At 60.8% G+C, this 56,446-nt stretch carries 51 protein-coding genes and 4 pseudogenes (2 of these 55 only partly in view); 22 read left to right on the top strand and 33 right to left on the bottom strand.

Going from position 1 to position 56,446, the window contains the following annotated elements; translation table 11 throughout:
* On the bottom strand, positions 1-569 hold the 5' portion of the coding sequence (locus tag E5E96_RS07465; RefSeq protein ID WP_060390930.1) for a DeoR/GlpR family DNA-binding transcription regulator. 205 nt of this gene lie to the left of the window's left edge; the window shows 569 of its 774 coding nt (coding positions 1-569); its start codon is at positions 567-569; the stop codon falls past the left edge of the window.
* Positions 570-692: 123 nt separating this feature from the next.
* On the opposite strand from E5E96_RS07465, the gene blrA reads away from it, so the two are divergent.
* From blrA to creD, 4 genes and pseudogenes are all read left to right on the top strand, one after another.
* A complete protein-coding gene (gene blrA / locus E5E96_RS07460) occupies positions 693-1,367 on the top strand; it encodes a beta-lactam response regulator transcription factor BlrA (protein ID WP_077096349.1) in 675 nt (224 codons plus the stop codon).
* Positions 1,368-1,401: 34 nt separating this feature from the next.
* Positions 1,402-2,822 (top strand): annotated as a pseudogene (gene blrB, locus E5E96_RS07455) (beta-lactam sensor histidine kinase BlrB).
* Positions 2,823-2,897: 75 nt separating this feature from the next.
* Positions 2,898-3,692: an OXA-12 family class D beta-lactamase gene (blaOXA, locus tag E5E96_RS07450; protein WP_171281849.1), complete on the top strand. Its 795-nt coding sequence runs from the start codon at positions 2,898-2,900 to the stop codon at positions 3,690-3,692.
* A gap of 118 nt (positions 3,693-3,810) precedes the next feature.
* Positions 3,811-5,172 carry a cell envelope integrity protein CreD gene (gene creD, locus E5E96_RS07445; protein ID WP_171281848.1) on the top strand — a complete coding sequence of 454 codons (1,362 nt, stop codon included), beginning with the start codon at positions 3,811-3,813 and terminating at the stop codon, positions 5,170-5,172.
* 50 nt (positions 5,173-5,222) lie between these two features.
* Here the strand turns inward: creD and glmU are convergent, their stop codons facing one another.
* The 15 genes and pseudogenes from glmU to mioC all read right to left on the bottom strand — a co-directional run bounded on the left by glmU (position 5,223) and on the right by mioC (position 19,007).
* Complete coding sequence (glmU, locus tag E5E96_RS07440) at positions 5,223-6,584, bottom strand: bifunctional UDP-N-acetylglucosamine diphosphorylase/glucosamine-1-phosphate N-acetyltransferase GlmU (protein WP_029305119.1); 1,362 nt, start codon at positions 6,582-6,584, stop codon at positions 5,223-5,225.
* 94 nt (positions 6,585-6,678) lie between these two features.
* Positions 6,679-7,107 (bottom strand): F0F1 ATP synthase subunit epsilon, encoded by a 429-nt coding sequence (locus E5E96_RS07435; protein WP_005307217.1) that lies wholly within the window; start codon positions 7,105-7,107, stop codon positions 6,679-6,681.
* Between the two features lie 18 nt (positions 7,108-7,125).
* Positions 7,126-8,514, bottom strand: a complete 1,389-nt coding sequence (atpD, locus tag E5E96_RS07430; protein WP_005307215.1) for a F0F1 ATP synthase subunit beta — start codon at positions 8,512-8,514, stop codon at positions 7,126-7,128.
* 33 nt (positions 8,515-8,547) lie between these two features.
* Positions 8,548-9,414 (bottom strand): F0F1 ATP synthase subunit gamma, encoded by an 867-nt coding sequence (gene atpG, locus E5E96_RS07425; protein ID WP_011707909.1) that lies wholly within the window; start codon positions 9,412-9,414, stop codon positions 8,548-8,550.
* Between the two features lie 43 nt (positions 9,415-9,457).
* On the bottom strand, positions 9,458-10,999 hold the full coding sequence (gene atpA, locus E5E96_RS07420) for a F0F1 ATP synthase subunit alpha (protein ID WP_171281847.1): 1,542 nt from the start codon (positions 10,997-10,999) through the stop codon (positions 9,458-9,460).
* Positions 11,000-11,014: 15 nt separating this feature from the next.
* Positions 11,015-11,548, bottom strand: coding sequence for a F0F1 ATP synthase subunit delta (gene atpH, locus E5E96_RS07415; protein WP_011707911.1), 534 nt, complete (start codon positions 11,546-11,548; stop codon positions 11,015-11,017).
* Between the two features lie 13 nt (positions 11,549-11,561).
* Positions 11,562-12,032: a F0F1 ATP synthase subunit B gene (atpF, locus tag E5E96_RS07410; RefSeq protein ID WP_011707912.1), complete on the bottom strand. Its 471-nt coding sequence runs from the start codon at positions 12,030-12,032 to the stop codon at positions 11,562-11,564.
* 52 nt (positions 12,033-12,084) lie between these two features.
* Complete coding sequence (gene atpE / locus E5E96_RS07405) at positions 12,085-12,327, bottom strand: F0F1 ATP synthase subunit C (protein WP_005307205.1); 243 nt, start codon at positions 12,325-12,327, stop codon at positions 12,085-12,087.
* 58 nt (positions 12,328-12,385) lie between these two features.
* A complete protein-coding gene (atpB, locus tag E5E96_RS07400; protein ID WP_011707913.1) occupies positions 12,386-13,168 on the bottom strand; it encodes a F0F1 ATP synthase subunit A in 783 nt (260 codons plus the stop codon).
* 8 nt (positions 13,169-13,176) lie between these two features.
* A pseudogene (locus tag E5E96_RS07395) lies at positions 13,177-13,586 on the bottom strand (ATP synthase subunit I).
* Positions 13,587-13,776: 190 nt separating this feature from the next.
* Entirely contained in the window at positions 13,777-14,685 is a 909-nt protein-coding gene (locus tag E5E96_RS07390; protein ID WP_011707915.1) for a ParB/RepB/Spo0J family partition protein, read from the bottom strand.
* Positions 14,682-15,485, bottom strand: a complete 804-nt coding sequence (locus E5E96_RS07385; RefSeq protein ID WP_011707916.1) for a ParA family protein — start codon at positions 15,483-15,485, stop codon at positions 14,682-14,684. Before E5E96_RS07385 ends, E5E96_RS07390 begins: the two co-directional genes overlap by 4 nt.
* A gap of 26 nt (positions 15,486-15,511) precedes the next feature.
* The gene (gene rsmG / locus E5E96_RS07380; protein WP_024946269.1) at positions 15,512-16,138 is read right to left on the bottom strand and encodes a 16S rRNA (guanine(527)-N(7))-methyltransferase RsmG; all 627 of its coding nucleotides are present in this window, start codon (positions 16,136-16,138) and stop codon (positions 15,512-15,514) included.
* A 20-nt stretch (positions 16,139-16,158) separates the two neighbouring features.
* Positions 16,159-18,048 (bottom strand): tRNA uridine-5-carboxymethylaminomethyl(34) synthesis enzyme MnmG, encoded by a 1,890-nt coding sequence (mnmG, locus tag E5E96_RS07375; RefSeq protein WP_016352399.1) that lies wholly within the window; start codon positions 18,046-18,048, stop codon positions 16,159-16,161.
* A 509-nt stretch (positions 18,049-18,557) separates the two neighbouring features.
* Positions 18,558-19,007: an FMN-binding protein MioC gene (mioC, locus tag E5E96_RS07370; protein WP_043126228.1), complete on the bottom strand. Its 450-nt coding sequence runs from the start codon at positions 19,005-19,007 to the stop codon at positions 18,558-18,560.
* 383 nt (positions 19,008-19,390) lie between these two features.
* On the opposite strand from mioC, the gene E5E96_RS07365 reads away from it, so the two are divergent.
* From E5E96_RS07365 to fhuB, 5 genes and pseudogenes are all read left to right on the top strand, one after another.
* A complete protein-coding gene (locus E5E96_RS07365) occupies positions 19,391-21,496 on the top strand; it encodes a TonB-dependent siderophore receptor (RefSeq protein WP_171281846.1) in 2,106 nt (701 codons plus the stop codon).
* Positions 21,497-21,575: 79 nt separating this feature from the next.
* Entirely contained in the window at positions 21,576-23,234 is a 1,659-nt protein-coding gene (locus tag E5E96_RS07360) for a multidrug ABC transporter permease/ATP-binding protein (RefSeq protein WP_171281845.1), read from the top strand.
* A 22-nt stretch (positions 23,235-23,256) separates the two neighbouring features.
* Positions 23,257-24,020: pseudogene (locus tag E5E96_RS07355) on the top strand (ATP-binding cassette domain-containing protein).
* A gap of 18 nt (positions 24,021-24,038) precedes the next feature.
* Positions 24,039-24,965, top strand: coding sequence for an ABC transporter substrate-binding protein (locus E5E96_RS07350; protein ID WP_171281844.1), 927 nt, complete (start codon positions 24,039-24,041; stop codon positions 24,963-24,965).
* Positions 24,962-26,944, top strand: a complete 1,983-nt coding sequence (gene fhuB / locus E5E96_RS07345; RefSeq protein WP_171281843.1) for a Fe(3+)-hydroxamate ABC transporter permease FhuB — start codon at positions 24,962-24,964, stop codon at positions 26,942-26,944. Before E5E96_RS07350 ends, fhuB begins: the two co-directional genes overlap by 4 nt.
* Positions 26,945-27,015: 71 nt before the next feature.
* Here the strand turns inward: fhuB and mnmE are convergent, their stop codons facing one another.
* The 5 genes from mnmE to rpmH form a co-directional block, all read right to left on the bottom strand.
* On the bottom strand, positions 27,016-28,377 hold the full coding sequence (gene mnmE / locus E5E96_RS07340) for a tRNA uridine-5-carboxymethylaminomethyl(34) synthesis GTPase MnmE (protein WP_065017160.1): 1,362 nt from the start codon (positions 28,375-28,377) through the stop codon (positions 27,016-27,018).
* A 109-nt stretch (positions 28,378-28,486) separates the two neighbouring features.
* Positions 28,487-30,133 carry a membrane protein insertase YidC gene (gene yidC, locus E5E96_RS07335; RefSeq protein WP_011707925.1) on the bottom strand — a complete coding sequence of 549 codons (1,647 nt, stop codon included), beginning with the start codon at positions 30,131-30,133 and terminating at the stop codon, positions 28,487-28,489.
* A gap of 5 nt (positions 30,134-30,138) precedes the next feature.
* Positions 30,139-30,387: a membrane protein insertion efficiency factor YidD gene (gene yidD / locus E5E96_RS07330; protein WP_010635605.1), complete on the bottom strand. Its 249-nt coding sequence runs from the start codon at positions 30,385-30,387 to the stop codon at positions 30,139-30,141.
* Positions 30,354-30,713, bottom strand: coding sequence for a ribonuclease P protein component (gene rnpA / locus E5E96_RS07325; RefSeq protein ID WP_016352406.1), 360 nt, complete (start codon positions 30,711-30,713; stop codon positions 30,354-30,356). The genes yidD and rnpA overlap by 34 nt, the downstream gene beginning before the upstream one ends.
* Positions 30,713-30,847: a 50S ribosomal protein L34 gene (gene rpmH, locus E5E96_RS07320; RefSeq protein ID WP_005307156.1), complete on the bottom strand. Its 135-nt coding sequence runs from the start codon at positions 30,845-30,847 to the stop codon at positions 30,713-30,715. The genes rnpA and rpmH overlap by 1 nt, the downstream gene beginning before the upstream one ends.
* A gap of 310 nt (positions 30,848-31,157) precedes the next feature.
* On the opposite strand from rpmH, the gene E5E96_RS07315 reads away from it, so the two are divergent.
* Positions 31,158-32,120 carry an IS1595 family transposase gene (locus tag E5E96_RS07315; RefSeq protein WP_118880797.1) on the top strand — a complete coding sequence of 321 codons (963 nt, stop codon included), beginning with the start codon at positions 31,158-31,160 and terminating at the stop codon, positions 32,118-32,120.
* Positions 32,121-32,156: 36 nt separating this feature from the next.
* Here the strand turns inward: E5E96_RS07315 and E5E96_RS07310 are convergent, their stop codons facing one another.
* The 3 genes from E5E96_RS07310 to E5E96_RS07300 are packed head-to-tail and all read right to left on the bottom strand — an operon-like array spanning position 32,157 to position 34,331.
* Positions 32,157-32,891: an amino acid ABC transporter ATP-binding protein gene (locus E5E96_RS07310; RefSeq protein WP_017410488.1), complete on the bottom strand. Its 735-nt coding sequence runs from the start codon at positions 32,889-32,891 to the stop codon at positions 32,157-32,159.
* 12 nt (positions 32,892-32,903) lie between these two features.
* Positions 32,904-33,572, bottom strand: coding sequence for an amino acid ABC transporter permease (locus E5E96_RS07305; protein WP_011707929.1), 669 nt, complete (start codon positions 33,570-33,572; stop codon positions 32,904-32,906).
* Entirely contained in the window at positions 33,573-34,331 is a 759-nt protein-coding gene (locus tag E5E96_RS07300; RefSeq protein ID WP_171281842.1) for an amino acid ABC transporter substrate-binding protein, read from the bottom strand. It lies immediately after the preceding gene.
* A gap of 315 nt (positions 34,332-34,646) precedes the next feature.
* Between E5E96_RS07300 and dnaA the strand changes: the two genes are divergently transcribed.
* The 4 genes from dnaA to gyrB all read left to right on the top strand — a co-directional run bounded on the left by dnaA (position 34,647) and on the right by gyrB (position 40,718).
* On the top strand, positions 34,647-36,017 hold the full coding sequence (dnaA, locus tag E5E96_RS07295; protein ID WP_005307141.1) for a chromosomal replication initiator protein DnaA: 1,371 nt from the start codon (positions 34,647-34,649) through the stop codon (positions 36,015-36,017).
* Between the two features lie 83 nt (positions 36,018-36,100).
* Complete coding sequence (gene dnaN, locus E5E96_RS07290; protein ID WP_011704048.1) at positions 36,101-37,204, top strand: DNA polymerase III subunit beta; 1,104 nt, start codon at positions 36,101-36,103, stop codon at positions 37,202-37,204.
* Positions 37,205-37,206: 2 nt separating this feature from the next.
* A complete protein-coding gene (recF, locus tag E5E96_RS07285; protein ID WP_171281841.1) occupies positions 37,207-38,310 on the top strand; it encodes a DNA replication/repair protein RecF in 1,104 nt (367 codons plus the stop codon).
* Positions 38,307-40,718 (top strand): DNA topoisomerase (ATP-hydrolyzing) subunit B, encoded by a 2,412-nt coding sequence (gene gyrB, locus E5E96_RS07280; RefSeq protein WP_171281840.1) that lies wholly within the window; start codon positions 38,307-38,309, stop codon positions 40,716-40,718. Before recF ends, gyrB begins: the two co-directional genes overlap by 4 nt.
* A 115-nt stretch (positions 40,719-40,833) precedes the next feature.
* Here the strand turns inward: gyrB and E5E96_RS07275 are convergent, their stop codons facing one another.
* Positions 40,834-41,211 (bottom strand): VOC family protein, encoded by a 378-nt coding sequence (locus E5E96_RS07275; RefSeq protein WP_043126197.1) that lies wholly within the window; start codon positions 41,209-41,211, stop codon positions 40,834-40,836.
* A gap of 66 nt (positions 41,212-41,277) precedes the next feature.
* The gene (locus E5E96_RS07270) at positions 41,278-41,982 is read right to left on the bottom strand and encodes a YafY family protein (RefSeq protein ID WP_171281839.1); all 705 of its coding nucleotides are present in this window, start codon (positions 41,980-41,982) and stop codon (positions 41,278-41,280) included.
* A gap of 234 nt (positions 41,983-42,216) precedes the next feature.
* On the opposite strand from E5E96_RS07270, the gene E5E96_RS07265 reads away from it, so the two are divergent.
* Positions 42,217-42,630: an Hsp20 family protein gene (locus E5E96_RS07265; RefSeq protein WP_010635612.1), complete on the top strand. Its 414-nt coding sequence runs from the start codon at positions 42,217-42,219 to the stop codon at positions 42,628-42,630.
* 92 nt (positions 42,631-42,722) lie between these two features.
* The gene (locus tag E5E96_RS07260) at positions 42,723-43,160 is read left to right on the top strand and encodes an Hsp20 family protein (protein ID WP_171281838.1); all 438 of its coding nucleotides are present in this window, start codon (positions 42,723-42,725) and stop codon (positions 43,158-43,160) included.
* A 72-nt stretch (positions 43,161-43,232) separates the two neighbouring features.
* On the opposite strand, the gene E5E96_RS07255 is transcribed toward E5E96_RS07260, so the two are convergent.
* Positions 43,233-44,483 carry a valine--pyruvate transaminase gene (locus E5E96_RS07255; protein ID WP_045788723.1) on the bottom strand — a complete coding sequence of 417 codons (1,251 nt, stop codon included), beginning with the start codon at positions 44,481-44,483 and terminating at the stop codon, positions 43,233-43,235.
* 283 nt (positions 44,484-44,766) lie between these two features.
* On the opposite strand from E5E96_RS07255, the gene E5E96_RS07250 reads away from it, so the two are divergent.
* Complete coding sequence (locus E5E96_RS07250) at positions 44,767-45,000, top strand: hypothetical protein (protein ID WP_016348875.1); 234 nt, start codon at positions 44,767-44,769, stop codon at positions 44,998-45,000.
* Here the strand turns inward: E5E96_RS07250 and E5E96_RS07245 are convergent.
* Entirely contained in the window at positions 44,930-45,754 is an 825-nt protein-coding gene (locus E5E96_RS07245) for a helix-turn-helix domain-containing protein (RefSeq protein WP_171281837.1), read from the bottom strand. The genes E5E96_RS07250 and E5E96_RS07245 overlap by 71 nt on opposite strands.
* Positions 45,755-45,846: 92 nt before the next feature.
* Between E5E96_RS07245 and E5E96_RS07240 the strand changes: the two genes are divergently transcribed.
* Positions 45,847-46,974 carry a multidrug effflux MFS transporter gene (locus tag E5E96_RS07240; RefSeq protein WP_171281836.1) on the top strand — a complete coding sequence of 376 codons (1,128 nt, stop codon included), beginning with the start codon at positions 45,847-45,849 and terminating at the stop codon, positions 46,972-46,974.
* Positions 46,975-47,070: 96 nt separating this feature from the next.
* Here the strand turns inward: E5E96_RS07240 and E5E96_RS07235 are convergent, their stop codons facing one another.
* The 5 genes from E5E96_RS07235 to kdpA form a co-directional block, all read right to left on the bottom strand.
* Positions 47,071-47,754, bottom strand: a complete 684-nt coding sequence (locus E5E96_RS07235; protein WP_024946253.1) for a response regulator — start codon at positions 47,752-47,754, stop codon at positions 47,071-47,073.
* A gap of 30 nt (positions 47,755-47,784) precedes the next feature.
* On the bottom strand, positions 47,785-50,373 hold the full coding sequence (locus tag E5E96_RS07230) for a sensor histidine kinase KdpD (RefSeq protein WP_171281835.1): 2,589 nt from the start codon (positions 50,371-50,373) through the stop codon (positions 47,785-47,787).
* 103 nt (positions 50,374-50,476) lie between these two features.
* Complete coding sequence (locus tag E5E96_RS07225; protein ID WP_171281834.1) at positions 50,477-51,004, bottom strand: potassium-transporting ATPase subunit C; 528 nt, start codon at positions 51,002-51,004, stop codon at positions 50,477-50,479.
* A 60-nt stretch (positions 51,005-51,064) separates the two neighbouring features.
* On the bottom strand, positions 51,065-53,122 hold the full coding sequence (gene kdpB / locus E5E96_RS07220) for a potassium-transporting ATPase subunit KdpB (RefSeq protein ID WP_171281833.1): 2,058 nt from the start codon (positions 53,120-53,122) through the stop codon (positions 51,065-51,067).
* Positions 53,123-53,177: 55 nt separating this feature from the next.
* On the bottom strand, positions 53,178-54,860 hold the full coding sequence (kdpA, locus tag E5E96_RS07215) for a potassium-transporting ATPase subunit KdpA (protein WP_171281832.1): 1,683 nt from the start codon (positions 54,858-54,860) through the stop codon (positions 53,178-53,180).
* Between the two features lie 342 nt (positions 54,861-55,202).
* Between kdpA and E5E96_RS22840 the strand changes: the two genes are divergently transcribed.
* The 4 genes and pseudogenes from E5E96_RS22840 to E5E96_RS07205 form a co-directional block, all read left to right on the top strand.
* On the top strand, positions 55,203-55,532 hold the full coding sequence (locus tag E5E96_RS22840) for a transposase (protein ID WP_367396508.1): 330 nt from the start codon (positions 55,203-55,205) through the stop codon (positions 55,530-55,532).
* Positions 55,432-55,662: a DDE-type integrase/transposase/recombinase gene (locus E5E96_RS22835; protein WP_367396507.1), complete on the top strand. Its 231-nt coding sequence runs from the start codon at positions 55,432-55,434 to the stop codon at positions 55,660-55,662. Before E5E96_RS22840 ends, E5E96_RS22835 begins: the two co-directional genes overlap by 101 nt.
* 23 nt (positions 55,663-55,685) lie before the next feature.
* Positions 55,686-55,916, top strand: a pseudogene (locus E5E96_RS22830) (transposase).
* A gap of 167 nt (positions 55,917-56,083) precedes the next feature.
* Positions 56,084-56,446, top strand: partial view of a hypothetical protein gene (locus E5E96_RS07205; RefSeq protein WP_216368108.1) — the beginning only. It continues 882 nt past the right edge of the window; only the first 363 of its 1,245 coding nucleotides appear in the window; the start codon lies at positions 56,084-56,086; its stop codon lies off the right edge, out of view.

Raw genomic sequence — 56,446 nt, 5'->3', positions numbered from 1 at the left:
ACCAGCTCGTTGAAGGTAGTGGTACCGCGTTCCGGATCGATGCCGTCGGCGCCGATGAACAGCTGGTCGAAGTCATAGGAGCGCAGCACCTGCTCTGCCACCTGACCCTGGAAGGATTCGGAGTGGGGATCCCAAGTGCCGCCGGTCATCAGCAGGGTGGGTTCGTTCTCCAGCTCGCGCAGGGCGCCGGCCACGTTGAGGGAGTTGGTCATCACGATGAGGCCGCGCTTGTTGCCCAGCATGGGGATCATGGCGCTGGTGGTGCTGCCGCTGTCGATGATGACGCGATTGTGATCACGGATCCGTTCGGCAGCCGCACGGGCGATCGCCAGCTTTCGTTTCGAAACTTGCTCGGGATTGATCTCCACCACCATCTCGGAGGGCAGGGGAACGGCACCGCCGTAACGGCGCAACAGCAGGCCACCGGTCTCCAGCACCGCCAGATCTTTGCGGATGGTCACTTCGGAGGTGGCGAAGTGTTTGGCCAGGGCATCGACGCTCACTTCACCCTGCTCCTGCACCAGGCTCACTATGGTGTGACGGCGCTGCTGAGTATTACGTTTGGTCATCTTTAAGTTTCGATTCGAAAGAATGGCGAAATATTAATACCTTTTTTGAAAAAATCAAACGGCAAATAGGATCCGATTTGGTTCGATGCCAGAATGGGGCAGCTGATTTGCGACGAGGATGCCATGCAAAAACGAACCATCTGGCTGGTGGAAGATGAAGCCAGCATCGCCGACACCCTGATCTATGCGCTGCAAACCGACGGTTTCGAGGTGGAGTGGTTTTCCCTCGGCCAGCCGCTGCTGGCACGACTGGAACAGACGCGCCCCGACTTTCTGATCCTGGATGTGGGGCTGCCGGACATCAGTGGTTTCGAGTTGTGCAAGCAGGTGCGGGCACTGTGCGACACTCCGCTGATGTTTCTCACCGCCCGCAGCGAGGAGATAGACCGGCTGATCGGACTGGAGATAGGGGCCGACGACTATGTGGCCAAGCCCTTCTCGCCACGGGAGGTGTGCGCCCGGGTGCGGGTCATCCTGCGCCGCAGCCAGCCGACCACGCCCCCACCGAGCCAGTTGCTGGCGCTGGACGAGGAGCGGGCCCGCATCAGCTTTCACGGCCAACCGCTGGCGCTCACCCGTTACGAATACCTGCTGCTCAAGACCCTGATGCAGGCGCCGGGCCGGGTCTACTCCCGCCAGCAGCTGATGGATCTGGTGTGGAGCGGGGCGGAGGAGAGCCTGGATCGCACCGTGGATACTCACATCAAGACCATCCGCGCCAAGCTGCGGGAGCGGGATCCCCACGCCAACCTGATCCTGACCCATCGCGGGCTCGGCTACAGCCTGGAGCTGGCATGAACAGAGGATGGCCTGACACCGGCCGGAGGACGCCATGAGGATCGGGCTGCAACTGCTGTGCGGGCTGGTGCTGATCTTCGCGCTGGCCGCCTGGTTCGTGCTGGAGATCTTCGTCGAGGAGATCAAACCCGGGGTGCGCAGCGCCACCGAAGATACCCTGGTGGACATGGCCCAGATGCTGGCCCCGCTGGCGCTGGATGACCTGCAGGAAGGCAAGATGGCGGATGGCCGGCTGGCCAGCGCCTTCGCCCGCCTCAACCAGAGCCCCATCAACGCTCTGATCGACGGCCACCTCAAGCAGCAGGCGGAGTACCGCATCTATGTGGTCGACCGCTGGGGCAAGGTGGTATACGACTCGGACGGGGTGGATCTGGGCAAGGACTATTCACGCTGGAACGACGTCTATCGCACCCTGCGCGGGGAATACGGCGCCCGCAGCACCCGCAGCGACCCCGACGATCCCGCCAGCTCGGTGATGCACGTGGCCGCACCGCTGCGGGAGGGGGACGACATCCTCGGCTCCCTCACCGTCGCCAAGCCCAACCGCACCCTGCTGCCCATGATAGAGCGCAGCGAACACCAGCTGCTGCAGGGGGCGGCTCTACTGCTGTTCATCTCGCTGCTGATCGGCGCCCTGCTGGTGTGGTGGCTCAACCGCGCCATCGGCAAGCTGGTGCACTACGCCGATGCGGTCAGCCAGGGTCAGCCCGCCAGCCTGCCGCGCCTCTACAGCCCGGAACTGGATCGGCTCGGCCGCTCCCTGGAAACCATGCGTCGCCAGCTGGACGGCAAGGCCTACATCGAAGCCTATGTACACAGCCTGACCCACGAGCTGAAGAGCCCGCTGGCCGCCATTCGCGGGGCAGGGGAGATCCTGGCCGAGGCACCACCACCCGAGGTGGCTACCCGTTTTATCGGCAACATCAATCTGGAGACGGCCCGCATGCAGCAGCTGATCGAGCGGATGCTGCAGCTGGCCAAACTGGAGTCGGGGCAGGGGCTGGACAGACAGGCCGTCGAGCCGGCCAGGCTGGGCAGACGAGTGCTCGATGCCCGCCAGATCCTGGCCCAGCGCCGTCAGGTGACGCTGGTGGCCGAACTCGGCGAGGCCCAGAAACAGAAGTGGGACTCGCTGCTGGTGGAGCAGGCGCTCGGCAACCTGCTGGACAACGCCCTCGACTTCTCCCCCATCGGGGGCACCCTGGCACTGAGCGGGGCCATGGAGGAGGGGGTTACTGCTTCCGGGTGCGGGATCAGGGGCCCGGCATTCCGGACTACGCCCTGCCGCGCATCTTCGAGCGCTTCTATTCGCTGCCCAGACCCGACAAGGGCAAGAGCAGCGGCCTCGGGCTCAGCTTCGCCACCGAGGTGGCGCGCCAGCACGGTGGCCGGTTGACCCTCGCCAACCAGCCTGACGGCGGGGTGCTGGCCGAGCTCTGGTTGCCGGCGGGCTGACACTTCACACTGGCCACATAAAGCGGCGTTATGCTGATGTTTTCCCAGCAAACTCAATGTGCTCAAGGAGACCCCATGTCCCGCCTTCTGTTATCCGGCCTGCTCGGCGCAGGCCTGCTGTTCTCGCTGCCGGCCAGCGCCGCCGCCGGCTGCTTTCTCTATGCCGACGGCAACGGCCAGACCCTCTCCAGCGAAGGAGATTGTTCAAGCCAGCTGCCACCCGCGTCCACCTTCAAGATCCCGCTGGCGCTGATGGGCTACGACAGCGGCTTTCTGGTGGACGAAGAGCACCCGGCATTACCTTTCAAGCCGGGTTACGACGACTGGCTGCCCGCCTGGCGGGAAACAACCACCCCGCGCCGCTGGGAAACCTACTCGGTGGTCTGGTTCTCCCAGCAGATCACCGAATGGCTGGGGATGGAGCGCTTCCAGCAGTACATCGACCGCTTTGACTACGGCAACCGGGATCTCTCCGGCAATCCTGGCAAGCACGACGGCCTGACCCAGGCCTGGCTCAGTTCCAGCCTTGCCATCAGTCCACAGGAGCAGGCCCGCTTCCTCGGCAAGATGGTGAGCGGCAAGCTGCCGGTGTCGGCGCAGACCCTGCAGTACACCGCCAACATCCTCAAGGTGAGCGAGATCGACGGCTGGCAGATCCACGGCAAGACCGGCATGGGCTACCCGAAGAAGCTGGATGGCAGCCTCAACCGGGAGCAGCAGATCGGCTGGTTCGTCGGCTGGGCCAGCAAGCCGGGCAAGCAGCTCATCTTCGTCCATACCGTGGTGCAGAAACCCGGCAAACAGTTCGCCTCGCTCAAGGCCAAGGAAGAGGTGCTGGCCGCCCTGCCTGCCAAACTGAAAACCCTGTGATACCCAGACCGGCGCAAGGCGCCGGTTTTTTTATCCCCCTTCACCCCCGCTTCACACAGCCCCATCTCCCCTTCACCCACGACCGCCACACTCGGCTCCATCAACAAGGAGACGTGTCATGGTCAAACAGATATTCAGCCACAAGATCTTTCTGCTGCTGTTGCTCAGCCTGCTGCTGATGGTGCCGGTGCAATCCATCATGGAGCTGAACCGGGAGCGCCAGGCCTATCGCAGCCAGGCCATCCACAGCATCATGGCCAGCAGCAGCGGCCCGCAGCGACTGCTGGGGCCGGTCGTGGTGCAGCCTTATACCCGCACCGTCACGGTGGAGCAGGATGGCAAGCGCTTCGAGCGCAAGCTGCAGCTCTACCGCTACCTGCTGCCGGAACAGCTGGACGTGCAGGCCAGCATGGAAGTGACCCCGCGCAAGCTCGGCATCTACCAGGCCCAGGTCTATCACACCCGGCTCTCCCTCTCCGGGCGACTGCCTGCCGAGCTGAACGGTAAGACCCTGATCAGCGGCGAACCGGATCTGGTCGTCGATGGGACCGATCCCGCCCTGGTGGCAGGCAAACCCTATCTGAGCCTGGTGCTGTCCGATGCCCGCGGCATCAACCGGGTGCCGGAACTGCAACTGGGGGAACAGCGCATCCCGTTTGCTCCCGGTGCCCTGCTGGGTGACGGGCTGGCCGGCATCCATGCACCGCTTGCCACCCTGCCGGGAGCAGACGGTGCCTTTCACATCGAGCTGGATCTGCAGGGGATGAACCAGCTGGAAGTGGTGCCAATCGGCCAGGACAGCAGGCTCAACCTCGCCAGCAACTGGCCCCACCCCAACTTCATCGGTGACTTTCTGCCGGGCAGCCGCACCCTTAACGCCAGCGGTTTCGAGGCCAGCTGGCAGAGCAGCTGGTTTGCCACCGACATGGAGAGCCGTTTCAACCGGATGATGAAAGGTGCCAGCGGCGATCTGCCGGCCTTCAGCGTCAGCCTGGTGCAGCCGGTGGATCACTACCAGCAGAACGAGCGGGCCGCCAAGTATGCGCTACTGTTCATCGGCCTCACCTTCCTCAGCTTCTTCATGTTCGAGCTGCTCAAGAGGCTGCGGGTGCACCCGATCCAGTACGCGCTGGTGGGCATGGGGCTGGCCATCTTCTATCTGGTGCTGCTGGCCCTGACCGAACATCTCGGCTTTGCCCGGGCCTATCTGATTGCCGCCCTGGCCAGCGTGGCCCTCAACGGCTTCTACCTCAGCCATGTGCTGGGCGGCCCCAAACAGGGGCTCGGCTTCGCGGCCCTGCTCGGGCTGGTCTACGCCGTCCTGTTCGGCTTGCTGCAGGCCGAGGAGATAGCCCTGCTGCTCGGCGCCCTGCTGCTGTTCGCCATCCTGGCGCTGGTCATGGTGCTGACCCGCAAGCTGGACTGGTATCGGGTGATGGGAAGTGCCCCCACGCCCCCCACCAGCGGGCAGGAGAACTGAAATGCAAACCGGCGCCATCAGGCGCCGGTTTGCATTTCATTGATCGGGCATCACTTCTTCTTGACCGGGCGAGCCCAGTTCTGGATGTGACGCTGGGGTACCCGGGTGATCACCAGCTCGTTCTCGGCCACATCCTTGGTGATGGTGGAACCGGCCCCCAGGGTCGCCCCCTTGCCGATGCGCACCGGCGCCACCAGCTGGGTATCGGAGCCGACGAAGACGTCATCCTCGATGATGGTCTGGAACTTGTTCACCCCGTCGTAGTTGCAGGTGATGGTACCGGCCCCGATGTTCACCTTGGCACCCACTTCGGCATCCCCCAGATAGGTCAGATGACCGCACTTGGAGCCAACTCCCAGCCGGGCCTTCTTCATCTCGACGAAGTTGCCGACGTGGGCATCCTGCTCCAGCACGGCGCCCGGGCGCAGCCGGGTAAAGGGACCGACCGAGCACTGATCGGCGATCTGTGCCCCTTCGATGACGGAGTAGGGTTTCACCTCGGTGTGGTCGCCGATCACGCAATCCTTCAGCACACTGCCGGCCCCGATGCGGACGTGGTTGCCCAGCACCACCTTGCCTTCGATGATGACGTTGACGTCGATCACCACCTCTTCCCCGATTTCCAGGGTGCCGCGCAGATCGAAGCGAGCCGGGTCGATCAGGGTGGCGCCGGCGATCATCAGCCGCTCGGCCTGCATTTTCTGGTAACTGCGCTCGAGCTGGGCCAGTTGAACCCGGTTGTTGGCCCCTTCCACTTCCATGGCGTCGTCCGGGTGGACTGCGGCGATGGGGCAGTTGTCGGCATGGGCCATGGCGATCACGTCAGTCAGATAGAACTCGCCCTGGGCATTCTTGTTGTCCAGACGCGACAGCCAGCTGCGCAGCTGGCCACCATTGGCCACCAGCACGCCGGTGTTTACTTCGCGGATCGCCAGCTGCTCGGCATTCGCATCCTTCTGCTCGACGATGCCGACTACCTGGCCGTTGCTGCGCACGATGCGGCCATAACCGGTCGGGTTGTCCAGCACCACGGTCAGCAGCGCCATGCCATCGCTTGCCTTGGCGGCCAGCAGCCGCTGCAGGGTTTCCGGCTGGATCAGCGGGGTATCGCCGTACAGCACCAGCACGTCGTCTTCGTCCTGCCAGAACGGGATGGCCTGGGCGACGGCGTGGCCGGTACCCAGTTGCTGGGCCTGCAGCACCCAGTTCAGGTCGGATGCCTGGATCCGCTCCTTCAGCAGTTCGGCACCGTGGCCATACACCAGATGCAGCTGCTCGGCACCGACCTTGCGGGCAGTCTCGATCACATGGGAAACCATCGGCTTGTTGGCGACCGGGTGCAGCACCTTGGGCAGGGAGGAGCGCATACGGGTACCTTTACCCGCAGCCAGGATCACGACGTTGAGAGACATAATTCGACCTTTGGAACATGAAGAAATACTCGGCGGAGTCTATCCAACGAGTAAAAAAAAAGCGACCCGCAGGTCGCTTTTTACCTCACCGTTATTAACGGTAATTCTTTTTGACGATATCGATGACCCGCAGTTGAGCCATCGCCTTGGCCAGCTCGGTAGCGGCCTGGGCGTAGTCGATATCACCATGGGAGCTGTGGATCCGCTCTTCCGCCGCGCGTTTGGCTTCCTGGGCTTTCGCCTCATCCAAATCGTCGGCACGAATCGCGGTGTCCGCCAGCACGGTCACGGCTTCGGGTTGTACTTCCAGCATGCCGCCGGAGATGTACAGCACCTCTTCAGTTCCATTCTGCTTCACCAAGCGGACCAGACCCGGCTTGATGGCAGTCAGCAACGGAGCATGACCGTGGCGGAGACCCAGCTCACCTTCGGAGCCTGATACCTGAGCGGACTGCACGCGACCGGAAAACAGTTTTCCTTCAGCGCTCACCACGTCCAGGTGAAAGGAGATCATCTCTGCCATGGGCCCTCCTATCGAGGCTTACAGTTTCTTGGCTTTCTCGACAACTTCGTCGATGCTGCCAACCATGTAAAACGCCTGCTCCGGCAGATCGTCGTACTCGCCTTTCAGGATGCCCTGGAAACCACGGATGGTCTCTTTCAGCGGCACGTATTTGCCCGGGGAACCGGTAAACACTTCTGCCACGAAGAACGGCTGGGACAGGAAACGCTCGATCTTACGGGCACGGGCTACGGTCAGTTTGTCTTCTTCTGACAGTTCATCCATACCCAGGATGGCGATGATGTCCTTCAGCTCTTTGTAGCGCTGCAGCACGGTCTGAACGCCACGAGCAGTCTCGTAGTGCTCCTTGCCAACCACCAGCGGATCCAGCTGACGGGAGGTGGAGTCCAGCGGGTCAACGGCCGGGTAGATACCCAGTGCCGCGATCTGACGGGACAGTACGACGGTCGCATCCAGGTGGGCGAAGGTGGTCGCCGGAGACGGGTCGGTCAAGTCATCCGCAGGCACGTAAACGGCCTGTACGGAGGTGATGGAACCAGTCTTGGTGGAGGTGATACGTTCCTGCAGAACACCCATCTCCTCGGCCAGGGTCGGCTGGTAGCCTACTGCGGAAGGCATACGGCCCAGCAGTGCGGATACTTCAGTACCGGCCAGGGTGTAACGGTAGATGTTGTCCACGAAGAACAGCACATCACGACCTTCGTCACGGAACTTCTCGGCCATGGTCAGACCGGTCAGCGCCACGCGCAGACGGTTTCCGGGCGGCTCGTTCATCTGACCGTAAACCAGAGATACTTTGTCCAGTACGTTGGACTCCATCATCTCGTGGTAGAAGTCGTTACCCTCACGGGTACGCTCACCTACACCGGCGAACACGGAGTAACCGCTGTGTTCGATCGCGATGTTACGGATCAGCTCCATCATGTTGACGGTCTTGCCTACACCGGCACCACCGAACAGACCAACCTTACCACCCTTGGCGAACGGGCATACCAGGTCGATAACCTTGATGCCGGTCTCCAGCAGGTCGTTGCTGTTGGACTGATCTTCGTAGCTGGGAGCTGCGCGGTGGATGGACCAACGCTCTTCTTCACCGATCGGACCTTTTTCGTCGATCGGATCGCCCAGTACGTTCATGATCCGACCCAGAGTCGATACACCGACCGGCACCTGGATGGATTTACCGCTATTCACTACTTCCAACCCACGACGCAGACCGTCGGAGGAGCCCATGGTGATGCAACGAACGACGCCGCCACCGATCTGTTGCTGAACTTCCAGCACCAGACCCTGGCCTTGACCTTCGCTGACAACCTTCAGTGCATCGTACACCTGGGGCACGGCATCTTGCGGGAACTCGATGTCCACCACAGCGCCGATGATTTGGACGATGAAACCGTTACTCATGTCAAATCCTCTAAACCTTTGATAACCCTTGCCTTACACCGCAGCAGCACCGGATACGATCTCTGTCAGTTCCTGGGTAATACTGGCCTGACGGGCCTTGTTGTATACCAGTTGCAGATCGTTAATCAGGTTACCGGCGTTGTCAGTCGCGGCTTGCATGGCAACCATTCGGGCTGCCTGTTCACTTGCCAAGTTTTCCACTACCCCCTGGTAGACCTGGGATTCGACGTAGCGAATCAGCAGGGTATCCAGCAGTTGCTTGGGATCCGGCTCATAGAGGTAATCCCAGTGGTGTTTCTTGGCAAGCTTGCTGTCTTCAGTTACGGGCAAAGGCAGCAGTTGATCGACTCGTGGTTGCTGAACCATGGTGTTGACGAACTTGTTGTACACCAGGTACAGCCTGTCAATCTCACCGTTGTCGTAAGCCTTCAGCATGACCTTGACTGAACCAATCAGGTCATTGACGCTCGGGTTATCGCCCAGTCCTGCGACATGAGCTTTCACCTTGGCGCCGTGCCGTTCAAAGAAGTTGGAGGCCTTGTTGCCGATCAGAGCCAGGTCAACCTTGGCTCCTTTCGCGCTCCATTGCTTCATATCATTGAGGGCAGCCTTGAACAGGTTGATGTTCAAACCGCCACACAGGCCACGGTCGGTGGAGACGACGATGTAACCCACTCGCTTGACCTCACGTTCGATGAGGTAGGGGTGCTTGTATTCCAAGTTCCCCTGAGCGATATGGCCGATCACCTTGCGCATGGTTTCAGCGTACGGACGGCTGGCAGACATGCGATCTTGCGCACGGCGCATCTTGCTTGCTGCCACCATTTCCATAGCGCCGGTGATCTTCTGAGTGTTTTTCACACTCCCGATCTTGTTACGTATCTCTTTTGCGCCGGCCATCTCTTACTCTCCATCAGGTGGCAGCTCGCGCTGCCACACACGCTTACCAGGTCTGGGTTGCCTTGAAGTCATCCAGCAACGCAGTCAGCTTGCCAACGATCGCGTCGTTGTAGTCGGCCTTGGCATTGATTTCAGCCATCAGCTCAGCATGCTGGGTATTGGCGTAAGAGAGCAGAGCGGCTTCGAAGTCGACGATCTTGTTCAGCTCGACATCGGAGAGATAGCCTTTTTCCGCGGCGAACAGCACCAGAGACTGGTGAGCCACGCTCAGCGGAGAGTACTGTTTCTGCTTCATCAGCTCGGTCACTTTCTGACCGTGGTCCAGCTGCTTGCGGGTTGCGTCGTCCAGATCGGAGGAGAACTGGGCGAATGCCGCCAGTTCGCGATACTGGGCCAGCGCGGTACGGATACCACCGGACAGCTTCTTGACGATCTTGGTCTGAGCAGCACCGCCCACACGGGATACGGAGATACCCGGGTCAACCGCCGGACGAATACCGGAGTTGAACAGCTGTGAGGTCAGGAAGATCTGACCATCGGTGATGGAGATCACGTTGGTCGGTACGAATGCAGATACGTCACCCGCCTGGGTTTCGATGATCGGCAGCGCGGTCAGGGAACCGGTCTGGCCTTTCACGGTACCATTGGTGAACTTCTCTACGTACTCGGCGTTGACGCGAGCGGCACGCTCCAGCAGACGGGAGTGCAGATAGAAAACGTCACCCGGGTAAGCTTCACGTCCTGGCGGACGGCGCAGCAGCAGGGAGATCTGGCGATAAGCTACGGCCTGCTTGGACAGGTCATCATAGATGATCAGCGCGTCTTCACCGCGGTCACGGAAGTACTCACCCATGGAGCAGCCGGCATACGGAGCCAGGTACTGCAGAGCGGCAGCTTCGGAAGCAGAGGCAACCACCACGATGGTGTTGGCCAGGGCGCCGTGCTCTTCCAGCTTGCGTACCACGTTGGCGATAGTGGAGGCCTTCTGGCCGATCGCAACGTAGACACACTTAATGCCGGAGTCTTTCTGGTTGATGATGGTGTCGATCGCGATGGCAGTCTTACCAACCTGACGGTCACCGATGATCAGCTCACGCTGGCCACGACCGATAGGGATCATGGCATCGATGGCTTTCAGACCGGTCTGGACCGGCTGGTCAACAGACTTACGCTCGATAACGCCCGGTGCAATCACTTCGATCGGCGAGAAGCCGTCGTTGTCGATTGGACCTTTCCCGTCGATCGGCTGACCCAGGGTGTTCAACACCCGGCCCAACAGACCACGACCGACCGGCACTTCCAGAATGCGGCCAGTCCCTTTTACTTTCATTCCTTCTGACAGACCGTCATAGGAACCCATGATCACCGCACCGACGGAGTCACGCTCCAGGTTCAATGCCAGAGCGTAGCGGTTGCCCGGCAGCTCGATCATCTCACCTTGCATGGCATCGGCCAGGCCGTGAATACGAATGATACCGTCGCTCACAGAGACGATGGTACCTTCGTTACGCGCTTCGCTCTTGATATCAAACTGCGCAATGCGCTGCTTGATCAGCTCGGCGATTTCAGTGGAATTCAGTTGCATGCTCTAATACCCCAATCAAGATTGCAGCGCGTCAGCCATGCGATCCAGCTTACCGCGGACTGTACCGTCGATAACCAGATCACCGGCCTTGATGAGCACCCCGGCCATCAAGGACGCATCCATGCTGCAATTCAGCTTCACTTTGCGCGCGAGACGTTGTTCCAGAGAAGCCTGAATATTGGCTTTCTGCTGGTCGGTCAGTTCGATCGCCGAAATCACGTCAGCCTGAACTTCTTTATCCAGTTCAGCCTTGAACGCGACGAATTCAGCAACGACCGCCGGCAGCACACCCAAGCGACCATTCTCAGCCATCACCCGGATCAGGTTCTGACCATGCTCGTCGAGTTGCTCACCGCAGATACCGACAAAGATACTTGCCAGTTCTTCAGCAGCCACAGAGCCGTTTACCAGGTTGTGGATGGTCTCGTTTTCCGCTACTTGTGCAGCGAAGCCGAGCATCCCCAGCCACTGGTCAACCGCCTTGTGCTCAACGGCAAACTCGAAAGCAGCCTTGGCGTAGGGGCGAGCGATTGTAGTCAGTTCAGACATAGCCCCGTTCCCGTTACAGTTCTGCTACCAGTTTGTCGACGATGTCGCTGTTGGCAGCCTGGTCGATTTGACGCGCCAGGATCTTCTCTGCACCAGCAATGGCAAGAGCAGCAACCTGCTTACGCAGTTCTTCTTTGGCACGATGACGTTCAGCTTCGATCTCGGCACGGCCCTGAGCCAGGATTTTTTCCCGCTCAGAGTGGGCACCGGCAGCAGCCTCATCAATGATCTGGGCTTTACGTTTGTTAGCCTGTTCAATGATTTCTGCAGCCTGGAGCTTGGCTTCTTTCAGCTGATCGGTGGCGTTGGCCTTGGCCAAATCCAGATCTTTCTTGGCACGCTCCGCGGAAGAGAGACCGTCAGCAATGGCTTTCTGACGGGCTTCGATGGCTGCCATCAGCGGCGGCCATACGTACTTCATGCAAAACACTACGAAGATGAAAAAAGCAATTGCTTGGCCGAGGAGGGTGGCGTTGATATTCACAGCCTATGTCCTCTTAGTTAGTTAATGGGTTATGTCCGGGAGTCGTTGAGACTTAGCCAGCAACCGCAAACATCACGTACAGACCCAGACCAACGGCGATCATCGGGATCGCATCCACCAGACCCATCACGATGAAGAACTGGGTACGCAGAACAGGGATCAGGTCAGGTTGACGAGCAGCGCCTTCCAGGAACTTGCCACCCAGGATACCGATACCGATGGACGCGCCGATAGCCGCCAGACCCATCATCATTGCAGCAGCGATGTACAGCAGGTCCATGTTCAAGTTTTCCATGAGGATCTCCATTTATTTAGATGTAATTGATTGTATAAAAAGGATTATTTGAGTTGCATCAACCATGGTCTTCTTGTGCCATCGACAGATAGACGATGGTCAGCACCATGAAGATAAACGCCTGCAAAGTGATGATCAGGATGTGGAAAATTGCCCAAGGCACGGACAGGATCCACTGTGACCACCAGGGTAGCAAACCCGCAATCAGGATAAAGATCAGTTCGCCAGCATACATGTTGCCGAACAGTCGAAGACCCAGAGAAACAGGTTTGGAAATCAGCGTAACAGTTTCCAGGATGAGGTTAACCGGGATGGCCGCCGGGTGGTTGAAAGGCTGAAGCGTCAGCTCCTTCACGAACCCGCCGATACCCTTGACCTTGATGCTGTAGTACAGGATCAAGAAGAACACGCCCAAAGCCATGGACATGGTGATGTTAACGTCAGCAGAGGGAACCACACGCAGATAGGGAACACCCATCAACTGTGCAGCGTGGGGGATAAAGTCAACGGGGATCAGATCCATCAGGTTCATCAGGAAGATCCACACGAACACCGTCAGGCCCAAAGGTGCGATGACCTTGTTACGACCGTGAAAGATGTCCTTGACGTTACCACTCACAAACTCGACCAGCATCTCCACAAAGCACTGCAGTTTGCCGGGCACACCGCTGGTAGCCTTGACGGCGACACGGCGGAACGACCAGATAAACAGAGCGCCTAGCAAGACGGAAAATATCATGGAATCGATATTCACCGTCCAGAACCCAGACCCGACTTGCAGATGGGTCAGATGGTGGGAGATATATCCCTGAGGAGTCAGGACTTCTCCGGTTGCAGACATGAGTTTTCCTAATAGTGGTTGTTAAGCGTGAATGAGACTATCCACTGTACAACGAGGGCGAGGATATAAGTGGCGAAGAACGAGACGGTATCGACCTCGATCCCGGCGCCAAACATCAGGGCGAAAAGTCCTGTTGTAGTAATGAGCTTAATCCCTGCCCCACCATAAAAGTCCCGCAGAACCAGGCCCACACTCTCCTTCGTCACCTTGCGGCGCAGAACCCAGAGCGTGAACAGGGCTTGAGGAACCCAGTACATGCCCCCCCGAAGAGGGAGGAGCGTCCGGCAAACGCACCGGTCTGGTAAAACCAGACGGTACTGATCGCCAGGATCAGGACGAGCTGACAAACGAGCATAGCCAAGGCCAGCGTTAAACCTTCCAAGGCTATTTTCTGCTTCACCAACCTACCCCTGAACATTACAGAACTGTAAAAAATCGGGATCCGAAGACCCCGCGTTTACAGCCCAAAAAGCCGGTCAAATTATACCCTTGAAGACAGCTATTGCAACATGGCAAAAATCCTTAATTTTTGCGGCTTTCCGCACAGAATTAAGGTTATGTTCATATCAAAAGGAATGGATGTTTTATTACTACAAAAAGCGTAAAAATCACGTTTCTGACAGGCCAAAATAGCCCAATACCCGGTCCAAATCCGCCAAGTTCTCGTAACTTATTACTAACTTACCGCTATCCTGTTTTCCCGGCTGAAGTTGTACCTGATTGCCAATTTTTTCTGAAATCTGGCGCTCGAGATAACCAAACTGGGGATCACGGACGGGCTCGACCTTGGCTTTTGCCGGTTCCAGCGCTTTTTGCACCAGCTTCTCGGTATCTCGCACTGTCAGCCCCTTCTGGGCCACCAGTTTCGCCAGTTCGGACTGGGCCTGGCCGCTCAGCGCCAGCAGGGCGCGAGCATGGCCCATGTCGAGGTCGCCGTGCTCGACGAAGCGCTTCACGTCGTCGTTGAGCTGATTGAGGCGCAGCAGATTGGTGACCGTGGTGCGGGACTTGCCCACTGCCTCGGCCACCTGCTGGTGGGTCAGTTCGAATTCGGTCAGCAGCCGCTGCAGGGCGACCGCCTCTTCGATGGCATTGAGATCCTCGCGCTGGATGTTCTCAATCAGCGCGATGGCGACGGCCGCCTCGTCAGGCACGTCCTTGACCAGGCAGGGCACCACCTCGAGGCGGGCCAGCTGGGAGGCACGCCAGCGCCGCTCACCGGCGATGATTTCGAAGGAGTGCTCGCCGAGCGGACGCACCACGATGGGCTGGATCACCCCCTGGGCACGAATGGAGTTGGCCAAGTCTTCCAGCGCATCCTGCGACATATCCTTGCGCGGCTGGTACTTGCCGGATTGCAGCCACTCCACCGGCAGCTTGCGCAGCTCGCCCTGGTTGGTCGGGGCCATAGCCTGTTCGGTGCGCTGGTCGCTCATCACCTGTTTCTGGCGCGCGGCCGTGCTGGTGCTGAGCAGAGCGTCCAGCCCCTTGCCCAGCCCGCGTTTTTTCGGCGTCATATGCTCTCTCGGTCTGCGATGGTCACCTGACGTTCCTGCTCCTGACGGCGCAGGATCTCGCCAGCCAGAGCCAGATAGGCCTTGGCGCCCACCGATGATTTGTCATAGTGCATGGCCGGCGCACCGAAGCTCGGCGCCTCAGCCAGTCTTACGTTGCGGGGAATGATGGTGCGATAGACCTTGTCCCCGAAGTGCTGTTTAAGCTGATCGGACACATCATTGGCCAGCCGGTTGCGGTGATCGAACATGGTGCGCAGCACCCCCTCGATCTTCAGCTCCGGGTTGACCACGGCTGCCAGCTTGCTGATGGTGTCGACCAGGGCGGTAAGCCCTTCCAGCGCATAGTATTCGCACTGCATGGGCACCAGCACGGAATCGGCGGCGGCCATGGCGTTGACGGTCAGCATGTTGAGAGAAGGCGGGCAGTCGATGAAGACGTAGTCGTATTTGTCCCGTACCGAGGCCAGCGCATTGCGCAGGCGGATCTCGCGGGCGAAGAATTCCATCAGCCGGATTTCGGCTGCGGTCACGTCGGCGTTGGCGGCGATCAGGTGATAGCCCCCGGAGGTTTCGGGGATGATCACCTCACCGATGGGGGCGTCCTCGATCAGCAGCTCATAGGCGGTGCGCTCGACGTCGTACTTGTCGACACCGCTGCCCATGGTGGCATTGCCCTGCGGATCCAGATCGATCACCAGCACCTTGCGGCGGGTAGCGGCCATGGAGGCGGCCAAGTTCACACAGGTGGTGGTTTTACCCACTCCACCCTTCTGGTTGGCTATGGCGATGACTTTTCCCACACTGTCCCCTAAATGAAACTGCGACCCTATTCGGGCTGGATATGTTTGAATTCCAGCAGATGACGTTCGCCTTCCAGCTCCGGTACCACCAGTTGATGGGAGGCGACCAGATGGATGTTGGCGGGCAACTGGGCCAGCTCCTGCTCGGGGAATTGTCCCTTGAGCGCCAGGAAGCTGCCCTGGGCCGACGGCAGATGGTGGCACCAGTTCAGCATGTCTTCCAGCGAGGCGAATGCCCGGCTCAGCACGCCGTCAAATCCGACCTCGGGCTGATACTCCTCGACCCTGGATTTGACCGGCGTCACGTTGGTCAAGCCCAGCTCCAGGATCACCTGGCGGATGAAGTTGATCCGCTTGCCCAGGCTGTCCAGCAGCACGAATTGCTTGTCCGGGTTGATGATCGCCAGCGGCAGGCCGGGCAGGCCCGGGCCGGTGCCCACATCGATGAAGCGCTCACCGTGCAGGTGCTGGCTCACCACCAGGCTGTCGAGGATATGCTTGACCAGCATGGCGTCCGGATCTCGTACCGAGGTGAGATTGTAAGCCTTGTTCCACTTGTGCAGCAACTCGACAAGCTGAACCAACTGGGTCTTTTGGGTATCGGTGATAACAATTCCGGCCTGCATGAGCAGGCCGTTCAATCTTTCCAGCATGTTTTGCAACGGTAGGATCCTCAGGCGGTTTTACGCAGCAGGCCGTGTTTTTTCAGATGAACCAGCAGGATGGAGATGGCCGCCGGGGTGATGCCTGAGATGCGGGACGCCTGACCTATGGTCTGCGGCTTGGCATCGTTGAGCTTGGCGATCACCTCGTTGGAGAGGCCGTTGACGTCGCGGTAGTTCATGTCCAGCGGCAACAGGGTGTTCTCGTTGCGCAGCTGCTTCTCCACTTCGTCGTGCTGGCGTTCGATGTAGCCGGCGTACTTGATCTGGATCTCCACCTGATCGGCAGCGGCCGTATCGGGCAGGGCCGGACCGACCCCCTCGATGGCCATCAGGGCCTCATAGGTCACCTCGGGGCGACGCAGCAGCTCTTCCAGGCTCTGCTCGCGGGTCAACGGGGTGTTGACCAGGGCATTGACGGCTTCCAGCGACGGATGCTGCGGGTGGATCCAGGTCGAGCGCATGCGCTGACGCTCCTGCTCCACCTGCTCCATCTTGGCGTTGAACTTGCCCCAGCGCTCGTCGTCCACCAGACCCAGTTCACGACCGATGCCGGTCAGACGCAGGTCGGCGTTGTCTTCGCGCAGCAGCAGGCGATATTCGGCGCGGCTGGTGAACATGCGGTAAGGCTCGCGAGTCCCCAGGGTGGAGAGATCGTCCATCATCACGCCGATGTAGGCCTGATCCCGGCGCGGATGCCAGGCATCTTTCTCCTGCGCCCGCAGACCGGCGTTCAGACCGGCCAGCAGACCCTGGGCGGCCGCCTCTTCATAGCCGGTGGTGCCATTGATCTGGCCGGCGAAGAACAGGTTTGGAATGCACTTGCTCTCCATGTTGGCCTTGAGATCCCGCGGATCGAAGAAGTCGTATTCGATGGCGTAGCCGGGACGGGTTATGTGAGCATTCTCGAAGCCGCGTACGGAACGGACGATCTGCACCTGCACGTCAAACGGCAGGCTGGTGGAGATCCCGTTCGGGTAGAGTTCGTGGGTGGTCAGGCCTTCCGGCTCGACGAAGATCTGGTGCGCCGTCTTGTCGGCAAAACGGGTGATCTTGTCCTCGATCGACGGGCAGTAACGCGGCCCAATCCCCTCGATCACCCCGGCGTACATGGGGCTGCGATCCAGGTTGTTGCGGATCACCTCGTGGGTGCGCTCGTTGGTATGGGTAACGTAGCAGGGCACCTGACGCGGGTGCTGGCTGGCGTCGCCGATGAAGGAGAAGACCGGGCGCGGATCGTCGCCGTACTGGGCCTGCATCACCGATAAATCGACGCTGCGGGCATCGATGCGCGGCGGTGTGCCGGTCTTGAGACGATCGATGCGCAGCGGCAGTTCACGTAGGCGCTGGGCGAGGGCGATCGAGGGAGGATCCCCGGCGCGGCCGCCCTTGTAGTTCTCCATCCCAATGTGGATCAGGCCGTTCAGGAAGGTGCCGACGGTCAGTACTACCGTCTTGCCACTGATGCGTATCCCGCTCTGGGTGACCACGCCGGCAACCCGATCCCCGTCCATGATCAGATCGTCACAGGCCTGCTGGAAGATCTTCAGGTTGGGGTAGTTCTCCAGCATCTGGCGTACGACGGCCTTGTACAGCAGGCGATCCGCCTGGGCACGAGTGGCGCGCACTGCCGGTCCTTTGGAGGAGTTGAGGGTGCGGAACTGGATCCCGCCAAGATCGATGGCGCGCGCCATGATCCCGCCGAGAGCATCTACTTCCTTGACCAGGTGTCCCTTGCCGATCCCGCCGATCGCCGGATTACAGGACATGTGTCCCAGCGTATCGATATTGTGGGTCAGCAACAGGGTATTCAGCCCCATCCGGGCTGCCGCTGTTGCTGCTTCGGTTCCTGCATGACCGCCGCCAACGACGATCACATCAAATTGTTCATGGTATTGCATTGGGGATCACCTTGATCTGCACGCCTGAAGATCTTTATTTGCCTGGGCTGAAGGGCGGAACATTCTATCTGTTTCACGCCCTGAGGGGAACGTCTACTTAGCGTTCAGTATGGAGGGAGGATCCACTAAATAGATCTTAAGGATCTTTAGATCGATCTTTTATTGGATCTTTTATTAGGATCCGCCACTTCTGTTGATAAGCACTTTTTGATCATAAAGATCATCGTGTTAAAGACGATCCCAGGTTGTGGAAAAGCTTGGATCCTGGCCCGGTGAACTGGGGGATAACAAGGGTTTTTATACACAGAGGCTTGCCGCTCTGGATCTAATACATGGATAACTATAGGTTTTACAGAGTTTCACACCATAGTTATACACATTTTTCGGCGGCGTTGTGGGTAACGGCGTAGAACAACTTATCCGGATCCATCTGTTAATAACCTGGTGGATAGCGATCTGGGGATAAGCGGGGAGATCAAGGCCTTTTTTGCCGGATCTCCCGCTTCCATTCAGGCGATCAATGCCAACCAGTCCCGGATCCAGCCTTCTGCGGCATCTTCCGGGATCTCGTGCTGGGTCACGTCGATGTCCAGACGATCTCCAATCCGGCTGGCGCCGCACTCGGCCAACAGTCGATCCAGCGTCTTGCCGCCCTGGCAAAAGGTGTCATAACTGCTGTCACCCAGCGCGATCACGCCATATTTCAATGCCTTAAGATCCGGATGCTGCTCGGCAAGATCCTTGGCGAAGGGCTGCAGGTTGTCCGGCACATCGCCAGCGCCGTGGGTCGAGGTGACCACCAGCAGTATGGCTTCGGGCTCGGCGAGCACCTCGGCCAGGCTGGCCGGATTGTGGATCTCGGCCTGATGGCCTGCCTGTTCCAGCAAGCTGGCGACGTGGTCTGCGACATATTCGGCGGCTCCCAGCATGGAACCGACGACGAGATTGAGTTTGGCCATGGAATGGATCCTGATTTCTGACGAAGCGAGGGAAAGCCGGATTCTACCGCCAAAGGGTGTGGATAAATATGGATAAAGCTTGGGGATAATGGATCCTCGGTGCTTTTTGCCCATCAATGGGGATCCCCGACGCTCCGTTGACGCCTTCTTGTCGACTGGCAGAAAAAGATCTGTTCCCCCTCTTCATATGCTGCTCAATCGAAGCCTTGATACGTTAAGTAACAATGCAGATGCAAATGATTAGCAATTATTGAATCGATTCGATCATGGCTCCTGTAGTAGCATGACGCTGCTTTATTCGCCTGAGGAACCGGGCCGACCGGCATGACCGGGCACCAATAATAAGAAACCAGAAACAACTCATTGATATTTGAGACACTTATATGATTGCGCAAAAAAACACCCCAATCGCAGCGATGCGAAAGAGAGGGGCACAGCATCTGCTGCCGCTCTCCTGCCTGCTGGCAAGCCTGCCAGTGCTGGCTGAACAACCGAAAGAACTGCCCAAGGCCAGCGAAACCATGGTGGTCACCGGCACCGCCATGAAGGTGGAAGTGCCCATGGCCGAGACGCCTCGCGCCGTCTCAGTGGTCAACCGCGAGGATCTGGATCAGCACGCCGTGCAGCAGCTTGACGAGTCCCTGCGCTACCGCTCCGGCGTGCTGACCGGCCTCTATGGCTCCGACAACAATACCGACTGGTTCAAGGTGCGTGGCTTCGATGCCGCCTCCTATCTGGACGGCAACCGCCTGTTCGGCACCGGTTACTATGTCTGGACGCCGGAGCCGTTCGGCCTGGAGAGCGTGGAAGTGCTGAAAGGGCCGGCCTCGATCCTCTACGGCGAGGCGCCTCCCGGTGGCGTGATCAATGCCATCAGCAAGCGGCCGACCGCCACCCCGCAGGGGCTGCTGGATCTGCAGCTCGGCAGCCGGGATCACCGCCAGATCGGGGTGGATGTCTCCGATGCGCTGACCGACAACAGCCGCTACCGCATGGTTGCTCTTTATAAGGAGCGTGATGGCGTGCTGGACGGCACCTACAACGATCGCGTCTATCTGGCGCCGAGCGTGACCTTCGATCTCTCGGATCGCACCAGCTTGACCCTGCTGGCCAGCTTCCTGCACGACGAAGGTGTGCCGACCAACGGCTTCTTCCCGGTTTACGGCACTCTCAATACCAGCGGTGGCCAGATCGATCCCAGCACCAACCTGAGCCAGCCGGATTACGATCGCAACCGCAACACCCAGATCTCCACCGGTTACGAGCTGGCCCACCAGCTCAACCAGACCTGGGAGTTCAAGCAGAACGTCCGCTTCAACTACAACGATCTGCTGCTGCGCCAGACCTATATCTTCCCGACCTATGAAGGCACCACCGCCTTCCGCGGCCTGGTCTATCGCGATGGCTCCACCAAGAGCGCCACCATGGACAACCAGATGGTGGGTTACTGGAACACCGACAGCACCGAACAGACCCTGCTGCTGGGGGTAGATCTGCAGCGCCATGTCAATGAAGGCCAGGAAGCCGACAACTACGGCATGGGCTCCATCAATACCATGAACCCGGATTACAGCGGCTTCCCCGGTTTTGATGAATCCACCGCCACCCACCAGAAGAGCACCAAGGGCCAGAGCGGCCTCTACGCCCAGCACCAGATCCGCTGGGACGATCGCTGGTTGCTGACCGGCGGCGGTCGCTTCGACTACGTGGAGACCCACAACATCAGCGAAGCCAAGGGCAAGAACGAGAAGCAGTATGATCACGAGCTCTCCCTCTCCGGCAGCCTGATGTACCTGGCCGACAACGGTCTCTCTCCTTATATTGCCTATGCCGAGTCGTTCGAGGTGCTGCCGGGGATCGACCCCAACACCAGCCAATCCTACAAGCCGCTCAAGGGCACCCTGTACGAGACCGGCGTCAAGTACGCGCCGAGCTTCCTCGATGGCTACATCAACCTGGCCCTGTTCGATCTGGAGCAGACCAACTCGCTGGTCTCCACCGGTTCCGGCCAGCAGACCCAGGCAGGTGAAGTGACCTCCCAGGGCGTCGAGCTGGAAGGGAGCGTGCAGGCCACCGAGGCGCTGCGCCTGACTGCCGCCTACACCTATACCGATGCCAAGACCAACGACACCGGCAAGGGCGATCGCCGTGCCAGTCTGATCCCGCGCCACCAGGCCTCCTTCTGGGGCAACTACAAGGTGCAGCAGGGTCCGGTCTCCGGTCTGGAGCTGGGTAGCGGCGTGCGCTATGTCGGCTCCAGCGTTGGCATCGGTGCCGTGAATGCGGACTACACCCCCATCTATGGCTCGGCCGAGGTGCCGGCCCATACCGTGTGGGATGCGATGATCGGGTATGACTTTGCCAAGAACTGGCGGGCGCAGCTCAACGTCAACAACCTGCTGGGTGATACCTACGTGGCCAGCTGCGACTACTACTGCTACTACGGCGAGCCGCGCAGCGTAGTGGGCAGCATCAACTACCGCTGGTAATCGAAGTGGGGCGGGAACCGGGTTCCCGCCCTTCTTTTCACCTGCAGTTGCTCTGATCTCTCTGGAATACCGGTCCGTTATGGAACTCTTGTCTCTGGTTTATCGCCAATATCGTTGGCCCTTCATCGCCATTACCCTGCTCAGCCTGCTCAGTGCCGTCAGCGGGATTGGTGTCATTGCCTTTATCAATCAGTCTCTCGTCGAATCCGTCGGCGATCCGCTGCCGGTGCTCGGTCAGCTGATCGGCCTCATTTTATTGCTGCTGGTGATCACGCTCGGCTCTCAGCTGGCGCTGACCACCCTCGGCCATCATTTCGTCTACCGGCTGCGCGGGCGCCTGCTCAAGCAGTTGCTGGATACCGATGTTGCCCGCCTGCGCCAGATTGGCCAGGGGCCGCTGCTGGCCTCCCTTTCCAGCGACATCGGCCAGATCACCATCGCCTTCGTGCGCCTGCCGGAGCTGGTGCAGGGGCTGGTGCTCACCCTGGGGTCGGCCCTCTACCTCGGCTGGCTGTCGCCGGCCCTGCTCGGTGTCACCACGCTCTGGGTCACCTTCACCATGGTGGTGGGCTGGCTGCTGGTGAACCGGGTCTATCGCCATCTCTCCCACATGCGTCAGGCCGAGGATCGGCTTTATCAGAACTATCAGGCCATCATCGCCGGCAGTAAGGAGCTGGCGCTCAACCGCGAGCGGGCCCACTTCGTCTACCACCAGCTTTATCAGCAGAATGCGCAGGAGTACCGCCAGCAGATCATCCGCGCCGACACCTATCACCTGAGCGCGGTGAACTGGTCGAATATCATGATGCTGGGGGCCATCGGCCTGGTCTTCTTCCTGGCCAACGGGCTGGGTTGGGCCGACACCCAGGTGGCCGCCACCTTCGCGCTGACCCTGCTGTTCTTGCGCACCCCCTTGCTGCAGGGCATTGGCGCCCTGCCGACCCTGCTCTCCGCCCAGGTGGCGTTCGACAAGATAGCGGCCCTCAATCTGGCCGCGCCGGATGCCAACTTCCCGCTGCCGTCCGCGCCTCGCGGCTGGCAGCGCATCGAGCTGGAGCAAGTGAGCTTTCACTATCAGGGGGAGGGTGGCTTTGCCGTCGGCCCGATCAACCTCACCATCGAGAAGGGGGAGCAACTCTTCATCATCGGTGGCAACGGCTCCGGCAAGTCGACCCTGGCCATGCTGCTGACCGGCCTCTATCAGCCGGTAGCGGGCCGGATCCTGCTGGATGGGGAGCCGGTCACCGATCGCAACGCCTATCTGGCGCTCTTCTCCGCCATCTTCACCGACTATCACCTGTTCCAGCACCTGTTGGGGCCGGAACCCAAGGATGAGCTGGTGGCCGAGTGGCTGGAGCGGCTGCAGATGGGCAGCAAGCTCACCATCGAAGATGGCTTCATCGCCGATATCGACCTCTCCCAGGGGCAGCGCAAGCGAGTCGCCCTGCTGCTGGCGCTGGCCGAGCAGCGCGAGGTGATGCTGTTTGACGAGTGGGCCGCGGATCAGGATCCCCAGTTCCGCCGCATCTTCTATCAGCTGCTGCTGCCGCGCCTGAAGGAGATGGGCAAGACGGTGATCGCCATCAGCCACGACGATCTCTACTTCTCCCAGGCCGACCGGCTGCTGGAGATGCGCCAGGGCCGGCTCAGCGAGCTGACCGGCGAGCGGCGCGAGCAGGTGAGCCGCGATGCGGTCGCCCATCTGGATTGTGACTTGAATGCAGAGGTGCCGGTTTGAACCCGGCCAACAGGAACCGCTTATGTTTGAGATGAAATCAGCCAGCTTCGCGGTCAATGACCGCACGCTGCTGCACCCCACCGATCTCTGTTTTGAGCAGGGCAAGGTCTATGGCCTCATCGGCCACAACGGTTCGGGCAAATCCACCCTGCTCAAGCTGCTGGCACGTCAGCAGCCGCTCAGTGACGGCGAGATCCGGTTCGATGACAAGCCGCTGCCGGCGTGGGGGGCGCGCGACTTCGCCCGTCAGGTGGCCTATCTGCCCCAGCATCTGCCGAGCGCCGAAAACCTGCTCGGGCGGGAGCTGGTGGAGATGGGCCGCTACCCCTGGCGCGGCCTGCTGGGCCGGATGGGGGGGAGGATCACCGCCAGGTCGAACGGGCCATCGCGCTGACCCATACCGAACGCTTTGCCGACCGGCTGGTGGATACGCTCTCCGGCGGCGAGCGGGGGCGGGTGTGGCTGGCCATGCTGCTGGCCCAGGAGAGCCGTTTCATCCTGCTGGACGAGCCGCTGGCCGCGCTGGACGTGGCCCATCAAGTGGAGGTGCTCACCCTCGTCAAGCAGTTGAGCCGTCAGCTCAAGCTCGGGGTCATCATCGTCATTCACGACATCAACATGGCCTCCCGCTTCTGCGATCGGTTGGTGGCGCTGCACTCCGGCCGCCTGCTGACCCACGGCGAACCCGAACAGATCATGACCGGCGAGACCTTGCACGCCATCTATGGCATCCCGATGGAGGTCATTCGCCACCCGGCCCATGACCATGCCATCGCCATCGTTTAGATAAGGCTTGTTATCTCGATGCTCTTATTCAAGAAAGTTGGCTGGTTCTGCTGCCTCTTGGCTCCGCTCATGTTGCAGGCCGAGCCAGTGATGCCTGCCGCTGCAGACCACCCTCAAGCCGATGCTGTGAAGTCGGTACCCCGCATCGCCACCGTCGACTGGACCATAGCCGAAACCCTGCTGGCACTCGGGGTGACACCGCTGGCGGTGGGGGATGTCGGCTCCTACCGCGCCTGGGTCGGCGAACCGCTGCTGCCGGCCGCCGTGGTGGATATCGGCCAGCGCGCCCAGCCCAACCGCGAGCTGCTGGCCGAGCTCAAACCCGATCGCATCCTCATCTCGCCGCTGGCGGCCCCGCTGGCGCCGACCCTCTCCCGCATCGCGCCGGTGCAATCCATCGCACTCTACGAGCCGGATGCCGATCTGTGGCAGCGACTGCACGAGGCGACCCTGACCATAGCCGCGCTGGTGAACAAGACCGCCGAGGCCGAGCAACTGCTGGCCAGGCTGGACCAGGATCTGGCGCAGATGCGGGCCACATTACCCGAAGATCTGCCGCCCCTGCTGGTGGTGCAGTTCATCGATGAGCGCCATGTGCGGGTATTTGGCCGCCACAGCCTGTTCGCGGCGGTGATGCAGCGGCTCGGCCTGCGCAATGGCTGGCAGGGGGAAACCAATGCCTGGGGCTTTGCCGTGGCCAGCCTGGAGCAGTTGATGGCGCTACCGCAGGCGCGGCTGGTGGTGGTCGATCCGATCCCGGTCGGGGTGAGCGAGCGGCTGCAGGAGCCCGGTCTGTGGCAACAGCTGCCACAGGTGAGGGCGGCGGCCGTGCTGCATCTGCCTGCGGTGTGGAGTTTTGGCGGTGTGCTGGCGGCGCGCCGCTTCGCCGTGCAGCTGAGTACTGCGCTGCAGCAGGATGGGCAAAGCGGGGAGGGGTTGCAATGAACCGGATTTTTCCGTCGCCGCTGCGACTGCCTGTCAGCCTGCTGCTGGGGCTGACGCTGGCGCTCGCCGGTTGGGAGCTTGCCGGTCAGTTGCCGGTGGCGCGTTGGCTGGCGACCCTGTTGTCGCCGGATCTGACCGATGCCAGCCAGGCGGTGGTCCACTTCAGCTGGCTGCCGCGCCTTGCCATCTGCCTGCTGGCCGGCGCCGCCCTCGGGTTGGCCGGCACCCTGATGCAGCAGGTGCTGCGCAACCCGCTGGCCTCGCCCACCACTCTGGGGGTGGCCTCCGGCGCCCAGCTGGCGCTGATGATGGTGACCCTGTTTGCCCCCTCCTGGCTGTTGCTGGGACGGGAGTGGATTGCCATGGCCGGCGGCAGCCTCGCCATGGGGCTGGTGTTTGCCCTGGCCTGGCGTCGCCAGCTCAATCCGGTGGTCATCGTCTTTGCCGGGCTGGTGATCAACCTCTATCTGGCGGCCATCAGCATGGGGCTCTTGCTGTTCTTTCAGGAGGAGCTGAAAGGCTTGCTGGTGTGGGGCAGTGGCTCGCTGGTGCAGAACAGCTGGAGCGGAGTGAGCTACCTGCTGCCTCGTCTGCTGCTGGCTGGCGTGCTGGCCGCGGTGCTGGTGCGCCCGCTGGCGGTGCTGGAGCTGGATGATGCCAGCGCCCGCAGCCTGGGGGTCTCCCTTCAACACCTGCGTTTCGCCGGACTGGGGCTGGCGGTGTTCGTCACCGCCTGCGTGGTGAGCGTGGTGGGGCTGATCGGCTTCATCGGGTTGGCGGCGCCCGCCCTGGTGCGCTTGCTGGGGGTGAGAAAACTGGCCCTGCGGCTGCTGTGGGCCCCGGTACTGGGTGCTTTGCTGCTGGCGGCTACCGATCTGCTGCTGCAATCCCTGAGCCGCAGCGGCTCTGTGCTCATCCCGACTGGTGCCATGACGGCCCTGCTGGGAGCGCCGCTGTTGTTGTGGCTGATCCCGCGCCTGGGTATCAAATCGGGCACGCCGAAGGCGAATGCCGCTCTGCTGGTGGCCCGCCACCCGGCACCGGTCCGCCTTGTCGGCCTGATGTTGATAGGGCTGGTATTGGCGGTGATCGCCTCCCTGCTGTTTGGACAGGGGATGGACGGCTGGCACTGGCCGAGCTGGCTGCGCTGGCAGGCCCAGCTGGAGTGGCGGCTGCCGCGCACCCTGGCGGCCGGTGCGGCGGGCGTGCTGCTGGCATTGGCGGGCACCCTGCTGCAACGGGTCAGCAGCAACCCCATGGCGAGCCCCGAGCTGCTGGGGGTGAGTGGTGGCACCTTCATGGGGGTGATTGCCACGGCGCTGCTGCTGCCTGCCCTGCCGCTGCCCATGATGCTGGCCGGCGGCCTGCTCGGTGCCTTCGGTTGTCTGCTGCTGTTGCTGCTGGTCAATCGCAGCCACGGCTTCCAGCCGGAGCGGCTGCTGCTCTCCGGCATCGCCATCACGGCGTTGTTCGAGCCGCTGCAGGCCATCGCACTGGCCAACGGTGACCTGCGGGTGCAGCAACTGCTCTCCTGGATGTCCGGTTCTACCTATTACGTCACCCTGCCGATTGCCGGCGGGCTGGTCGTGCTGGCGCTGACGCTGCTGGCAGCCTGCCTGCTGCTCAGTCGCTGGCTCGATCTGCTGCCGATGGGGCCGGCGGTGGCCGCCGCGCTCGGCATTCGGCTCAACCGGGCCCAGCTCGCCATCCTGCTGCTGGTGGCCGTGCTCACCGCCAGCGCGACCTTGGTGGTGGGGCCGCTCTCCTTCGTCGGTCTGCTGGCGCCGCATATGGCCAAGCTGATGGGGCTGGTGCGGGCACGCTGGCATCTGCTCGGTGCCGCCGTCTCCGGCGCCCTGCTGATGGTGTCGGCGGACTGGATCGGCCAGCAGATCCTGTTCCCGCAGGAGGTACCGGTGGGGCTGGTCTCCACCTTGTTAGGGGGCGCTTACTTCATGTGGTGCCTGCGCCGCCTCTAGGGCGGTGGATGAAAAACGCGCAATAAAAAGCCCGGGGTGAACCCGGGCTTTTTATTGTCTGCCGTGCGGCGTTATTTGCCGATGCAGAAGCTGGAGAAGATGCGACCCAGCAGATCGTCGGAGCTGAACTCACCGGTGATCTCGGAGAGGGACTCCTGTGCCAGGCGCAGCTCTTCGGCCACCAGCTCGCCGGCCACGAACACCTCCAGCTGCTCCTTGGCCACCAGCAGCCGCTCGGCGGCGCGCTCCAGCGCATCCAGATGGCGGCGGCGGGCCATGAAGCCCCCCTCGGTGTTGCCCTGGAAGCCCATGCAGGCCTTCAGGTGCTCGCGCAGGGCGGGCAGCCCCAACTCGGTCTTGGCGGAGATGCGGTAGACGGCGTGGCCCTGCTCCTGACTCGGAGCCAGATCTTCACCGGTCAGGTCGGCCTTGTTGCGCACCACGGTGAGGCCAATCTTTTTTGGCAACCGATCAACAAATTCCGGCCAGATCTCCCGCGGGTCGACCGCATCCGTGGTGGTGCCATCCACCATGAACAGCACCCGGTCGGCCTGTTCGATCTCGGCCCAGGCACGCTCGATGCCGATCTGCTCCACCTTGTCCTGGGTGTCGCGCAGGCCGGCGGTGTCGATGATGTGCAGCGGCATGCCATCCAGATGAATGTGCTCGCGCAGCACGTCGCGGGTGGTGCCGGCGATCTCGGTGACGATGGCGGACTCGCGGCCGGCCAGGGCGTTGAGCAGGCTCGATTTGCCGGCGTTGGGACGACCGGCGATCACCACCTTCATCCCTTCCCGCAGCAGGGCGCCCTGCTTGGCTTCGCCACGAACCGCATCCAGTTCGTCCATGATGGCGTAGAGATCGCCCGCTACCTTGCCGTCGGAGAGAAAATCGATCTCCTCGTCCGGGAAGTCGATGGCGGCTTCCACATAGATACGCAACCGGGTGAGACTCTCCACCAGCTGCTGGATCTTGCCGGAGAACTGCCCCTGCAGGGAGTGCATGGCACTGCGGGCCGCTTGCTCGCTGGACGCCTCGATAAGGTCGGCGATGGCCTCGGCCTGGGCTAGATCCAGCTTGTCGTTCATGAAGGCGCGTTCGCTGAATTCGCCGGGGCGGGCAGGGCGCAGCCCTTTTATCTGCAGGATGCGGCGCACCAGCATGTCCATGATCACCGGGCCGCCATGGCCCTGCAGTTCCAGCACATCTTCGCCGGTGAAGCTGTTGGGGGCCTTGAACAGCAGGGCGATGCCCTGATCCAGCGGCTGGCCTTGCTCATCCCTGAACGGCAAATATTCGGCATAACGCACCCGGGGGAGCTTGCCGAGCACTATCTCGGCGACCTGTTCGGCGGCGGGACCGGAGACGCGGACTATGCCGACGCCACCCCGGCCGGGGGCGGTGGCCTGGGCCACGATGGTATCTGTAGTCATCTTGCTTGGCTCATGTGTTCGCTGATGGTTCACAGCAGTGGGGTCATTGTAATAAAAAAGGCGGCCCGAAGGCCGCCTCTTTTGTCATCCATCTTGCCATCGGGAGCGATTAGCTGCGGGTATGCAGGCCTTTCTTCTCCAGCTGACGGTAGATGATGGTCTGCTGGGTAATGGAGATGACGTTGCTCACCAGCCAGTACAGGGTCAGACCTGCCGGGAACCAGAGGAACATGAAAGTGAAGATGATCGGCATGAACTGCATCACTTTCTGCTGCATCGGGTCGGTGATGGTGGTCGGGCTCATCTTCTGCAGGTACCACATGGACGCACCCATGAGGATCGGCAGCACGAAGAAGGGGTCCTTCACCGACAGGTCGGTGATCCACAGGGCGAACGGCGCGTGGCGCAGCTCAACGGACTCCATCAGTGCCCAGTAGAGGGCGATGAAGATCGGCATCTGCACCAGGATCGGCAGACAGCCACCCAGCGGGTTGACCTTCTCCTTCTTGTACAGCTCCATCATGCCCTGAGACATCTTCTGGCGATCGTCGCCGAAGCGCTCACGCAGTGCGGCCAGCTTGGGCTGCAGCATGCGCATCTTGGCCATGGAGGTGTATTGGGCCTTGGTCAGCGGGAACATGATGCCGCGTACCAGCAGGGTCAGCATGATGATGGCCACACCCCAGTTCTGGACGAAACCGTGGAACACGGTCAGCAGCCAGTGCAGCGGTTGGGCGATGAACCAGAGCCAGCCGTAGTCGACGGTCAGGTCGAGGTGGTTTGCCACCTTGGCCATCTGGTCTTGCAGCTTGGGACCAACCCACAGCTTGCTGGTCACTTCGGCTTGCTGGCCGGCAGCCACGTCAACCAGCGGCGCCTTGTAGCCGATGATGGCCTGGTCTTTGCCAGGGATCACGCGGCTGTAGAAGCTGTTGGTATCGTCGGCATTCGGTGCCCAGGCAGAGACGAAGTAGTGTTGCAGCATGGCGACCCAACCACCCTTGGTGGTCTTGTTCAGGTCGGCATCCTTCATCTCGTCGAAGGTGTACTTCTTGTAGCGGGTATCTTCGCTGGAGAAGGCACCACCACGGTAGGCACTGGCCACCATGGCATGACCCTGCTGGTCTTTCGGGGTAGTCACGGTCTGCTTCAGCTGACCGTAGAACTGCACCTGGACCGGCTCGGCGGACTTGTTGTCGATCTTGTAATCGACGCCAACGGCGTAGTCACCACGCTTGAGGACGAACTCCTTGGTGAAGACCACGCCCTTGCTGTCGGTCCAGGTCATCGGTACGACGACTTGATCCTGACCATCGGCCAGCTGGTAGCTGGTCTGGGCGGCTTCGTAGGTGGGACGACCCTGGGCCTGGCTGTCAGGACCATTGCGACCAACCAGACCGCTCTGGGCAACATAGAGGTGCTCAGGTTGGCTGGTCAGCAGTACGAACGGTTGATCCTTGCCTTCTTCCAGCTTGTGGGCCAGCAGATCGGCAGAGACGATATCACCACCCTGGGTATCCAGGGTCAGCTTGAGCACGTCGGAGGAGACGGTGATCAGCTTGCGTGCGGTGTTCGCATTGGCTTGCTCGGAAACCTGAGGAATATCACCGGTCTGACCGGCTTCAGGTACGAAATGTTCGGTTTGGGCCACGGTAGTCGGGGCCGGCTTCGGAGCCTTGTCGGACTCCCACTGTTGCCAGAGCAAAAAGCTCACGAACAGCAAACCGATCAGGATGAGATTGCGTTGTGATTCCATAGTCTTCAGTTTCTTCGCTTTGGTTGCGGAACCGGGTCATAACCACCCTCGGATAAGGGATGGCATTTTAATAGACGTTTGCTGGCTAACCAAACGCCTTTTATGAAACCGTGAAGTCGGATTGCTTCTATCGCAAATTGGGAACAAGTCGGAGTGAAACGGCAGCGCGGCCCGAGCAGCGGGCTAATGATTAGCTGATACAGGCGTATCAGTTTGACAGCTACCCATTGCAACGGCGTGACAGAGTGCGCCATAGCTTTTCCAGTAACTTGAACAGTTCCTCGTTATCCATCTCTTTCACACCGGCCTTGGCGATCACGACGATGTCGATAGCGGGCAGATTGGCCTGATTGAGGCGGAAACTTTCCCGAACCACCCGTTTTACACGGTTGCGCCAGACGGCACGCTTGAGTGCTTTTTTGGGCACGGCGAGACCAAGGCGAGGATGTTCGAGGGTATTGGGACAGGCGAGAAGCGTAATTTGCGGAGAAGCGGCCCGGACAGGCTCGGCGAAAACGCGTTTGAAGTGTTCGGGAGTTAACAGACGTAACTCCCGAGAAAAGGCGTGCTGGGTAGGCATTAGACTACCAGGCGGGCACGACCCTTGGCACGACGAGCGGCCAGAACTTTACGACCGTTGGCAGTTGCCATGCGGGCGCGGAAACCGTGAGAGCGCTTGCGCTTCAGGTTGGACGGTTGAAAAGTACGTTTCATGATTCGATTCCGTATTTCTGTACAGTTTTGATTGTCACACTTAGCCGACGCGCCAGCTATAGCGTGTGACGACTAGCAAAAGAGGCCGAATTCTAAACAGAGTTCGGCTTTTAGTCAATCCGCCGTTCCCTCTCTTCCTGCCCTGACCTTGCAAAGGCCCGAACCGGCAGTGAGGATCCAGAGGATCGAGGGCTCCGGATTATACTGGCAACCCGGTGTTTAACAAGGATCCTCCAATAAAAAGGCTCAGTCCCAGTTATGTGTTGAAAGGCTAACCTTGAAGTAGGTCATCACCTTGAGGGCCACCATCATGGATACCCAAGCCTTTCAACATCTACTGTCCCTCTTCCCATTGCTCACTTTGCGTCAGCGTCGTCTCGCGCAACAGGAACTCACCACCCCTCACCCCATCACCTCGTTGGCCACTCAACTGCCTGCATGCCAATGCTGCCCTCACTGCCAGGCCGCGGCCACACTGCTGGCTCCCTGGGGCTGGTCTCGAGGGCTGCGCCGTTATCGCTGCAAGCAGTGTTTGCGCACCAGTTCCGTTCTCACCAACACGCCTCTCGCTCGACTTCGCAAGCCACAATGCTGGGAAGACTATGCACAGGCCCTCATCGACGGTCTGACCGTCCGGCAGGCGGCGCTCCGCTGTGGGGTCGGTAAAAACACCGCCTTTTTGTGGCGTCACCGCTTCCTGAAGGCCATGGCTAGCCACCAGGCGGTACGGGAAGAGGGTATCGTCGAGGTCGATGAGACCTTCTTCCTAGAGTCGTTCAAAGGACAGCGCGGATTGTCCCGCCCGGCCCGCCATCGTGGAGGTAAAGGCCGTACCCGAGGCACAGGACCGGATTACATCCCGGTGATGGTGGTGCAAGACAGAGCAGGCCACCTGGCTGACTTCCAGTTGGAACAGTTGAATGTCAGGGCGGTGAAGGCAGTGCTTCGGCCACTTATCGCCCCGGATGCCGTCCTGTGCAGCGATGGTGCCGGGGTGTATGCCAGTTTCAGCGAGAGGCAAGGGATAACACACCAAGTGGTGCGCAATCGAGCGGGAGAGCGGGTGGTGGGTGCATATCACATCCAACATGTGAACGGGTACCACAGGCGATTGAAGGAGTGGATGGAACGGTTCCATGGGGTCGCGACCCACTATCTGAGGAATTATCTGGGTTGGCGAAGGATGTTGGAACGCTATGGGCAGGAAGTGAATATCTCACGTTGCTTGCATGAGGCGCTGGGGCGCCCCATGCAACACGTAATTGGGACATAGCCAATAAAAAAGGCGGCAATGCCGCCAAAGAGAGAGCTATTTAAGCACTTTGCGCAGGAACTCCCGGGTGCGGGGATCCTGCGGATCGACCAATATCTGATCCGGCGGGCCCTGTTCCACGATCCGGCCCCCCTCCATGAAGATCACCCGATCGGCAACATCTCGAGCAAATTCAATCTCATGGGTTACCACCACCATAGTCTGGTGCTGGCGGGCCAACTCCTTCATCAGGCCCAGTACTTCGTCGACCCACTCGGGGTCGAGCGCCGACGTGGGCTCGTCAAACAGGATCACCTTGGAGTGCGCGGCCATGGCCCGGCCGATGCCGACCCGCTGCTGCTGACCGCCCGACAGGGAGGCCGGATAGGCGTCCTGCTTGTCGGCAAGGCCTATGTCCTTGAGGATGCCGAGGGCGGTGGCACGGGCCTCTGCCTTCGGCTGTTTCCAGACGGTGATCAGCCCTTCGGCGATGTTGTCCAGCGCCGTCTTGTTGGCGAACAGGGCGTAGTTCTGGAACACGAAGGAGGCCCGCTTGCGCAGTTCGATGGCCTGCTGCTCGCTGGCCCTGGCCAGGTTGAGCTGAAGATCGTCGATGGCGAGATTGCCGGCATCCGGGGTCTCCAGCAGGTTGAGGCAGCGCAGCAGGGTCGATTTGCCGGTGCCGGAGGGGCCGATGATGACCACAATCTCCCCCTTTTTCACCTCCAGATCGATGCTGTTGAGCACCTGATTGCCGTCATATGCCTTGGACAGGCCGGTTAACTTGATCATGATGGCCCTCCTTTAATAGGCACGGTTGAGACGGACTTCCAGCAGATGCTGCAAGCGGGTAAAGAAGATCACCACCACCCAGTAGACCAGCGCCACCGCCATGAAGCTCTCGAAGAACTTGAAGGAGGAGGAGGCTTCCATCTGCGCCTTGCCCATGATCTCGGCCACCCCCAGGGTAAAGGCCAGCGAGGTGCTCTTGATCATGTCGATGAAGTAGTTCATCAGCGACGGGGTAGCGATGCGGGCCGCCTGCGGCAATATGATCCGCTGCATCGCCTGGTAGCGGCTCATGCCGATACTGAGGGCTGCTTCCATCTGGCTCTTGTGGATGCCGATGATGGAGGCGCGGATCGATTCGGCCATGTAGGCGGCGAAGTGCAGGGTCAGGCCGACGATGGCGGCGGTAAAGGCATCCATCCCCACGAAGATGGGGAACAGCTGCGGCAGCCCGTAATAGAGCAGGAACAGCTGGACGAGTAGCGGTGTACCCCGAAAAAACGAGATATAGAGCATCGCCAGCCAGTGGATCACGGGAACGCGAAACACCCGTACTATCGCCAGGGCCAGCGACAGTACGAGTGCCAGGACGAATCCCCACAGGGCCATCTCCATCGTGGTGCCCAGATATTTGAGCAGGATGGGAAACAGCCCCAGCGTGTATTCGAGGTCAAATTCCATCATTTATTTGTCGGTGATGTCGGAAGCGAACCATTTTTCAGAGATCTGACGCAGGGAACCATCCTTGCGCATGGCGGTGAGGGCATCATCGACCTTCTTCAGCAGCGCCTGCTTTTCAGGAGTCTTCAGGAAGGGCAGGGCGTTCTCGATGGTTTCGAACGGTGCGCCGGTCTGCTGCAGCGGCAGCTTGGACTCTTTGATCAGCTGGGCGGTGGAGACGCGGTCCATCACGAAGGCATCGATCCGGCCCAGGGCAACATCCTGCTCGAAGGCGGAGTCATAGGTACGGATGTCGATCTTCTTGTTAGGGTCGTTCTTGCGCAGCAGCTCTTCGAAGTTGGAGCCCAGGTTCACCGCCACCTTCTTGCCTTCCAGATCCTTGATGCCGTGAATGGTGCTGTTGCCCTTGCGGACCACGATCTGGGCGCCGTCATAGACGTAGGGCTGGGAGAAGGCGTACTTGGCCTTGCGCTCGTCGGTGATGGTGATCTGGTTGGAGATGGTATCGACGCGGCCGGTTTCCAGCATGCCAAAAAGGCCGGAGAAGCTGGCGGTCACGAATTCGACCTTGTAGCCGGTGCGCTCACCGATCTGGTTCCACATATCCACCTCGAAGCCCTGCAGCTTGTCCTGCTTGACGAAGGTGAACGGGAAGTACTTGCCGGACATGCCGACCTTGATGGTTTCCTGGGCGATGGCTTGACCGGACAGGGCGGCCAGCAGAATGGCGGCGCCGGAGACCAGCTTGATGGATGACGTCATGGGGATTCCTCTCTCTCTCTGTTGTTCTGTATTTTTAGTTGTAAACACTGGATTTGCGCTGATGTTATTGGAATAAAAGCTAAAGAATAAATGATATTTGGTTATATAAAATAACCGCTTCAGGTCTGGATCTTTGGTGCCCCTGTTGATGGATCTGGCTGTGGGTAACTTTGGGGATGAAATCGGATTCGGCGCTGCTGGATCCTTGAAAGTCAAGGATCTTATTTGCTGGATCCGCGAGGTCGCGGCTAGAGATCCAGCCGCTAAAAACGTAGAATAGCCGGTCTTTAGTTAATCAATCGACGGGAGTTTAGAGTGACTGCTTCGCTATGGCAGCAGTGCCTTAACCGGCTGCAAGATGAGTTGCCCTCGGCAGAATTCAGCATGTGGATCCGGCCGCTTCAAGCGGAGTTGAGTGACAATACTCTGACCCTGTATGCACCGAATCGCTTTGTTCTGGACTGGGTTCGAGACAAGTATCTCATCCGGGTGAACGGCATCATCAATGAACTCTGCGGGGTCGACGGCCCCACTCTGCGTTTTGACATCGGTAATCGTCCCCATCCCGTCGCGGTCGCCAGAGCGCCGGCGCGGGGTGCGGATCCTGTGAATAACTCGCAGAAGAGCTGGGAAAGCAAGGCCGAGGCCAAACCCGAGCCGAACCACAAGAGCAACACCAACGTGAACTATACCTTCGAGAATTTCGTCGAGGGTAAGTCCAACCAGTTGGCCCGTGCGGCTGCCCGTCAGGTTGCCGACAATCCGGGCGGGGCCTACAACCCGCTGTTCCTCTATGGCGGCACCGGTCTGGGCAAGACCCACCTGCTGCATGCCGTCGGCAACGCCATCAAGGAGCGCAAGCAGGACGCCAAGGTCATCTACATGCACTCCGAACGGTTTGTGCAGGACATGGTGAAGGCGCTGCAGAATAACGCCATTGAAGAGTTCAAGCGTTATTACCGTAGCGTCGATGCCCTGCTCATCGATGACATCCAGTTCTTTGCCAACAAGGAGCGCTCCCAGGAGGAGTTCTTCCACACCTTTAACGCCCTGCTCGAAGGCAACCAGCAGATCATCCTGACCTCGGATCGTTATCCGAAGGAGATCAACGGGGTGGAAGATCGTCTCAAGTCCCGCTTCGGCTGGGGCCTGACGGTGGCGATCGAACCGCCGGAGCTGGAAACCCGGGTGGCGATCCTGATGCGCAAGGCGGACGAGAATCAGATCCACCTGCCGGACGAAGTGGCCTTCTTCATCGCCAAACGGCTGCGCTCCAACGTGCGCGAGCTGGAAGGTGCCCTCAACCGGGTGATTGCCAACGCCAACTTTACCGGTCGGGCGATCAATATCGACTTCGTGCGCGAAGCGCTGCGCGACCTGCTGGCGCTGCAGGAGAAGCTGGTCACCATCGACAACATCCAGAAGACGGTGGCGGAGTACTACAAGATCAAGCTGGCGGATCTGCTCTCCAAGCGGCGTTCCCGCTCCGTTGCCCGCCCACGCCAGCTGGCGATGGCGCTGGCCAAGGAGCTGACCAACCATAGCTTGCCGGAGATAGGTGATGCCTTTGGTGGTCGTGACCACACTACCGTGCTTCATGCCTGCCGCAAGATTGAGCAGCTGAAGGAAGAGAGTCACGACATCAAGGAAGACTATTCCAACCTGATCCGTACCCTTTCTTCCTGACAACGGAACGGAGTGGACAGATGCAGTTCGAATATTCCAACCTGATCCGAACCTTTTCCTCCTAATAACAACGGAGAGCACAGATGCAGCTCGAAATTAGCCGTGAGGCCCTGTTACGTCCTCTGCAACTGGTGTCCGGTGCCCTCGGTGGCCGGCCGACCCTGCCAATCCTCGGCAACGTGCTGCTGGATGTCAGCAACGGTCTGCTGTCACTGACCGGGACCGACCTCGAAGTGGAGATGATCGGTCAGGTCTATCTCAACAGCGACAGTCAGGATGGCCGCACCACAGTGCCAGCGCGCAAGCTGCTGGACATCTGCCGCGGTCTGCCGGAGGGGGCGGACATTCGCCTCAATACCGAAGGCGAGCGCCTGATCATCCGTTCCGGCCGCTCCCGCTTCAACCTGTCGACCCTGCCGGCTACCGAATACCCGAATATCGAGGATTGGGAATCCGTGCTCGAGTTCGACATCGGCCAGCTGGAGCTGAAGAAGCTGATCGATGCCACCCAGTTCTCCATGGCCAGCCAGGACGTGCGTTACTACCTGAATGGCATGCTGTTCGAGAGCGAGGGCCATGGCCTGCGTACCGTGGCGACCGACGGTCACCGGCTGGCGACCTGCCGCCGCGAGGTGGTAACGGAATCGCTGCCCGATCATCAGGTCATCCTGCCGCGCAAGGGCGTGCTGGAACTGGTGCGCCTGCTGGAAGCGGAAGACAAGCCGGTACGGCTGCAGATCGGCCGCAGCAACCTGCGTGCGGCGCTGGATGGCTTCATCTTCACCTCCAAGCTGGTGGATGGCCGCTTCCCGGACTGGCGCCGCGTCATTCCGCGCAACAGCGACAAGGCACTGATCGCCGGTCGTGAGGATCTGCGCCAGGCCTTTGCCCGTGCCGCCATCCTCTCCAACGAGAAATTCCGTGGGGTGCGTCTCAATCTGCAGGAAAACCTGCTGCGCATCACCGCCAACAACCCGGAACAGGAAGAAGCCGAAGAGCTGCTTGACGTACAATATGAAGCCGGCGAGATGGAGATTGGTTTCAACGTCTCTTATGTGCTGGACGTGCTGAATACGTTAAAATGTGACCAAATCCGGATCAGCCTGAGCGATTCCATCAGCAGCGCCATTATTGAGGATTTTGACAGTCAGGATGCTCAGTACGTGGTAATGCCGATGCGGATCTAGTCGTGTCCCTGGTCAAACTCCAGCTCAGCGACTTTCGCAATATCCAGCAGGCCAGTCTCGCGCTGTCGCCCGGCCTCAATATCCTGGTCGGGTGCAACGGCAGCGGCAAGACCAGCGTGCTGGAAGCCATTCACTACCTCGGTCTCGGTCGCTCCTTTCGTACTCACCTGACCGGGCGGGTCATCCGCCAGGGGGAGAGGGCGTTTACCCTGTTTGCCCAGTGCGAACTGGAAGGGCGCCAGGTGCCCATCGGCCTCGCCAAGGACAAGAGTGGCGAGACCCAGCTCAAGATCGCCGGTGTCCAGGCCCAGCGCCTGGCCGAGCTGGCCGAATTGCTGCCGGTGCAGTTGATCCATCCAGATGGCTTCAATCTGCTGACCGGCGGGCCTCAGGCTCGTCGAGCCTGGCTCGACTGGGGTGTTTTTCATCAGGAGCCGACCTTCTTCTCCCTGTGGGGGCGAGTGCGTCGGCTGCTGAAACAGCGCAATGCGCTGCTGCGTCAGAGCAGCCAGTATCGCCAGCTGGCGTACTGGGATCAGGAATTGGTACGGCTGGGCGGTGAATTGGCCGAGTTTCGCGCCAGTTATTGTCAGGCCATTACGCCCCTGATCAAGGAGATGACGGCGGATTTTTTGCCGGAATTCGATATCAGTCTTGGATTCTATCGAGGCTGGGAAAAAGATACCCCGCTCAATGAATTGCTGGAGGCGGGGTTTGAGCGGGATCGGGCGCTGGGTTACACAGGAGTAGGCCCACAGAAGGCCGATGTGCGACTCAAGGCGAACGGCGTCCCCGCTCAGGATATTTTGTCCAGGGGTCAGTTGAAGTTGCTGGTCTGTGCCATGCGACTGGCCCAAGGGCTCTATTTGAATCAACATAGCAGCCGTGGCTGTATTTTTTTAATTGATGATTTTGCCTCTGAACTGGATGTCGACAAGCGCCGGTTGCTGGCCGCAAGGCTGAAGCAGTGTGCGTCCCAGGTATTCATTACCGCCATCGACACCGGTCAGCTCGCAGACATGATGGATGCGAATGACTGCAAGTTGTTCCACGTGGAACAAGGCAAGATCTCCGAAACGTTAGAGAAGGCAGAGAGTAAGCTATGAGTGAAAATACTTACGACTCCTCGAATATCAAGGTACTGAAGGGCCTGGATGCGGTCCGCAAGCGCCCGGGGATGTATATCGGCGATACGGATGATGGCTCGGGTCTGCACCACATGGTGTTCGAGGTCGTCGACAACTCCATTGACGAGGCTCTGGCCGGCTACTGCTCCGATATTCAGGTCAAGATTCATTCCGACGGTTCCGTCTCCGTCCGTGACAACGGTCGTGGTATTCCAGTCGACATCCATCCGGAAGAGGGTCGCTCCGCTGCTGAAGTCATCATGACCGTGCTGCATGCGGGCGGCAAGTTTGACGACAACTCCTACAAGGTCTCCGGTGGTCTGCATGGCGTCGGCGTCTCCGTGGTAAACGCCCTCTCTGACAAGCTGCTGCTGACCATCCGTCGCAACGGCCATGTCTACGAGCAGACCTATCACCTGGGTGAGCCGCAGGCACCGCTCAAGCAGATTGGCGACAGCACCGGCACCGGGACCGAAGTCCGCTTCTGGCCGAGCCCGACCATCTTCAGCGATACCCTGTTCCACTACGAGATCCTGGCCAAGCGTCTGCGCGAGCTCTCCTTCCTCAACTCCGGCGTCTCCATTCGCCTGCTGGATGAGCGTGACGGCCGCGAGGCGCACTTCTGCTACGAAGGCGGCATCAAGGCGTTCGTCGAATACCTGAACCAGAACAAAACCCCGATCCACCCGAAGGTGTTCCACTTCACCACCGAGCAGGATGGCATCGGTGTCGAAGTAGCGATGCAGTGGAACGACGCCTATCAGGAAGGGGTCTACTGCTTCACCAACAACATTCCGCAGCGCGATGGTGGTACCCACCTGGTGGGCTTCCGTACCGCGCTGACCCGTACTCTGAACTCCTACATGGACAAAGAGGACTACAGCAAGAAGGCCAAGTCTGCCGCCAGTGGCGACGACGTGCGTGAAGGTCTGATTGCCGTTATCTCCGTCAAGGTGCCGGATCCCAAGTTCTCCTCCCAGACCAAGGACAAGCTGGTCTCTTCCGAAGTGAAGACCGCCGTCGAACAGGCGATGGGTGAGAAGCTGGCCGACTTCCTGCTGGAAAACCCGGGCGATGCCAAGATCGTGGTCAACAAGATCATCGATGCGGCCCGTGCCCGCGAAGCGGCCCGCAAGGCCCGCGAACTGACTCGCCGCAAAGGCGCGCTGGATATCGCCGGTCTGCCCGGCAAGCTGGCCGACTGTCAGGAAAAAGACCCGGCGCTCTCCGAACTCTACATAGTGGAAGGGGACTCTGCTGGCGGTTCCGCCAAGCAGGGTCGCAACCGGAAGAACCAGGCCATCCTGCCGCTCAAGGGCAAGATTCTGAACGTGGAGAAGGCCCGTTTCGACAAGATGATCTCCTCCCAGGAGGTGGGCACCCTGATCACCGCACTGGGCTGTGGCATCGGTCGTGACGAGTACAACCCGGACAAGCTGCGTTACCACAACATCATCATCATGACCGATGCGGACGTCGATGGTGCGCACATCCGTACCCTGCTGCTGACCTTCTTCTATCGTCAGATGCCGGAAATCATCGAGCGTGGCTATGTCTACATCGCCCAGCCGCCGCTCTACAAGGTGAAGAAGGGCAAGCAGGAGCAGTATCTGAAAGACGAAGATGCGCTGCTGCAGTACCAGACTGCCATGGCACTGGACGGTGCGACCCTGCACGTCAACGAGTCTGCCCCGGCCATCGGTGGCGAGGCGCTGGAGCGTCTGGTCAACCAGCATCGCTCGGTGACTCACCTGATCACCCGCATGTCCCGCCGCGCGCCGGAAGCCGTGCTGACCCAGCTGATCTATCAGCCGGAGCTGAACGAAGCGCTGCTGAGCAACGAGAGCGACCTGCTGGCCTGGTGCCAGAGCATGGAAGCCGTGCTCAACGAGAGCAACCACGGCATCCAGTATCAGATGCAGGTACGCCACGACGAAGAGCGCCGTCTGTTCGTGCCGCACGCCGTGGTACGCCAGCACGGGGTTGACCGCGAATACCCGCTCAGCTACGACTTCCTGCAATCCTCCGAGTACCGTCAGCTGGTCTCGCTGGGCAAGGAGATCGCCAACCTGATCGAGGAAGGTGGTTACATCAAGCGTGGCGAGAAGGTGAAGCCGGTCGCCAGCTTCGTGGAAGCGGTCGAGTGGCTGATGGGCGAAGGCAAGCGTGGCATCTACATCCAGCGCTATAAAGGGCTGGGCGAGATGAACCCGGACCAGCTGTGGGAAACCACCATGGATCCGGAAGCCCGTCGCATGCTGCGCGTGACCATCGACGACGCCGTCGGTGCCGACCAGCTCTTCTCCACCCTGATGGGTGATGCCGTTGAGCCACGTCGTGACTTCATCGAGACCAACGCCCTGCGCGTGGCCAACCTCGACGTCTAATTCGACGCTGTCAGCTCGATATAAAAAAGCCGCTCCTGTGAGCGGCTTTTTGTTTTTCTGGCGAAGGAGGTGGCACGTTCCACGTGAAACATGGCTCCGTCTTGATGGTGCCGGCTCAGCCCAGTTCGGGGGCCGGGCAGTAGAGGCGAAGACGATGGCCATCCGGATCGAGCGCCATGCAGGTGTAGCCAAACTCCATCCGGGTCGGTGCCTGGATCAGGGTGAGTCCGCGCGCCAGCCACTCGGCAGACTGGCGATCGACCGCGGCATCATCGGGGAGGGCGAAGGCCAGCTCCATGGCCCCGGCCGTTTGAGTCACGGCGGGCTCGACCGTGGCGCTGGACCAGAGGGCCAGTCTGGCGCCTGATTCGAACACGAACATGGCAAAGGTGGGGGACTCCTCCACCGGTGAGCGTCCGAACAGCTCGCGATAGAAGATCGCGCTGCGAGCCGGGTTGGCAACGTAGAGGATGGTGAACTGGGGGACTAACATGGTGATGCTCCTTGCTGATGAGATGACGCATCGGCGCCGACCCCGTCAGCATGGCGCTGCCTGCTGTCAGTTTCTGTCAGCAATGAATCTGGGCTGTGGGAGTTGCTGGCTGTCGCGCCACTCCTTGAGCAGCCGCTCCCGGCTGCCCGGATAAGGTTCCGCCTCCAGCCGCATCGCGCTGATCCTGTCCACCCGAAAGTGGCGAAAGTCCTGGCGCAGCTCGCACCAGGCCACCAGTACCCGCACCTGGTCGAAGTAGCCGAGGGCACAGGGCCAGACGGTGCGCTCCGAACTCTCCTCCTTGAGATCCCGATAGCTCAGGGTCACCTTGCGCTGCTGGCGGATAGCGCTGCGCAGCGGAGCCTCGTCGACGGGGCTGTCACCGCGAGAGGTGCCGATCAGCAGGGCATTGGCATGCAGCTGTTGACGGTAGTCGGCGGGTAGCACGGCATCTATCTTGGCCAGCGCGCTGCTGGCGGCGGTGCTGAGGGCATGGTCGGCATGGGCCGCCACCCAGCGTGAGCCCAGTACCAGCGCATCCAGCTCCTCTTCACTGAACATCAGCGGCGGCAGCGTGAAGCCGGGGCGCAGCACATAGCCGATGCCCGCTTCCCCCTCGATGTGGGCGCCCTGTGCCTGCAGGGTAGCGATATCCCGATAGAGGGTGCGCAGACTGATGCCAAGCTGGCTGGCCAGCTCGCTGCCGGTGATGGCGTAGCGGTGGCCGCGCAGCAGCTGGAGCAGGGCCAGCAGGCGTTCGGAACGGGACATGATGTGGCTCCTCAAGATCTCCGCTCAGGGTGCCATGTTGTGACTGGGGGAGAAAGTTGAATGTGGAAAAAGCCTGCAACGGGCGGCGAGAAGATTTTTCGATCAGGACCCTTGAAAGCCGAAAGCGGGCCCCTATATAGATAACAAGGCCGGAACGCTCGACAGAGGTTTCGACCAGGCGCCCGTCCATCAGGAGGGCAAACAATCAGTTATCGCTCAAAAGAGGATAATACTATGCGTTCTATCGACTTTTCTCCGCTCTATCGTTCTGCCATCGGTTTCGATCGTCTGGCCAATCTCATCGAATCTGCGGCCAGCAATGGCAATGCCGGTTATCCCCCCTACAACATCGAGCAGCTGGGTGACAGCGACTACCGCATCAGCATGGCGGTGGCGGGCTTTACCCAGGAAGAGCTGGAGCTGAGCTTCCAGGAAAATCTGCTGACGGTGAAGGGCAACAAGCAGGCCGATACCGAGCGCAACTACCTCTACCAAGGCATAGCCGAACGCGGTTTCGAGCGTCGCTTCCAGCTGGCTGACTATGTGCGGGTGAAGGGGGCCGATCTGAAAAACGGTCTGCTTCACATCGACCTGGTGCGCGAAGTGCCCGAGGCGATGAAGCCCCGCAAGATCGAGATCAACGGCTGATAGCCTGACCTCATTGAATTGTTGACGTTTCCCGGGTGCCGATGACGGGCCCGTGGAGAAGTGAAACCTGTTGCTTATAGAAGGATAGGATTATGCGTAACCTCGATTTTTCTCATCTCTATTCCAATGCCGTCGGCTTCGAGCGGATGGCCCGTGAGCTGGAAGGTCTGTTCGAGCAGAAGACTGCCTCTTACCCGCCGTACAACATCGAAAAGCGCGATCACGACGGCTATCGCATCACGGTTGCCGTGGCCGGCTTCGAGCGCGAAGAGCTGGAGCTGGAAACCGAAAACGGCACCCTCAAGGTGAAGGGGCGCAAAGCCGCCGCCGATGAGCGCCAGTTCCTCCATCAGGGGATCGCTGAACGCGACTTCGAGCTCGCCTTCAAGCTGAGCCAGCATGTGGAAGTGCAGGGCGCCAAGCTGGAGCATGGCCTGCTGACCATCGATCTGGCGCGTGAGCTGCCGGAGGCGCTCAAGCCCCGTGCCATCCCCATCGGCAAGCCCGAGCAGCTGGCGTTGCCCGGTTAAGCCAACCGGCGCGCGATAAACAAGAGAGGCCTGCATGTGCAGGCCTCTCTGTTTTTGTATCACCGAACTGGCTTAGCCGGCGTAGAGGGCGTTGATCTCGTCGGCCAGGATGGCGATGCCACGGCGTACCAGTTCCTCGCTCTGGGAGTAGTTGAGGCGGATACACTCCTGGCTGTGGCGCCACTCGGGGTCGTCGATGCCGGGGAAGAAGTAGTGACCCGGCACGATCAGCAGGTTCTTCGCCTTCAATCGCTCGTACAGCTCCTGACAGTGGATCGGCAGGCCTTCGAACCAGAGCCAGAGGAAGAGGGCGCCTTCCGGCTTGTGGATGTGAAAGCGCGGATCGGGGATCGCTTCGCGCAGCAGTTGCACCGCCAGCTCCGCCTTCTGCTGATAGAAGGGTTTCACCACCTGTTCGCTGAGGGCGATGATCTCGCCGCTCTCGATCATCGGAATGGTGATGGCGGGGCCCAGACTGCCCGGTGCCAGATTGATGATGCCGCTCAGGTTGGTGATGGCCTGAATGATCTTTTCGTCGGCGATGACGATGCCGCAGCGGGTGCCCGGCAGGCCGAGCTTGGAGAGGCTCATGCAGAGGATGGTATTGGCGTTCCAGAACGGCTTGGCCTCGCTGAAGATGATGCCCGGGAAAGGGACGCCGTAGGCGTTGTCGATCAGCAGCGGAATGCCCTTGTCGCGGGCAATCTGATCGAGGTGCTCGATCTCTTCATCGGTCAGCACGTTGCCGGTGGGGTTGGTGGGTCGGGAGACGCAGATCACCCCGATGTCGTCACCCACCTGCAGGCTCTCGAAGTCCACGTGGTACTTGAACTGGCCGTCGGCCAGCTTCTCTATGGTGGGCTTATAGGCCACGAAGTAGTCGTCCGCCAGTGCCGAGTCGGCATAGCCGATGTACTCGGGGGCGAGCGGGAACAGCACCTTCTTCTTGCGGCCATCGGCAAATTCGCCCGCCAGTAGGTTGAACAGATAGAAGAAGGCGTTCTGACTGCCGTTGGTCAGGGCGATGTTGCGGGCGGAGATGTCCCAGCCCAGCTCCTTGCTGAGCAGGGCCGCCAGCGCCTTGGTGAACCTGTCCTTGCCCTGGGGGCCATCGTAGTTGGCCATCGCCTTCACCAGCTCACCGTTGTCGAGCAGGCTCTTGGCCTCTGCCTGGAAGCGTTCCAGCATGGCGGGGATGGGGGCCGGGTTGCCGCCACCCAGCATGATGGCGTCCGGATTGGTCAGCCCCTGATTAAGGTCATCCATGAGTTGGGTAATACCGGCATGGCGAGTGAACTTCTCGCCGAACAAGGAAAATTCCATTCGGTGACAGATCCAGAGTCAGTTACGGGGGAGCTAGCACCATAGCTCAGTTTAAAAGCGGGTGTCGATCAAAAAAATGGGACGTTCCACGTGGAACAGCAGACAAAAATTAAGTGTGGTGAAAATGACCACTTGTTGGTTCAATCCTGACTACAGGATGTTTTCCAACTGGCGCCAACTTCCATTTAAAAATTATTAATTTAAACAAAATCATGTCGTTATAGATGTGGCACAACAATTGGAATAGCTATCTGGTCATCTCAACCACACCGGAGCACACCAGATGAAAATCCTGATCGCAACCTTGATTGCCAGCAGCCTGAGCCTGAACGTCATGGCCGACGAGTACCCCAGACCCGAACTGGACAGCGCCAAGCTGGCGCAGGAGATAGCGGCCCAGCAGCAGCAGGCCTCCCATGCGGTGGTGGAGGAGGCTATTCACAACCTCAAACCGCTGGCGCTGGAGACCCTGGTGGTGGAGGCGAGCTCGGCCGATGCGACTCACCCCGAGAGTTGAGATAGCGCAGCGGGGTCTGCCCCGTGTGTTGTCTGAAGAAGCTGATGAAGGCGCTGTCGCTGGCGAACTCCAGCGTTGCCGCTACCCGGCTGATGGGTTCGGCCTCGGCCAGCAGTTCCAGCGCCCGCAACAGTCGCCACTGCTGGCGCCAGGCCTGGTAGCTCATGCCGGTCTCCCGCATGAAGATACGACCTATGGTCTTGTCACTGGCACCCACCCGTTCGGCCAGCCGGTTGAGCCGATCGGGCAGGGTGTCGCCCCGCTTCACTTCCTGCAGCCAGCCGGCCAGACGCGAGTCTGACGGCAGCGGCAACTGCCAGGACTCCCGAGGCGCTTGCGCCAGCTCCTCCTGCAACAGCGCCAGCGTACAATGCTGCTCCGCTGCCGGTTTGTCCCACGGCCAGATCGCCATCCGCTCGATGATCTCCCGCAACAGCGGGTTGACCGCCAGCACCGCCATCTCGGTCGGCAAGCCGGGCTCCGGCTGGAAGTAGAGGGAGCGATACGCCACCACTCCGCGCATCAGCACCCGATGGGGCAGCCCTGCCGGCAACCAGGCCGCTCGTGTCGGCGGCAGCAGGCAGACCTGATCGTCCAGCTCTATGGTCATGCAGCCGGCCTGGGCGAACAGCAGCTGATGACGCCTGTGCTGATGGCGACCGGAGTCGTGCCAGCCGAGGGCGGAGGCGATCCCGATGGCGCTGCCGTCGTGCTGATCCGGGTCAAAAGGGTGATCGGGAAGAATAAAGGCCATGTGTCCGATTATTGATGTTTATAGTCCTGTTTATTGTAATCGGACAATCGGCATCACTCTAGAATGACGGCCTCTTGTGAAGGAGGTTTGTCATGAACAACAAGTTGCCACCGCTCTGGCTGGTGGTCGGATTGATGATGTTTCCGCAGATAGTGGAGACCATCTACAGCCCGGTGCTGACCCATATCGCCAGCCAGTTTCGGGTAAGCGAGGAGCAGGCATCCCAGACCCTGTCGGTCTATTTTCTGGCGTTTGCGGCGGGCGTGGTCTGCTGGGGCCGACTGTGCGATCTGGTCGGGCGGCGTCCCGCCATGCTGGCGGGGCTGATGACCTATGGCGCCGGCACTCTGCTGGCGTTGCTGGCCACTCAATTTGAAACCCTGCTGTTGGCCCGGGTCATCGCCGCTTTCGGCGCCGCCGTGGGCTCCGTGGTGACCCAGACCATGCTGCGCGACAGTTATCAGGGCAGCGATCTGGCGCGGGTCTTTTCGGTGATGGGCATCGCGCTCTCCCTCAGTCCGGTGCTGGGGCTGGTGAGCGGCGGCCAGCTGGCGAGCGGGTTCGGCTATCTCGGGGTATTCAGCGCCCTGCTGGTGTTGGCAGTCGGATTGCTGCTGGTCACTTGCTGGCAACTGCCGGAAACCCGGCCGGCCATCACCCAGCGGGTGGCGCTCTGGCCGCTGGCACAACGGATGATGCGTGATGCAGCCTTGTGGCGCAGCGCGGCTCTGGTGGCGCTGTTCAACACCATGCTGTTTGGCTACTACAGCCTGGCTCCCTTTCTGTTTGCCGGGCTGGGGTTGAGTGCGGGTGAGTTTGGTTACTCCGGCATCTTGCTGGCGCTGGCGACCCTGGGGGGCAGCCTGCTCAACAAGCGCCTGCTGGGGCGTGGCTGGTCGCCTGCCTCGCTGATCCGGCTTGCTGCCGCGTTGGCGCTGGGGTCCGGCTGGCTGGTGTGGGCCAGTCAGACTTCGCTCTGGTTTCTGCTGCCCATGATGGGGGTGGTGGTGGCGTTCGGGCTGGCGATCCCCAATGTACTGAGCCAGGCGCTGCTGGCCTATCGGGAGGTGGCAGGCAGTGCCGGCGCCCTGTTCGGGCTCGGTTACTACCTGTTGCTCAGTCTGGGGTTGGCGGTTGCCGCCAGCTTGCAGGATCTCGGTCTGCTGCTCGGTGGCTGCGGTCTGCTGGCTCTCTGCTGTGGTTGGCGTCGTTCCACGTGAAACATCAGCTGCCAATAAAACGGTAGCCGATGCCGGATTCGGTCTCGATCAGGGTGGGTTGCTGGGAATGTTGCCGCCCAGCTTCTTGCTGCAACATCAGCTGCCGATAAAACGGTAGCCGATGCCGGATTCAGTTTCGATCAGCGTGGGTTGCTGGGGGTTATCTCCCAGCTTCTTGCGCAGGCTGGCGATGACGATGCGCAGGTAGTGGGTGTCTTCCTTGTGGCTCGGTCCCCAGATGTCGTTGAGCAGCTGGGTCTGCAGTACCAGCTTGCCGGGGTGGCACACCAGTGCCTGCAGCAGGGCGAACTCCTTGCGGGAGAGGGGCACCTCTTCTTCCCCCAGGGTGACCCTGTGGCTGCTGCTGTCCAGGGTCAGCCCGCACTGGGGGAAGTGGCGCAGCTCGCCGCTGCTGACCCCGGCCCGCTGGCGCAGCAGCACCCGAATGCGGGCCATCATCTCGCCGATGCCGAACGGCTTGCTCATGTAGTCGTTGGCTCCCGCATCCAGCAAGCGCACCTTCTCCTGTTCAGAGTCCCGTGCCGACAGCACCAGTACCGGGTGCTGATGGTGCTCGCGAATGGCCTGCAACACCTGGATGCCGTCTCCGTCCGGCAGGCCGAGGTCCAGGATCACCAGATCGGGATTGAGGTGGCGATACTGCGCCAGCCCCTCGTTGACGCCGACCGCCTCGCTCACCTGATGCCCCTCGGCGATCAGGCTGATCCGCAAAAAACGGCGGATGGCCGCCTCGTCGTCGATGACCAGTATGTGAGCCATTCAGCCTCCAGCTGGATAGAGTAAAAATGTTCAGGCCGCGGCTGCATTGAGCGCCAGCGGCAGGGAGATGCGCATGCAGGTGCCGTTGCCGTTGGGGCCGGAAAATGCCCAGATGCGGCCGCCGTGGGCCTCTATCATAGCGCGGGAAATGGCGAGGCCAAGCCCGGTGCCGCGGCTGCCGCAGTCGCCAACTGGCTGGGTGTAGAACAGATTGAAGATCTTGTCCCGATCCGACTCGGCAATGCCGACCCCGATGTCGATGATGTCGAGGATGAGATCGGGGTCCGCCAGCATCACCTTGAACTCGATGGGGGTGCCGGCCGGCGAATAGCGGGAGGCGTTGTCGAGAATGTTGACCAGCACCTGCTCGATCAGGGCGCCGTGCACATAGAGCCGGGGGATCTGCTGATCGAAGTGCACCAGCAGCTTGTGCTGGCGCCAGGAGGAGTCGAGCCGGCGGCGGGCGTTCTCCACCAGATCCGCCAGGTCGACCCAGTCCCGTTTCAGCTGGAAATCCGGCGAGCCGATGCGGGTCATGTCCAGCAGGTTCTGCACATAGCTGTGCAGGCGGCGCGCCTCGTCCTGCACCGAGTGCAGCAGCTCGCTGCGATCTTCGCTGCTGATCCGGTCACCATATTCCAGCAGGGTGCTGCCGGCCCCCATGATGGTGGCCAGTGGCGTCTTCAGATCGTGCGAAACCGAGGAGAGCAGGGCGGCGCGCATCCGGTCGGTCTCCGCCTGCAGCTGGCTGTCGGCCAGCCGTTCGTTGAGATCGATCCGGGCCAGCGCGGCGCGGATATCGGTGAGCAGGGCCTGCAGCTGATGCTCGGCCGAGGAGGCGAGCGGATTGGCCAGCACTATCCCCAGCACCAGTTCATCGCTGAGGTGGTGGTACTGGGCTTCGGCCGCGTTGAGGGTGGCGGTGTGGGCGCCGGCGCTCTGTTTCTGGGCCAGACACCAGTCGATGGCCGCCTTGTCGGTCTGCCCCGGCTTGTGCTGGGTCGAGCCGGCCCTGTGCTGGTAGTGCTGATCGAGGGCGAACACCGGCTGGCCCAGTGCCAGCGAGATGGCCTGGGATCCCTGTCTGAGCACCTCTTCCGGGCTGCTGGCGGTGGCCAGCCCCTGGCTCAGCGACAGCAGGGCGTTGCCCAGTTGCTGGGTCTCGCGCAGGCCGATCAGCTGTTGCCGCTGACGGGAGGCGAGCCGCCCGGCCGTGATGCCGACGATCAGCAGCACGAACAGAGTGAGCAGATCGCTGTGGCTGGCCACGCTCAAAGAGAAGTAGGGGGCGGTGAACAGCAGATTGTGGCCGACGAAGCCCAGCACCGCAGCCAGGATGGCGGGCATCAGGCTGGTGGTGAGCGCGGTGGCCAGCACCCCCAGCACGAACAGCATGGGCAGGGAGGCGGGCGGCAGCCAGTGGGAGAGGCCCCAGACGGCGGCCGAGGTGGTCCCCATGATGGCCACCGCCAGCAGGCTCTGGCGAATGTCCTTGGGGTGGAGCGGCTGCAAGCCCAGGCTGGGCTTGCGCTTCTCGGTATCCACCAGCGTGATCTCGAGTCCTTGCGCCTGCTTGAGCAGATGTTGCACCAGCGAGCGACGCCAGGGTGCCTTGTGGGGTTTGCCCAGCAGCAGTTGCGATACCTGCTGCTGCTCGGCGGTCTCCAGCAGGGTGTCGGCCACCGCCGGACTGGAGAGGGTCAGCACCTTGGCCCCCAGCTGGGAAGCGAGCGCCAGCGCCTGCTCCAGCTCGACCGAGCGCTGCCCCTTGCTGTCGATGTGCACCACCAGCCAGGGTAGCTGGCGGCGCTGGGCGAAGCGGTGGCCATATCGCACCAGGGCCGCGCCGTGCTGATCGCCGAGGCAGACCATCAGCTTGCCTCGCAGCGGCAGAGTGGTCTTGCCGGCGGCCTGCCACTGCAGCTGCAGATCCCCCTCCACGTGGCTGGCGGCGGTCTGCATCGCCAGCTCGCGCAGGGCAGTCAGGTTGTTGAGAGAGAAAAAAGACTGCAGGGCGGCCTTGGCCTGATGGGGCACATAGACCTTGCCCTCCTTGAGACGGCCGAGCAGCTCTTTGGGGGGGAGGTCGATCAGCACCAGGCTGTCGGCTTCCAGCAGCACCTGATCCGGCAGGGTCTCCTTGACCCTGACCCCGGTCAGCTGCCACACCAGATCGTTGAGGCTCTCCAGGTGCTGCACGTTTAGGGTGGTGTAGACGTCGATGCCGGCGCCCAGCAACTCCTCCACATCCTGCCAGCGCTTCTCGTGGCGGCTGCCGGGGGCGTTGCTGTGGGCCAGTTCGTCCACCACGGCGATGGCGGGCTTGCGGGCCAGCAGGCCGTCCAGATCCATCTCCTCCAGTCGTTGCTGGCGGTGCAGGTGCAGCTTGCGCGGCTGGATGGCGAGCTTGTCGAGCAGGGCCAGGGTCTCCTGGCGGCCGTGGGTCTCCACCACCCCGATCAGGATGTCGACCCCCTCCTTGGCCTGCTCCCGCACCGCCTGCAGCATGGCGTAGGTCTTGCCGACGCCGGGGGCGGCACCGAGAAACACCTTCAGCTTGCCCCTGTGCTCCTGTTCCAGGCTCGCCAGCAGGGCGTCCGCCCTCAACTCATCACGCATCCCCGTGCTCCCGTTGCATCGGCCGAACTGCGGCCGTGACCTCATTGCTCATGCTTGTCCCCGTTGTCGAAAGGGAGCCTGTCCCGAACGGCAAGGAGCGCCCTCAGGCGCCCTTTTGATGATCGAGTTGCAGGTTCAACTGGAGAATGTTGACCACCTGCGGGCCAAGGATACCAGCTTGTGCCGCCGACTTGACCTGCTCCGTCAATTGAACGGGATCCAGCCCGCGTTGCCCGGCGACCCGCTTTACTTGAGCCAGGGCTGCATCGATCGGCAGATGGGGATCGAGGCCGGAGGCGGAGCGGGTCAGCAGGGCGGGGACCCTGGCTTCTGGCTGCGCCCTGGCTGCCGCGGCGGCAAACTCGGCCCGCAGCGGCGAGCTCATCCCCAGGTTGCTGGCACCTCCGCCTATGGTGGCGAAGTCGCTGGCGGAGGGGCGGGAGTGGAAGTAGTCGGCCCGCTCGAACTTCTGTGCCAGCAGGGCGCTGCCGACCACCTGCTGTTTGGCGTTGGTGAGCAGGCTGCCGTTGGCCTGCCAGGGGAAGAGCAGCTGGGCCAGCCCGGTGACGGCCAGCGGATACGCTACCCCCAGCAGCAGGGTCAGGGTCAGCAGGGTTCTGATTGCTATCATGATTTTCTTGCTCCAAATGCGTTGGGTGGATGCGGGTCTGTCCCGCATCCGGTAATGCCGTTACACCAGCCCCAGGCCGGTGATGACCAGGTCGATCAACTTGATGCCTATGAAGGGCACTATCAGGCCGCCGACGCCGTAGATCAGCAGGTTGCGGCGCAGCAGGCTGGCGGCCGAGCCCTGCAGGCTGACCCCGCGCAGGGCCAGTGGCACCAGTGCGACGATGATCAGGGCGTTGAAGATGATGGCCGACAGGATGGCGCTCCCGGGGCTGCCCAGCTGCATCAGGTTCAACACCCCCAGCGGCGGATAGGCGGCGATGAACAGGGCCGGCAGGATGGCGAAGTACTTGGCCACGTCGTTGGCGATGGAGAAGGTGGTCAGGGCGCCGCGGGTCACCAGCAGCTGCTTGCCCACCAGCACCACGTCCAGCAGCTTGGTGGGGTTGGAGTCGAGATCCACCAGGTTGCCCGCCTCCTTGGCGGCCTGGGTCCCCTCGTTCATGGCCAGCCCCACGTCAGCCTGGGCCAGCGCCGGGGCGTCGTTGGCGCCGTCCCCGCACATGGCGACCAGGCGGCCGTCGGCCTGCTCCTGGCGGATGTAGGCCAGCTTCTTCTCCGGCGTCGCCTCGGCGATGAAGTCGTCCACCCCGGCCTCGGCGGCGATGGCGGCGGCGGTCAGCGGGTTGTCACCTGTGATCATCACGGTGCGGATCCCCATGTGGCGCAGGATCTGGAAGCGTGCCTTGATGCCCGGCTTGATGATGTCCTTGAGGAACACTACCCCCAGCAGCTTCTCGTGGGTGCAGACCAGCAGCGGGGTACCGCCCTGGCGGGCGATGTTGTCCACCGATTTGAGGATGAGCTCGGGCACCGCCTTGCGATCGAGCGAGAGGTAGAGCAGCACAGCATCCACCGCCCCCTTGCGATAGTGATGGCCGTTGCGATCCAGCCCGCTCAGCCGGGTCTCGGCGCTGAAGGGGATGAGGATGTCGCTCTCCAGCTGGCTCGGTCTGGTATGGCTCTTGCCCGCCAGGGTCAGGATGGATTTGCCCTCCGGCGTATTGTCGCCGAGCGAGGCCAGCATGGCGGCCTGGGCCAGCAGGGAGGGGTCCACGCCGGGGGCCGGGATCAGTTCGTCCGCCATCCGGTTGCCGAAGGTGATGGTGCCGGTCTTGTCCAGCAGCAGGGTACGCACGTCGCCGGCGGCTTCCACCGCCCGGCCCGACTTGGCGATCACGTTGAGCTTCACCAGCCGGTCCATGCCGGCGATGCCGATGGCGGAGAGCAGACCGCCGATGGTGGTCGGGATCAGGGTGATGAACAGCGCCAGCAGATAGAGCCGGGGCACCTGGGTGCCGTTGTAGTCGAGGAACCAGGGCAGGGTGGCCACCACCAGCAGGAAGATCAGGGTCAGCCCCACCAGCAGGGCGTCCAGCGCCATCTCGTTGGGGGTCTTCTGCCGCTTGGCTCCTTCCACCAGCGCAATCATCCGATCCAGCGTGCTTTCGCCCGGGTTGTTGCTGATGTGTACCCAGATCTGGTCGGAGACGACGGTAGTGTTGCCGGTCACGCCGCTGCGATCGGTGCCCGACTCGCGGATGACGGGAGCGGATTCGCCGGTGATGGCCGCCTCGTTGACCGAGGCGATGCCGGCGACCACTTCGCCATCGGCCGGGATCATCTCGCCGCTGCGCACCAGCACCAGGTCGCCCTTGAGCAGGCTGGTGGCCGGTACCCATTCGCCCTTGTCATCCTGCGGGCTGGTGACCCGACGTGCCTTGAGCTGGCTCATGCCGGCCTTCAGGCTGTCGGCCCGCGCTTTGCCGCGCCCCTCGGCCAGGGTCTCGGCGAAGTTGGCAAACCAGAGGGTGAGCCAGAGCCAGGCGGTCAGCTGCCAGGCCAGCGAAGGAGCAACGCCGGAGAACGGCTGCCCCAGCAGGGACTCCAGGGTCGCCATCACGGCCGCCAGCCAGAGGGTGAACAGGATGGGGCTGCCGAACAGCGCCTTGGGGTTGAAGCGATAGAGGGCTTCCACCATGGCCTGCAGGATCTGTGATTTCTGTTTCTTGCCCTTCACCTTGAGGGTGTCGGTGCTCATTGAAGCGGACTTGCTCATTGGAAAGCTCCCTGCATCGAATAGTTGGTCACGCAGATCAGTCGGGTGTGCAGCATCAGAGGGCACCTCCCAGCAGGCTCAGGTGTTCCGCCACCGGGCCCAGCGCCAGTACCGGCAGGAAGGAGAGCCCCCCCATCAGCAGCACGGTGACGATCAGCAGGGTGATGAAGAGCGGGCCGCTGATCGGGAAGTCCCCTTCGCTCGTCTCCTGGCGCGGGGCGCGGGCCAGCTGGCCGGCGATGGCCAGCACCGGAATGATGTAGCCGAAGCGGCCGAGCAGCATGGCCAGCCCGATGGCGATGCACTGCCAGCTGTCGGCGGCGGCAAAGCCGGCGAAGGCGGAGCCGTTGTTGCCGGCGGCCGAGGCGTAGGCATAGATCAGCCGGGACAGGCCGTGGGGGCCGTCGTGACCGATGACGGTGGCGGAGTTCGGCATCAGCAGGGTAATGCCGCCGATCACCAATACCCCGACCGGCATCACCAGCATGCTGGCGACCACCCACTTCATCTCGGTGATGCCGAGCCGCTTGCCCAGATAGGTGGGGGTACGCCCCACCATCAGGCCGCACAGGAACACGGTCAGCAGCACGAACAGCATCATGCCGTAGATGCCGGCACCGACGCCGCCGAACACCACTTCACCCAGCAGCATGTTGATCATGGCGACCATGCCGGCGAGCGGGGCGAAGCTGTCGTGCATGGCGTTGACCGAGCCGTTGGAGGCGGCGGTGGTGGCCACTTCCCAGATGCTGGACAGCACGGGGCCGAAGCGGCTCTCCTTGCCTTCCCAGTTGCCGGCTTCGCTGGTGAGGTGGGCGAGGGCCGGATCCGGTTTCAGCTCCTGGCCGATGGCGAGACAGAGCCCCAGCACCAGCATGATGGTCATGGCGATGAGGATGGCGCGGCTGTGGGCCAGATCCTTCACGTAGCGCCCCAGGGTGCAGACCATGGCGGCGGCCAGCGTCAGCAGGGCGACCATCTCCAGCCAGTTGGAGAGGGCGGTCGGGTTCTCGAACGGATGGGCCGAGTTGATGCCGAAGAAGCCGCCGCCGTTGGAGCCGAGCTGCTTGATGGCGATCTGGGAGGCCGCCGGGCCGAGCGGCAGCAGTTGCTCCTGGCCTTCTAGCCCGTGGAACGGCAGGTAGGCCGACAGGCTCTGGGGCACCCCCTGCCAGACCAGCAGCAGCGCCAGGATCAGCGCCATCGGCAGCAGCACGTAGAGACAGAAACGCACCAGATCCTGCCAGAAGTTGCCGAGGTGGGTGGTCTGCTGGCGGGCGATGCCGCGAAACAGGGCGATGGCGACCGCGGCGCCGGTGGCGGCGGAGACGAAGTTCTGGGTGGTGAGCCCCACCATCTGGCTGAAGTAGGAGAGGCTGGCTTCGCCGGAGTAGGCCTGCCAGTTGGTGTTGGTCATGAAGCTGACCGCGGTGTTGAAGGCGAGTTGCCAGTTCAGTCCGGGCAGCTGCTGCGGGTTGAGGGGCAGCAGACCCTGCGCCAGCAGGATCAGGAACAGCAGGCCGAAGCCGGCGCCGTTGAAGGCCAGCAGGCTGAGGGCGTAGGACTTCCAGTCCTGCTCGCGCCCGTCCGTGCCGCAGCAGGCCAGGGTGGCGCGCTCAAGCGGGGCCAGCCAGCGACTCTTTCCTTCAAATACCCGATACAGGTAGTTGCCAAGCAGAGGCGCCGGCAGCAGCACCAGCAGCACGAACGCGACGGGATAGATGATCTCTTGCCACATATCCGGTTCCTCACTCATGGGTGCGCGCGAGGGCGCGCAGCAGATAACCCGCGAGGGCGAGGACCAGCAGCAGATATAGCCAATTCATAACGACTCCGTTGAGGTAATTAGCGTCAGGGATCGATGCATATCCGTGTCGATCCCATAGGTCTCATTGACGCTGAAAGGGTATGTAAAACGGGCGTAAAGGCGCCATAAAGCCCGATTTGGCTGGCGTAAAATCGGCGTAAAAAAGCAGGTGCGGGCGCTATTTGGGGGAGGAGAAAGATTGACCTTTCCCCGAACTTAAGACCATGACATTGATGAGATTTCCAATACGCTGGAGCTAATGGATATTTCAACATGAAGAAACGTTACACCGAAGAACAAGTCATCAAGGCCATGAAACAGCATGAGGCAGGGGTAAAAGTTGATGACATTTGCCGTGAAATGGGCAGATCTACGTGCACTTTCTATAACTGGCGTAGCAAGTATGCCTGGCTGAAAGTGAACGAAGCGAAGCGGCTGAGGGAGTTACACGGAGGAAGGCTTGCAGGTCAGGACGAAGAAGCTAACCCGGCCAAAGCAGCCCATGGAAGTGCCAACGGTATCCAATCAATGTTGGTCTATGGACTTTGTGTCAGAGCCACTCAGCAGTGGTCACCGCTTTCGAGTACTGAATATCGTGGATGATTATTCGCGGGAAATGGTCAGTCAATTAGTTTCTGTTGCCATTAGTGGTAAGCTGGTCGCCAGATTCTTGGACCAATTGATGGAAGATCGAGGCAAACCCAACAAGGTTACCTGCGACTATGGGACATAATTTACTAGCAAGGCGATGTCTTTCTGAAGCAAGGAAACCGGTGTGATACTAGGTTTATCCAGCCAGGAAAACCCACACAAAGCACCTTTTTGGAAAGTCCGAATGGCAAATTAAGGAATGAATGTCTGAACCAGCATTGGTTCAGAACTTTGGGCTAAGCCAGATACGAAATCGAGCTATGGCGTGAACACTACAACCATGTTCGCCCACATAGTCCACTGAACTATATGCTGCCTGTTGCGTATACCAAGTAAGCAGCATAAGCTGGAAAAACTCATCAAGAGATTGGTACTAATCACAGAGAAAGGTCACGCTCAGATCGATTTGGATCATATTTTAGTGTGAGTCAGATCTGATATTTCAGAACTAGATAGCAAACTATTTAGTCAGTTGGTTATCATATTTGAAAGGATGAGTTTAATTGGGGGTTCGCTTGTATGTCAATAAAGTTTTTAATGTAGGTTGCGCTTGGGAAATGTTGCGGGAAAACAACGCAACCGAGTTGTCAGAGTTGCAAGTGGCTTTAGCTAACTTGGGATATGTCGACTCTATAAAAGAAATGAAAGATGGTGTTTTAAGCAACCTGAGCGATATGGAGTGGCGGTGTCGAAACTATGCGTTTGGAGTCCGAGCAAGTTTCAAAGAATTCAAAGCCGCTCCATCTAAGCCGAATATGATCCAAATGGGAGCTTTGAAAAGTGAGGTTGCAATAGATATTGGAATGAATATACCTACAAGCTTAGATAGTTGGGTAACTTTTAGGTCTAAATCTGCATCTTCTTTG

The organism is Aeromonas sp. 1805 (assembly GCF_013085525.1).
Classification (GTDB): domain Bacteria; phylum Pseudomonadota; class Gammaproteobacteria; order Enterobacterales; family Aeromonadaceae; genus Aeromonas; species Aeromonas hydrophila.
Note: the sequence above shows the minus strand (reverse complement) of the source record. Positions and strands in the feature narration are given on the sequence as shown.

What these genes read in the sequence shown, in the direction of transcription:
- blrA (WP_077096349.1), top strand. Translation starts at nt 693, where the DNA reads ATGCAAAAACGAACCATCTGGCTGGTGGAAGATGAAGCCAGCATCGCC.
- blaOXA (WP_171281849.1), top strand. Translation starts at nt 2,898, where the DNA reads ATGTCCCGCCTTCTGTTATCCGGCCTGCTCGGCGCAGGCCTGCTGTTC.
- creD (WP_171281848.1), top strand. Translation starts at nt 3,811, where the DNA reads ATGGTCAAACAGATATTCAGCCACAAGATCTTTCTGCTGCTGTTGCTC.
- glmU (WP_029305119.1), bottom strand. Translation starts at nt 6,584, where the DNA reads ATGTCTCTCAACGTCGTGATCCTGGCTGCGGGTAAAGGTACCCGTATG.
- E5E96_RS07435 (WP_005307217.1), bottom strand. Translation starts at nt 7,107, where the DNA reads ATGGCAGAGATGATCTCCTTTCACCTGGACGTGGTGAGCGCTGAAGGA.
- atpD (WP_005307215.1), bottom strand. Translation starts at nt 8,514, where the DNA reads ATGAGTAACGGTTTCATCGTCCAAATCATCGGCGCTGTGGTGGACATC.
- atpG (WP_011707909.1), bottom strand. Translation starts at nt 9,414, where the DNA reads ATGGCCGGCGCAAAAGAGATACGTAACAAGATCGGGAGTGTGAAAAAC.
- atpA (WP_171281847.1), bottom strand. Translation starts at nt 10,999, where the DNA reads ATGCAACTGAATTCCACTGAAATCGCCGAGCTGATCAAGCAGCGCATT.
- atpH (WP_011707911.1), bottom strand. Translation starts at nt 11,548, where the DNA reads ATGTCTGAACTGACTACAATCGCTCGCCCCTACGCCAAGGCTGCTTTC.
- atpE (WP_005307205.1), bottom strand. Translation starts at nt 12,327, where the DNA reads ATGGAAAACTTGAACATGGACCTGCTGTACATCGCTGCTGCAATGATG.
- atpB (WP_011707913.1), bottom strand. Translation starts at nt 13,168, where the DNA reads ATGTCTGCAACCGGAGAAGTCCTGACTCCTCAGGGATATATCTCCCAC.
- E5E96_RS07390 (WP_011707915.1), bottom strand. Translation starts at nt 14,685, where the DNA reads ATGACGCCGAAAAAACGCGGGCTGGGCAAGGGGCTGGACGCTCTGCTC.
- rsmG (WP_024946269.1), bottom strand. Translation starts at nt 16,138, where the DNA reads ATGCTGGAAAGATTGAACGGCCTGCTCATGCAGGCCGGAATTGTTATC.
- mnmG (WP_016352399.1), bottom strand. Translation starts at nt 18,048, where the DNA reads ATGCAATACCATGAACAATTTGATGTGATCGTCGTTGGCGGCGGTCAT.
- mioC (WP_043126228.1), bottom strand. Translation starts at nt 19,007, where the DNA reads ATGGCCAAACTCAATCTCGTCGTCGGTTCCATGCTGGGAGCCGCCGAA.
- E5E96_RS07365 (WP_171281846.1), top strand. Translation starts at nt 19,391, where the DNA reads ATGATTGCGCAAAAAAACACCCCAATCGCAGCGATGCGAAAGAGAGGG.
- E5E96_RS07360 (WP_171281845.1), top strand. Translation starts at nt 21,576, where the DNA reads ATGGAACTCTTGTCTCTGGTTTATCGCCAATATCGTTGGCCCTTCATC.
- E5E96_RS07350 (WP_171281844.1), top strand. Translation starts at nt 24,039, where the DNA reads ATGCTCTTATTCAAGAAAGTTGGCTGGTTCTGCTGCCTCTTGGCTCCG.
- fhuB (WP_171281843.1), top strand. Translation starts at nt 24,962, where the DNA reads ATGAACCGGATTTTTCCGTCGCCGCTGCGACTGCCTGTCAGCCTGCTG.
- mnmE (WP_065017160.1), bottom strand. Translation starts at nt 28,377, where the DNA reads ATGACTACAGATACCATCGTGGCCCAGGCCACCGCCCCCGGCCGGGGT.
- yidC (WP_011707925.1), bottom strand. Translation starts at nt 30,133, where the DNA reads ATGGAATCACAACGCAATCTCATCCTGATCGGTTTGCTGTTCGTGAGC.
- yidD (WP_010635605.1), bottom strand. Translation starts at nt 30,387, where the DNA reads ATGGCGCACTCTGTCACGCCGTTGCAATGGGTAGCTGTCAAACTGATA.
- rnpA (WP_016352406.1), bottom strand. Translation starts at nt 30,713, where the DNA reads ATGCCTACCCAGCACGCCTTTTCTCGGGAGTTACGTCTGTTAACTCCC.
- rpmH (WP_005307156.1), bottom strand. Translation starts at nt 30,847, where the DNA reads ATGAAACGTACTTTTCAACCGTCCAACCTGAAGCGCAAGCGCTCTCAC.
- E5E96_RS07315 (WP_118880797.1), top strand. Translation starts at nt 31,158, where the DNA reads ATGGATACCCAAGCCTTTCAACATCTACTGTCCCTCTTCCCATTGCTC.
- E5E96_RS07310 (WP_017410488.1), bottom strand. Translation starts at nt 32,891, where the DNA reads ATGATCAAGTTAACCGGCCTGTCCAAGGCATATGACGGCAATCAGGTG.
- E5E96_RS07305 (WP_011707929.1), bottom strand. Translation starts at nt 33,572, where the DNA reads ATGATGGAATTTGACCTCGAATACACGCTGGGGCTGTTTCCCATCCTG.
- E5E96_RS07300 (WP_171281842.1), bottom strand. Translation starts at nt 34,331, where the DNA reads ATGACGTCATCCATCAAGCTGGTCTCCGGCGCCGCCATTCTGCTGGCC.
- dnaN (WP_011704048.1), top strand. Translation starts at nt 36,101, where the DNA reads ATGCAGCTCGAAATTAGCCGTGAGGCCCTGTTACGTCCTCTGCAACTG.
- gyrB (WP_171281840.1), top strand. Translation starts at nt 38,307, where the DNA reads ATGAGTGAAAATACTTACGACTCCTCGAATATCAAGGTACTGAAGGGC.
- E5E96_RS07275 (WP_043126197.1), bottom strand. Translation starts at nt 41,211, where the DNA reads ATGTTAGTCCCCCAGTTCACCATCCTCTACGTTGCCAACCCGGCTCGC.
- E5E96_RS07270 (WP_171281839.1), bottom strand. Translation starts at nt 41,982, where the DNA reads ATGTCCCGTTCCGAACGCCTGCTGGCCCTGCTCCAGCTGCTGCGCGGC.
- E5E96_RS07265 (WP_010635612.1), top strand. Translation starts at nt 42,217, where the DNA reads ATGCGTTCTATCGACTTTTCTCCGCTCTATCGTTCTGCCATCGGTTTC.
- E5E96_RS07260 (WP_171281838.1), top strand. Translation starts at nt 42,723, where the DNA reads ATGCGTAACCTCGATTTTTCTCATCTCTATTCCAATGCCGTCGGCTTC.
- E5E96_RS07255 (WP_045788723.1), bottom strand. Translation starts at nt 44,483, where the DNA reads ATGGAATTTTCCTTGTTCGGCGAGAAGTTCACTCGCCATGCCGGTATT.
- E5E96_RS07250 (WP_016348875.1), top strand. Translation starts at nt 44,767, where the DNA reads ATGAAAATCCTGATCGCAACCTTGATTGCCAGCAGCCTGAGCCTGAAC.
- E5E96_RS07245 (WP_171281837.1), bottom strand. Translation starts at nt 45,754, where the DNA reads ATGGCCTTTATTCTTCCCGATCACCCTTTTGACCCGGATCAGCACGAC.
- E5E96_RS07240 (WP_171281836.1), top strand. Translation starts at nt 45,847, where the DNA reads ATGAACAACAAGTTGCCACCGCTCTGGCTGGTGGTCGGATTGATGATG.
- E5E96_RS07235 (WP_024946253.1), bottom strand. Translation starts at nt 47,754, where the DNA reads ATGGCTCACATACTGGTCATCGACGACGAGGCGGCCATCCGCCGTTTT.
- E5E96_RS07230 (WP_171281835.1), bottom strand. Translation starts at nt 50,373, where the DNA reads ATGCGTGATGAGTTGAGGGCGGACGCCCTGCTGGCGAGCCTGGAACAG.
- E5E96_RS07225 (WP_171281834.1), bottom strand. Translation starts at nt 51,004, where the DNA reads ATGATAGCAATCAGAACCCTGCTGACCCTGACCCTGCTGCTGGGGGTA.
- kdpB (WP_171281833.1), bottom strand. Translation starts at nt 53,122, where the DNA reads ATGAGCAAGTCCGCTTCAATGAGCACCGACACCCTCAAGGTGAAGGGC.
- kdpA (WP_171281832.1), bottom strand. Translation starts at nt 54,860, where the DNA reads ATGTGGCAAGAGATCATCTATCCCGTCGCGTTCGTGCTGCTGGTGCTG.
- E5E96_RS22840 (WP_367396508.1), top strand. Translation starts at nt 55,203, where the DNA reads ATGAAGAAACGTTACACCGAAGAACAAGTCATCAAGGCCATGAAACAG.
- E5E96_RS22835 (WP_367396507.1), top strand. Translation starts at nt 55,432, where the DNA reads ATGGAAGTGCCAACGGTATCCAATCAATGTTGGTCTATGGACTTTGTG.